The following is a 56,330-nucleotide window of genomic DNA, read 5'->3' on the forward strand; positions in this document are numbered from 1 at the left end:
GGAGCTGGCATGCCCCGACATCGTTGTGTCAAAAAAGCTCATCATAAACAATGAGAGTTGTGTAACAAATACGGGCAGAAATAGCATAAGAAACTGTTTGAGCTTTTGTCGAATCGTTGTTGTATGTTCCATAACTGTCCTTCCTTGTGCAAAATACAGATTATTATAGCATATCCTCATTCTGATGTCAGAATAAAAAACATAGTAGAACCATTATATTCTGCATCAGGAGTAATACGTACTCCAATCCCATTTTACAAAATAGGGAATTTCCCTTTTATGTTTTGATGTCGTTCAAACAGAGAGGCTTTCTTAAGGAGCGTAGCTGCTGGAGATTTGTATACTATAAGCTGCTACAGTAACAACAGGTCGTTGTATATAAGTATGTTAAAAAATGTAAAAAAACAAAGGATGATCAAGAAAAACAGGAGAATTTTTGGTACATTCCCATCACTCCTTTAGAATGCAGGGATATAGAATAAAAGTATCTCGTTTCAAAGGGGGATGTGAAGGTGGAATGGCTTTCTAATAAAATACAACAGTGTCCTTGGCTGTTTTATTCGATGATGTGTCTCGTTTTGTTTGCGGGTGTTATGGCTTATAGCGGGGTAATCAAGCCGCAAGCCGTATCTTTGTATCAAACTGCTGTAGAGCTGCCATCTCGTACGTATTCTCTGCCATCTGATGAAGAGGTGCTGAGGCGGTATATGACACCTGTTCCGGAGCAGTTAATTATTATCAATCGTGCGACCAATGAGCTGGCACTATTTGAGAACGGACATCTTGTAAAGAAGTTTATAGTTGCCACAGGTAAAAGCTCAACACCAACACCGACAGGAAAGTTTCCGATTGTAAATAAAATTAAAAATCGGCCATTTTACAAATTAAACATTCCAGGCGGTGATCCTCGTAACCCGCTTGGTGATCGATGGATTGGTCTGGATATAGACGGTACGAACGGTACAACGTATGCTATTCATGGAAATAGTAATGCATCTACAATCGGACGTTATGTATCAAACGGATGCATTAGGATGTACAACAGTGATGTGCACGAGTTATTTGAACGAGTACATATTGGAACAATGGTTATTATTCAAGATTTTACGAGCCCTTGGGATGCTGTTGCTATGGAGCACGGCTATAAGCTGTACAGTTAGGCGAGAATAGAGATGTAATTGCAGTTACACTTGCACTGTAAGAAAGTATACATTCCTAGCTGGAAGCCAATTCGACGTAGCGAGAAATTTTAGGAATACAGTATAAGTAGGGCTACGCCCACAGGCACGACTCGTCAATCGACGAGTTTTCTTTACACTGTAAGAAGATATAAATTTCCAGCTAGGAGTCAATTCGATGTAGTCGGAAATTTTAGGAATACAGTATAAGTGCAACTACGTCTCTGTCTTCGCCGAAGAGCACAGCTCGTCAATCGACGAGTTTTCTTTATTCTTAAAACATAAAAAAGAAGGGCATGGTACTTCTGCCCTTCAAAGGTAAAGCTTGTAATGAAAGCAACTGTTATCATGTATTGCCAAGTTTACATGAACTGATACTATCTGTAACAAAAAGAAATGACATGTACAAGAGAATATTATATGTTACTTATATACATACATCATTAAAAACGGGAGAGGATAGAGTGGAAAAACGTGAACGGCTTATGAATGATTTATCTGTACAAATGCTTGCAACATTTCGTTCGTTTCGCAGCGACATAGGAAAGATGTTCGAGCCTTATATTCCATGGAATGAGTTTGTTGTATTACGTATTCTAAAGCATCAGAATAGAGAAATGGTGTCACGTGTGGCCAGTGAACTGAACGTGTCTAATAGTCACATTACAGCTGTATCTGAAAAGCTTATCACAAAAGGGCTGCTCACTCGTTTTCGATCTGAGCTCGATCGGCGGATTGTGTATTTAGAGATTACTGAAAAGGGAAGGCAGCTTATTGAAGAGATGGAGCAAAGGCGGGAGGGCTATTTTCAACAGAAATTTTCTTCTTTAACAGAAGAAGAGATGGAAATGATGATTTTGGTTTTGCAGCGGCTTGTGTAAAAGGTAGTGTAGGGGGTAAAGGTGGGAATATACATAGAGCATCATTTGTCTATTTTTGCAGAAAAGGCAGAGGCAATAGTGAGTAATTCGCTATAGATCGAGGCACAATAATTCTACGGATGAAAAAAGGGAGGGATCATAATGACAAGCAGAAATGGAAGTAAAGGAAGTAAAAATCAAGGTTCTCCAGAAGCTGGACATAATCAAATGCAGCTAGGGTCCCATCTTGTTACGGGAGACGATAACAAAGGAAAGGAATATCGTTCCCGCAAAGGAAGCAAGTCAAAAGAGATACATGATCAAAAGGGGTGAGCGTGCTCATCCCTTTCTTTTATATTTTTTAGAAAGTATAGTGCAGCCAATGTGAAAGCAAAACGAATTTTAAGCATTGACCGAATCTGAAGAGGGCGGTAAAATTTGGACATTATGAGTTCGATTAGGAGGAGTCACGTATGACAAAAAAAGTAGCACTAATCACAGGGGGAACGAGAGGAATCGGGAAAGCAATTGCAAAGCGCTTTGCGCGCGAAGGATACGATTTAGTGCTGAATTATATGCGTAAGAAAAGTGATGCTGAGCAAACAAAGTTGGAGATTGAACAAGAGTATCGCGTGGCGGTTCATCTTGTAAAAGCGAATGTAAAGGAAATGGAGCAAATTCGCAGTTTATTTCAGGAAACAGAGCAGTACTTTGGAAGATTGGATGTGTTTATTAATAACGCAGCTTCTGGTGTGATACGGCCCCTGATGGAGATTGAAGAGAGCCATTGGGATTGGACGCAGGAAATTAATAGTAAAGCATATTTATTTGCGGCGCAGGAGGCGGCAAAGCTGATGGAGAAAAGTGGCGGGGGCTCTATTGTGGCGATGTCAAGTCTCGGTTCGATCCGGGCGCTGCCGAACTATGTAGCAGTAGGTGTGTCAAAAGCAGCGGTGGAAGCATTAACGCGTTACTTAGCGGTGGAATTGGCACCGAAAGGGATTGTCGTAAATGCTGTTTCTGGAGGTGCTGTTGATACGGACGCGCTGAAGCATTTTCCAAATCGAGAGCAGCTGCTTGAGGAGGCGGCAAATCGAAATCCAGCAGGGCGCATTGTTGAGCCTAACGATTTGGCAGAGACAGTGTATTTTTTATGTACACCGGCTGCAAGCATGATTCGCGGGCAGACAATCATTGTAGACGGAGGATTGTCGCTCCTTTGTTAGTTTTGTAAATTATCGGAAGTCAATCAGCCTGGTTTGCAGAATAAAAAGACCAGGAAGATATGGTTCTTCCTGATCTTTTAATTACACTGTAGACGTATCAATTTCCTGCTAGAAGTCCATTCGGTGTAGTTGGGAAAATTTATGCGTACAGTGTAAGGGCAACTGCGCCGCTGGCTTTCGCCAGTCGACGCGTTTTTTAGAATAATGATAAGAAAAACGCAGCTAACGCAACCCGGAATACTAATGCGAGTACTGCGGCGATGGCTCCTAAAATGATCGCGAATGTTCCTGTTTTGTGCGCGCCGCGTGCTCGCGCGTACATACCGAGCAATACGGCTCCGATTCCGAAAATAACCGGATATGTGAAGAAGGAGAGAACAGCAAGTGCTAGAGAGATAAAGCCGACGATGGTTCCTCCTGCTGTTGCATCGTCCTCCCGTCTGTCATTACGGATGCGGGCGGGTGCTACTTCTGCAGCATACTCTTCATCTTCGGTTTGAAAATCGCGAAGCAATCTGCGATTGTTGCGTTCATAATCTGCCATAGCGATTCCTCCTTGAGTCCATTGCCTTCCTGAATAAGAAGGCTCTCTTATTATGACCCCAATGACCGACTTTCATTTACGAAAACCAACCCTAAAAATTTTGGTATGGTTATGTGGTTTTTGGAAAACATATGAGAGACACCGAAAGAAGGCAGGAGGATTTTCATGACAAACCATCCAATTGAAGACTTAATGAGAACTGCTATGGAAAATTTAAAGCAAATGGTCGATGTAAATACAATTATGGGTAAGCCCGTTTCTACGCATGATGGAAGTGTAGTGTTAACTGTTTCGAAAGTGGCGTTCGGTTTTGGGGCGGGAGGAAGCGACTTTGGAGACGGTGTGAAAAAAACGCGTACTGCAGCGGGAGAAAAACCTGCAACTGATGTTCAGTTCGCGTTTGGCGGCGGAAGCGGGGCTGGCGTATCAATGTCGCCGGTTGCGTTTTTAGTCGTTGGTGCTAAGGGAGTTCAAGTTATGCACTTGCATAGCGGTACACATCTTATTGAAAAAGCAATGGACGCGGCACCGCAAGCACTGAAATCAGTTCAAAGTATGATGAATCAAAATCAAAATCAGAGTCAAAATCAATAAAAGATGGCGAGAGCCATCTTTTATTGATTTTGAAGGGCTTTAGCCCATGTAAGTGATCTTCCGTGTTTCAGCACTGGTTACTTCCTCTCATCAAGCGGAAAACGTGTATGAAATTGATACGTTATGTGGAATGATGTAGACGAGGAGGTAAGCAAATGATTAATGTAAAGCAATTTGCGGTTGGGTTAATTTTATTAATCAGTGCCATTCTCATTTATTTCCTCAAGGAGCGTATACGAAAGCTGTTTGATGAGAAGACGTATATATAAGTTGTGGAGGCGCCAAGTCAAGAATACCTTATTCCTGACTTGGTGCATTTATGCTGGAGTTTATCAGCTTGTCCTGCTGCAGTGTTTTTGTATGTAAAACATTTACATATTGCTTTTTGGTGATTTATGATATACAATGTTATCCTGTGTCTCAGTTGTAAGTGGTAGTATTCATTAGCTAGTATAGAAAAAGAAAAAAGCAATGCTTGTCTGCACTTGATAAGAAACTGTATAAAGATCGGGCTTTGTATAAAGAGCCAACAACTTTAGCAGCTTTTTTGCCATTCGGCCTTGTGTTCGTGAGCCGGACAGCGCACTCTATGAATTTTTTGTATGCTGGCTTTCAAAGGGAGCGGTCATTGGAACCGCACAATGAAAGAGAGGCAGGGCTTTCATAAGAGTACTAAGTGATTGTTGCTTTCCCGTTTATATAAAAACCTCCTTGTTCTATGTGAACAAGGAGGTTTTTTTGCTGAAGAGAAACGCAGCCATTAAAGAGAACTATGACTACTGAATTCTGCTTTCTACCTGCTGACAAATTTCCTCAGCGGTTAAACCGCTTGCTTCAATAACAGGTCCATCGATTGAACGATCGCTCATCCCCATTACATTCGAGTCTATTCCAGTAATGATGCAGCAGTCACATCCTTGTGCGTCCTGCTCAGAATGAAGTTGAATAATTTGATGACCCTTCTGTTGCAATGCTTGCTGTACGTTTGTTAATGAATGCTCTACTCCGATTTTTGCCATGTTGTTCACCCCCTGCTATGTTATACAATCTGTAATATGTTTCATTTTCTACAGAATTATGCAAGGAGTTCAATTTCAATTGCTATACAAGGAAAGAAGGACTTAATCATTATAGACACCAGTAAGCATTTTGATAACAAAGCTGTCGGCTTCGTTGGCTTCATGATCGTTTAACTCTATATTTGAGGAAACAACCAGCATGTCAGCTTTATGTGTTCCATTGTCTCTCTGAAGACGAAGTTCTACACAATGTTCAAGTGGGAAAAGATTGGTCTTCTCTATAAAGTTAAACAAATCCAGTATTTTTTGAATTTCCTGTTTTGTACCTTTAATCTGCAAAATCGTCATTTTTCGAGCCCTCCTTGTCGATTTGGCTAATAGAACTTTTTGAAAATAGAAATATGAGTTATTTTACTGAAATATGACTGTTATGTTGATTTGTCTTTTTTTCCGCTATATGGAAGGTGCATGTCTTGTTATATATGGCATACTAACGAAAAGTGAATGATTTTACAGCTTAAAACACTGTAAAAATATGTAAAAAAGTTCCTGCTAGCACAAAAGTATTTTTAAAATGCAGAATTTGTCGAAAAAAAAATTTTCTTTTTTTGAAAACGTTAACACATTTGATATAACAATGTTTTTAGCTTGTTTTGAATATCCATTATTAAAAAATTCTAAAAATTATTTTGATTTCTTGGCGAAGGAGTCGTAAACTAAGTAACATACAAAGATAAATTGAAAGCATATAGGGGGATTTCAAGTGAACGAACAGTTGATTTTTTTAAACGGAGAATTCGTTCCTAAGCATGAAGCAAAAGTATCAGTTTATGATCATGGGTACTTATACGGCGATGGCGTTTTTGAAGGAATCCGTGTTTACAGCGGCAACGTCTTTCGCCTAAAAGAGCATCTTGTGCGATTATTTGAATCCGCAAAGTCCATTTTGCTGGAGATTCCATATACATTAGAAGAACTGACAGAGCTTGTAGCTGAAACAATTCGAAAAAACCAATTATCAGATGGCTATATCCGTTTAGTTGTATCTCGTGGAACAGGAAACCTCGGATTGGATCCAGCTTCTTGCCCAGTTGCTACCGTTGTCATCATTGCGGAACAATTGGCGCTTTTCCCAGCTGAGTTTTATGAAACAGGTATTCCAATCATCACGGTGGCAACGAGACGCAACCGTCCGGATGTATTAAGTCCGCAAGTGAAGTCTTTAAACTACTTGAACAACATTCTTGTGAAGATAGAAGCGAAATTGGCAGGTGTATTAGAAGCCCTTATGCTCAACGAACAAGGATATGTTGCAGAGGGATCAGGCGACAACGTATTTCTTGTTAAGGGAAACAAGCTTATTACTCCTCCAAGCTCCGCTGGTGCGTTAGAAGGCATTACGCGCAATGCAATTATGGAAATCGGTAAAAAGCTTGGCTATGATGTGCGTGAGGAATTGTTCACACGTCATGATGTGTACGTAGCAGACGAAGTATTTTTAACAGGAACGGCAGCAGAAGTAATTGCTGTGACAAAGGTGGACGGCCGCACGATTGGCGATGGAAAACCAGGTGCCCATACAAACCGTCTCCTTGAGGAATTCCGAAAGCTTGTAGTAGAAGATGGAGAAAAAATTTATACAGCAGATCAAGTTGGTTAATGGAGGAGATACCTTTGCGCAGTAATATGATTAAAAAAGGAATCGATCGTGCTCCGCACCGCAGTTTACTTTATGCGGCGGGTGTAAAGGAGGAAGATTTCGATAAACCATTTATCGCTATTTGTAACTCCTATATCGATATTGTTCCAGGACATATTCATTTAAGAGAATTGGCAGATGTGGTGAAGGCAGCGATTCGCGAAGCAGGCGGCGTGCCATTTGAATTTAATACAATCGGGGTAGATGACGGCATTGCGATGGGACACATCGGTATGCGCTATTCCTTGCCAAGCCGTGAAATCATTGCGGATGCGGCTGAAACGGTTATTAATGCCCACTGGTTTGATGGTGTATTTTATATGCCTAACTGTGATAAAATCACGCCAGGTATGTTAATGGCATCCGTTCGTACAAACGTGCCGGCTGTTTTTGTATCAGGTGGACCGATGGAAGCAGGCGTATCCAAAGATGGAAAGCCGCTCAACCTTGTATCCATGTTTGAAGGTGTAGGAGCAGTAAAGTCAGGAAAAATGAGTGTAGATGATCTGATTGCTATGGAACAGGCAGCCTGTCCTACATGCGGCTCCTGCTCAGGAATGTTCACAGCAAACTCTATGAACACAATTATGGAAATGCTTGGAGTTGCACTTCCTGGTAACGGAACGCTCGTTGCAACAAGCAAAGAAAGACATGAATTAATTTATAAAGCTGCATTCCATCTTATGGACTTAGTTAAAAATGATATTAAGCCTCGCGATATTATTACAGAGAAAGCTATTGATGATGCATTTGCTCTTGATATGGCAATGGGCGGCTCTACAAATACAGTATTGCATTTATTGGCTATTGCTAATGAAGCGGGTATCGATTATGATTTAAATCGTATCAATGAAGTAGCAAAGCGCGTACCATACTTGGCAAAAATCAGCCCAGCTTCTGATTATTCCATGCATGATGTACATTTGGCTGGAGGCGTATCTGCAATTATTAAAGAACTTGCTTCCATTCCAGGTGCAATTAACTCAGAACGCATTACAATTACAGGAAAATCATTGTATGAAAATGTGGAGCATGCTTCCATTCTCAACAACGAGGTAATTCGTTCGAAAGAAAATCCTTACAGCGCCACAGGGGGACTATCCCTACTGTTCGGAAACATCGCGCCAAACGGCAGTGTAATCAAAGTAGGTGCTGTTGACCCATCGATTACAAAATTTGTTGGGGAAGCGATCTGCTTCGAGTCTCACGATGAAGCTGTAGAAGCAATTCATAATGGAACTGTAAAAGAAGGTCACGTTGTTGTTATTCGCTACGAAGGACCAAAAGGCGGTCCTGGTATGCCAGAAATGCTTGCTCCTACGTCCGCTATTGTTGGAAAAGGATTAGGCAAAAAGGTAGCATTGCTTACAGATGGACGTTTTTCTGGGGCAACGCGCGGAATTGCAATTGGTCACGTATCGCCAGAAGCGGCAGAAGGCGGTCCTATTGCTTACATCAACAATGGTGATACAATTACTATTGACTTAGTGGAAAGAAACCTTAATTTAGATATTTCAGATGAAGAATTAGAAGCACGTAAAACTCAATTCGTTGCTCCTGAGCCAAAGGTGAAGAGCGGGTACTTAGCACGTTATGCGAAGCTCGTTACATCAGCGAATACAGGCGGCATCTTAAAAGTATAAAGCGTTGACGGGGAGGAGTAGTTGAAGGCGAAGCCTCACAGAGAGTCGGTGGCTGGTGAAAACCGACGGTTCGTCTCAATGAACATCGCCCCTGAGCGCCAAGCTGAACTTATGTAGGCTTGGACGGTAGCTGCGTTATAAGCTTGATTCCAATAGGAGTCATTGAGGCAGGATTATATTCCTGTGAAGAAGGGTGGTACCACGAAAATCTTTCGTCCCTTCAGCATAGCTGAAGTATGGGCGAGAGATTTTTTTGCTGGAAAAATTTGGTGTTAGGAGGCCTAAGAACGATGTCCCAACAAACTCAAGAAAAAATGGCTACAGGGGCAGCGCTTCTGCTTGAGGCGCTGAAAGAGGAGAACGTAGAAGTAATTTTTGGGTATCCGGGAGGAGCGGTTCTTCCTCTTTACGATGCTTTATATGACTTTGAAATTCCACATATTTTAACGCGTCATGAACAAGGAGCAATCCACGCTGCTGAAGGATACGCTCGTGTTACAGGAAAGCCAGGGGTAGTTGTTGTGACAAGCGGCCCTGGTGCTACGAACGTATTGACGGGTTTAACGGATGCGATGATGGATTCTTTACCACTCGTTGTTTTTACTGGACAGGTAGCATCAACAGTAATCGGAACAGATGCATTCCAGGAAGCGGATATCATCGGTTTAACAACACCGATTACAAAGCACAACTATCAAGTGCGTAAGGTATCAGACTTACCGCGTATTATCAAAGAGGCGTTTCATATCGCATCTACAGGGCGTCCAGGTCCTGTTGTGATTGACTTGCCAAAAAATATGGTAACAGATGCTGGAGAAGTGCTTGAGAAGGCTCCTATTAATTTGCCGGGATATCAGCCAAATTATGAGCCAAATCGCATGCAAATTGCTAAATTGCTTAAAGCATTACAAACAGCGGAAAAGCCTGTTATTTTAGCAGGAGCGGGTGTCTTGCATGCAAAAGCTTCTGAAGAATTAACACGCTTTGCTCGTATGTACCAAATTCCAGTTGTGCATACATTGCTTGGCCTAGGCGGATTCCCGCCGGAAGATCCGCTCTTCCTTGGAATGGGCGGCATGCACGGATCATATGCAGCAAACATGGCACTATATGAGTGTGACTTACTGATTAATATTGGTGCACGCTTCGATGATCGCTTAACTGGAAATTTAGCACACTTTGCTCAAAATGCTGTGGTTGCTCATATTGATATCGATCCAGCTGAAATCAGCAAGAATGTTCCAACACAAATTCCGATTGTTGGAACAGCGAAGCTTGCGCTAGAGGCACTACTTGAGAAGAGCGGCTCTAAGACAAATCATATGGAATGGCTTGTTTTACAGCAAAATCGAAAAGAAAAATATCCGTTTGCTTATAAAGAAACTGATGAAGCAATTAAACCGCAGGCAGCGATTGCAGCTCTTCATGAAATAACAGGAGGAAATGCGATTATCACAACGGATGTAGGTCAGCACCAAATGTGGTCTGCACAATATTATCCGTTCAAAAACCCTGACAAATGGGTAACATCCGGCGGTTTAGGAACGATGGGCTTTGGCTTCCCTGCCGCTATTGGAGCGCAATTTGGAAAACCGGATGAGCTTGTTGTTGCGATTGTTGGAGACGCTGGTTTCCAAATGACGCTTCAGGAGCTAAGTGTTTTGAAAGATCATGATCTTCCTGTTAAAATTTTGATTATTAATAACGAAGCTCTCGGCATGGTACGTCAATGGCAAGAGTCATTCTACCAAAAGCGCTATTCACATTCCCTGCCTCAAAGCCAGCCTGACTTCATTGCGCTTGCGGCTGCATACGGCATTCACGGTGTGCGCATCGAAGATCCTGCGCTCCTAAAGCAACAGTTGCAGGAAGCGATGGACTATCCAGGTCCGGTGCTTATCGATTGCCGTGTTATCCAGTCGGAGAAGGTTATGCCGATGGTTGCGCCGGGTAAAGGTGTTCATGAAATGGAGGGAATAGAAGGATGAAGCGCATTGTAACAGCTACAGTCCGCAACCAAAGCGGAGTGCTAAACCGCATCACTGGTGTTATGTCAAGAAGACAATTTAACATTGAAAGCATCTCCGTAGGTCATACCGAATTTCCTGATGTATCGCGCATGACGATTGTTGTGCATGTAGATGATCTACAGCAAATGGAGCAGCTGACAAAGCAGCTGAATAAACAAATTGATGTACTCAAAGTAACAGATATTACGGATGAATCGATGATCGCCCGTGAGCTTGCCTTAATTAAGGTAGCGACTACGGTTGCGACACGCTCCGAAATATATAGCTTAGTTGAACCGTTCCGTGCGTCCATTATTGACGTAGGCAAGGATTCTGTCGTTGTACAGGTAACGGGGACACAAGACAAAGTAGAAGCTTTAATTGAATTGCTGCGCCCATATGGCTTAAAAGAAATCGCCCGTACAGGCGTTACAGCTTTTACTCGCAGCATGAAAAAGCAAGAAAAACAACAAGCAATGCTCATTAACTAATTATTAGGAGGCCCACTAACATGGCAAAGGTTTATTATCAAGACGCAGTACAAACTAACGTATTAAAAGGAAAAACAATCACAATCGTAGGATACGGTTCCCAAGGTCACGCACATGCGCAAAACCTTCGTGACAATGGCTTTGATGTAATCATCGGTCTTCGTCAAGGAAGATCTTGGAATATCGCAGTGCAAGACGGATTCGAAGTGAAAACAGTAGCTGAAGCTGCAAAAGCAGCAGAAGTAATCATGATCTTGCTTCCAGATGAGCTTCAAGGAGACGTATACAACCAAGAAATCGCACCTAACCTAGAAGCAGGCAACGCGCTTGTATTCGCGCACGGCTTTAACGTTCACTTCGGCGAAATCAAGCCTCCTGCAGATGTAGATGTATTCCTAGTAGCTCCAAAAGGTCCAGGACATCTTGTACGCCGTACGTTCGTAGAAGGCGGAGCAGTTCCTGCATTGTTCGCTGTATACCAAGATGCAACTGGCACAGCACGCGAAAAAGCATTATCTTATGCTGATGGAATCGGATCTACTCGCGCTGGTGTACTTGAAACGACATTCAAAGAAGAAACAGAAACAGATCTTTTCGGTGAGCAGGCAGTACTTTGCGGCGGCACAACAGCGCTTGTAAAAGCAGGATTTGAAACGCTTGTAGAAGCTGGCTACCAACCAGAGGTTGCATACTTTGAGTGCTTACATGAATTAAAATTAATCGTAGACCTTATGTATGAGGGCGGATTAGAAAACATGCGCTACTCTATCTCTGATACAGCTCAATGGGGCGACTTCGTAACAGGTCACCGCGTTGTAACAGATGCAACAAAAGCTGCAATGAAAGACGTTTTAAAAGACATTCAAGATGGAACATTCGCAAAAGGATGGATCGAAGAGCATAAATCTGGTCGTCCAAACTTCAATGCAATTAACGAAGCGGACAACAAACACCAAATCGAAGTAGTAGGCCGCGAGCTTCGTGCGATGATGCCATTCGTAAAACCAAAGGTGAAAATGGGAGTTTAATCCTACAAAGAAGTAATACACACGCTTCGTGAAGCAGCTGCATTGTTATAGTAGCTGTTTCCGGGCGTTCAAATTTCCGCCCAACATGTGCCAAGAACGGATAATCTGTTCTTGGCATAGGCGGTTAAAGCAGTAATTCGCTGCGGTACGAACGCATTTGCGCCTATTCACGTTGAATTGGAATAAAACGAAAAAACGTCTTTCCGGATTCGGAGTAGCGCAGGACATGCTGGAAGCTTCCAAGCGAGCGTACTTTATGCGGCGGGCAAACTGAACAGATTGGCAGCTGTCGTCAAATCGTAAGGGAGTGAGCATGTATGGAAAAAACAATCGTTTGTTTAGCTGGGGACGGGATTGGCCCGGAAATTATGGAAAGTGCCAAAAAGGTACTTACATTAACAGAACGTCTCTATGAGCATCGCTTTCATTTGCAAGACGAAGCATTTGGCGGAGCGGCAATCGACCAGTGTGGTCAACCGTTTCCTGCTAAAACGTTAGAAGCTTGTTTAGCTAGCGATGCAGTGTTATTAGGAGCAATTGGTGGTCCGAAATGGGACAATGCAACGGAGCGCCCGGAAAAAGGCCTTCTCGCTTTACGTTCGGCACTTGGATTATATGCAAATGTCCGTCCTGTAGAGGTTGATGAAGCGGTAGCGTATTTATCTCCACTCAAGGAAGAATCAGCGAAGGATGTACACTTTGTCGTCGTGCGAGAATTAACGGGCGGCATTTATTTTTCTCAGCCGAAGGAGCGCACAGCGGATCAAGCTACGGACACGCTGACGTACACAAGAAAAGAAATTGAGAGAATTGTAGAATATGCATTCCAGCTTGCTCAAACACGCCGTAAAAAGGTTACTTCCATTGATAAAGCGAATGTGTTAGAGTCCAGTAAGCTGTGGAGAGAAGTTGCAGAGGAAGTGTCAGGGCGTTACCCTGATGTACAGCTTGAGCATCTTCTTGTAGATGCAGCGGCTATGGAGCTGATCGTTCATCCAGGTCGTTTTGATGTAATTGTAACTGAAAATTTATTTGGTGATATTTTAAGCGATGAGGCCTCAGTATTAGCTGGTTCACTAGGCATGCTGCCGTCTGCCAGCCATTCGGAAACAGGTTTATCGTTATATGAGCCGATTCACGGTTCAGCTCCTGATATTGCAGGACAAAGTAAAGCAAATCCAATTGCGATGCTTCGCTCGGTGGCGATGATGCTTGAGCAATCGTTCGGTTTACGAGAAGAAGCACAGGCGATTGAAAATGCAATCTCCTCTGTATTAAGATCAGGCCGTCGTACAGGTGATTTAGGTGGAACAGAGACAACTGTGTCATTTACTGATGCTGTATTAGAGGCAATGGAGGAGCAAGCACCAGTTGGGAGGGGAAGATAATGGCAAAAACATTGTTCGATAAATTGTGGGAACGTCACGTTGTAGCGGAAACTGAAGGCGGGTCTGAACTCATCTATATCGATCTTCACCTTGTCCACGAAGTAACGTCTCCACAAGCGTTTGAAGGGCTTCGTCTTGCAGGCCGTAAGGTAAGAAGACCTGATTTGACTTTTGCTACGATGGATCATAATGTTCCGACAAAGGATGTTTGGAATATTACAGATGAGATTGCGAAGAAGCAAATGGATACGCTAAGCGCAAACTGTAAGGAATTTGGTGTGACTCTTGCCGGTATGGATGACGAGCGCCAAGGGATTGTTCACGTAATCGGTCCTGAGCTTGGATTAACTCAGCCGGGCAAAACAATTGTTTGCGGTGACAGTCACACTTCTACACACGGTGCGTTTGGCGCTCTGGCGTTTGGTATTGGGACAAGCGAGGTTGAGCATGTATTAGCTACACAAGCGCTTTGGCAAAAGAAGCCAAAGTCAATGGGTGTGGAACTGAAAGGCAAGCTTGCAAAAGGTGTGTACTCTAAAGATATTATTTTACATTTGCTTGCGATGTACGGCGTTTCCATGGGAACAGGGCACGTGATTGAGTTCTACGGAGAAGCAATTGAAAATATGACGATGGAAGAGCGAATGACGCTTTGTAACATGGCGATTGAAGGCGGGGCAAAAGCGGGATTGATTGCACCTGACGAAACGACATTCGCTTACGTAAAAGGCCGTCCTTTCGCTCCAGAGAATTTCGAAAAAGCTGTAGAAGACTGGAAAACACTTTTTACAGACGAGGATGCTGTCTACGATCGCCACGTAACTGTGGATGTATCTAACCTTGCTCCGTACGTGACTTGGGGAACAAATCCTGGCATGGGTGTAAGTATAGATGCAGTGCTTCCACCAGCTGCTGATGTGAATGATGAGCGTGCTTACGAATATATGGGTCTTACACCAGGACAAAAGGTTGAGGATATTGAAGTGCAGCACGTATTTATCGGCTCCTGTACAAACTCTCGCCTTTCTGACCTGGAGGAAGCAGCTTCCTTTATCAAAGGGAAAAAGGTAAAAGAAGGAGTGCGGGCTCTTGTTGTTCCTGGTTCAAAGCAGGTGCGTAATGAAGCGATGAAAAAAGGGCTTCATGAGGTATTTATTGAAGCAGGTTTTGAATGGCGTGAAGCAGGCTGCTCTATGTGTCTTGGAATGAACCCAGACCAAGTGCCAGCAGGTGAGCATTGTGCATCTACTTCTAACCGTAACTTTGAAGGACGTCAAGGAAAAGGCGCACGTACACATCTAGTCAGCCCAGCAATGGCTGCGGCAGCAGCTGTACACGGACGTTTCGTTGACATTCGAAAGGAGGAGCACCATGCAGCCGTTTCTTACGCATAAGGGAACAGTAGTAGCATTAATGAATGATAATATTGATACGGATCAAATTATCCCGAAGCAATATTTAAAACGCATTGAGCGTACAGGTTTTGGTGAGTTTTTATTTGATGAATGGCGTTATCTGGATGATCGCAGCGATAATCCAGAATTTCCGTTAAACCAACGAAAAGGCGCTACGATTCTTGTCTCTGGAGAAAACTTCGGGTGCGGTTCTTCCCGTGAGCACGCGCCATGGGCGTTAGCCGACTATGGTTTTTCAGTGGTTATTGCTGGAAGCTTTGCTGATATTTTTTATATGAACTGTACAAAAAATAGAATTCTTCCGGTTGTTCTTGATGAATCTGCACGTAAGAAGCTTGCTTCTCTTGCTGCTGATGTTGAGATTGAGGTAAACCTTGAAGAACAAACTGTTACAGCAGGAGATGAAACTTTCTCTTTCTCTATTGAACCGGTTTGGCGTGAAAAGCTGTTAAAAGGCTTAGATGATATTGCTGTTACTCTTCAATACGAGAAAGAAATCGCTCTGTACGAACAACGCGTATAAAGTGTAGAAAACCTTCAATGCGGCATAGGCCAATTGAAGGTTTTTCTTTACACTTGTAGGGAATTTTAGGAGCAAAGTGCAATTACACTTCTGCCTTCGCCTAATGGCTTGTCAATCAGCTGGTTGTCTTGATAAACCTAGATCCATCCGGCAAAGGATTCTTGGCTATGCAAAGAAGAAGAGCACCTTGGATCGTGAGGAACATAAGGGAACTTTTTATGAGTGGGCTTCGTAGAACTGCACGTTTTGTGTGCTGGATATTTTAAAAGATAAGAAAGCTTTTTGGATGCGGACCTGTTCTGAGCTGTAGAATAACTTTTGGCATAAAAAGGAAACAATGCCTTGTGTGTCAAAGAATATTCTCCCGCAGGGGCAAGGGCGGACCATGTCCGTTTTTCCTTGATGAGACTGAATGTGTCAAGCCCACTTTTTTACACTTTAGGAAAGTATAAATTTCTAGCTAGATGCCAATTAGACGTAGCGATAAATTTTAGGAATGAAGTATAAGGGCGCAACTACGCCTCTGTCTTCACCAGGGGAGCGGGGCTTGCCAGTCGGCGAGTTTTCTTTACAGGACAGATTCCGACATTCTTTCCTTTCTTTCGGCTCGAAACTATTTGACATACCTTTCGTTCCTCTGTATCTTTTAGGTAGCAACTTTCGTTTCGAAAGATAAGGGGTGTTTTGATGACAAAGTGGAAACGAGCAAATCCAAGCGGAACGAGGGACGTTTTATTTGAAGAGTGCACATTAAAGGAAGAAATTGAACAGCGCCTGCGCCGTGTGTTTATATCGCGTGGTTATGAAGAGGTGCGTACGCCAACAATTGAGTTTTATGATGTGTTTTCCTTCCGTAATCGCCCAATAGATGAAGAAAAAATGTACAAATTTTTTGATCATCACGGTCGTATTTTAGTGCTTCGTCCTGATATGACGATTCCAATTGCCCGGGTAGTAGGCTCTACGATGATGAAGCCGCCGCTCAAGCTCACATATAGTGGAAATATTTTTCGTGCGAACAAAAGCATGACAGGAAAGTACAATGAATTAACGCAAACTGGGATTGAAATTATTGGCGTTGATAATTTGCGTGCGGAGATTGAATGCATTGTGAGCGCAATTACAGCATTGCAGGATGTAGGCCTCACACAATTCAAAATCGAGATTGGTCAGGTGAAACTCTACAAGTCTATCGTCAAAAAGCTTTCCTTAACAGAGGAAGATGAGGCGATTTTACGTGAATATATCGAAAACAAGAGCTATACAGGACTCTCTCAATTTTTAGAGGAGAAGAAATTTGACCAAAACGATGAAACCGTTCAGCTGCTTCAGCGTTTGCCCCGCTTATTTGGCGGTTTAGACGTGATTGACGAAGCTGAGAGTTTGGCTGCCAATGCAGAAATGAAGGAAGCGATTCAGCGCGTTCGTGATATATATGAAACGGTGGAACGGCTAGGATACGGTCATTACATATCCGTAGACTTAGGCATGATTCAAAACCTTGATTACTATACTGGGGTCATTTTCCGTGGTTACGCCCATGAGGTTGGAGATGAAATTTTAAGCGGTGGTCGTTATGATGAATTAATGGAGCACTTTGGAGAGTCCCTTCCAGCGACTGGACTTGCCCTTGAGGTAGATCAAATTGTACGGGTGCTTAAGGAGCAGAATCCGCCTTCAAAAGAAGAACCAACAGAGGTGCTGATCCATTATTCATTGGAAACAATTGAAGAAGCAGAAAGGCTTCGCGCTTTATACATTAAAGAAGGTGTAAAGACCGAGTTATCTATGATGTCTTCGCTCGAGGAGACATTTAGCTTTGCAAGAGCAAATAAGGTTGCCGCTGTCGTTGATACATCAGGTGGTAAGCTTAAGGAGTACGCTTGGAAAGAAAAATGGGAGCTGGAAAAGGAGGGAGAAACCTCATGCGTCACATTCAAATCGCGTTGACAAAAGGGAGACTGGAAAAGCAGATTGTTCCACTTCTCGAGAAAATCGGTATTGATTGCTCGGAATTAAAGGATAAAGGAAGAAAGCTTGTTTTTCACAGTCATAACGCAAATGTCTCCTTTATTCTCGTAAAGGCAGTCGATGTGCTTACGTATGTTGAGCATGGCGTTGCTGATATTGGTATCGTCGGAAAAGATGTGATAATGGAGAATGAAAAGGAATTATACGAAATGGTAGACTTAGGAATTGGCCGTTGTAAGTTCAGCGTGGCATCGATTCCTTCTTATAACCCTGATAGTTATAAAAAGAAAACAATTGCAACGAAATATCCAAATGTTGCGTCTGCGTATTTCCGCCGCAAAGGCGAGGATGTAGAAATTATCAAGATAGAAGGCTCTGTAGAAATTGCCCCCCTTCTTGGCCTTGCAGATGCGATTGTTGATATTGTCGAAACAGGGGCAACATTACGGGAAAATGGTTTAATTGTCTTTGAAGATATTTGCGATATTTCAGCACGTCTCATTGCAAATAAAGCTTCCTTAAAAATGAAAAAAGATGAGATGTTTTCAATTATTACGCAAATTGAAGAGCATCTGTCAGCACGGGTGTAAGGAGGACGCAGCTTGAAAATTTTATACGGAGATATTTCCAGTATTCTAAATGATATGACTGTGCTTCGGGAAGAAGCGGGACGAGTGGAAAAAACTGCAACGGAAGCGGTAGAGCGCATTATCACAGATATCAAGACGCGTAAGGATGAAGCGCTGCGTGAATATACGAGTCGATTCGATGGAGTAGAGCTAGCATCATTTCGCGTCTCAACAGAAGCAATAGAACGCGCAGTAGAATCTGTTGATTCCTCCTTTTTAGAAGCTTTAGAGGGTGCAAAGCGTAATATCGTATCATACCATGAGAAGCAAAAGCGACAAGGCTTTGTGGATGCAGATACAAAGGGTATTATACGAGGACAATTAATTCGACCGCTTCATACGGTAGGCGTGTATGTGCCAGGTGGTACGGCTGCATACCCTTCTTCTGTATTAATGAATGTGCTTCCTGCCAAAATTGCAGGAGTGAAGCGGATTGTGATGGTGACACCGCCAGGAAAGGATGGTGTGAACCCTCATATTTTAGCTGCTGCCCATATTGCAGGTGTAGATGAGATTTACAGCATCGGCGGCGCACAGGCAGTCGCAGCGCTCGCGTATGGAACCGAATCGATTCCGCGCGTTGACAAAATTGTTGGACCAGGCAATATGTATGTAGCGCTAGCAAAGCGTGCTGTATTTGGTGCTGTTAACATTGATATGATTGCGGGACCGTCTGAAATTGTCGTCATTGCCGACGAAACAGGAAACGCATCGTTTATTGCAGCGGATTTATTGTCGCAGGCAGAGCATGATACGAATGCGACAGCGATTCTGATTACAACACATAAGGAGCTTGCGCAGCAGGTAAAGCAGGAAGTAGAGCGACAATTGCAGGAGTTGCCGCGTGCGGATATTGCTAGAGCCTCTATTGAGGCGAACGGCGCAATTGTTGTCGTGGATTCACTGCAGGAAGCATTTGCGGTATCCAATGAAATTGCTCCTGAGCATTTAGAACTTCATATTCATGAGCCGATGACGGCTCTTGCGGATATCCAGCATGCTGGCTCCATCTTTATTGGACCGTACGCACCAGAACCGCTTGGTGATTATTTCGCCGGACCGAATCATGTGCTGCCAACGAGCGGAACTGCGCGCTTTTTCTCCGCGCTATCCGTTGATGATTTTGTGAAAAAATCAAGCTTTTTATCGTATACAAGAGAGGCGTTAGAGCAAGTAAAGGATCAAATTGTTATCTTAGCGGAAAAAGAAGGTCTGCAGGCTCATGCGCGTGCGATTTCGATTCGCTTTGAGGAAAAAGGGGGAGCAGATGAATGACACGGACAGCAGAGTTTTCACGGGTAACATCAGAAACAGATATTACCGTATCAATTGATTTAGACAATCCAGCAGAAGTGAGCATTGAGACAGGGGTCGGCTTTTTTGACCATATGCTTACAGCTTTTGCTAGACACGGACGTATTGGACTAAAGGTACGGGCAAATGGAGACTTACACATCGATTCTCACCATACAGTAGAGGATGTAGGTATTGTTATCGGGATGTGCATCAAGGAAGCACTTGGTGACAAAAAGCAAATTAATCGATATGGCACGTCCTACGTTCCAATGGATGAAGCATTGGGCTTTGTTTCATTAGATATTAGCGCACGTCCGTTTTTAGTATTTGATGCAGAGCTTACAAATCACCGCCTTGGAACATATGATACTGAGTTAACAGAGGAATTTTTCCGTGCTGTTAGCTTTAATGCAGGTATCACACTTCATGCGCGCGTGCTGTATGGAACAAACACGCATCATAAAATTGAGGCGTTGTTTAAGGCATTCGGCCGTGCTTTATCGGAAGCGGTAGCGATTAATGAAAAGATTACCGGCATCAATTCAACGAAGGGAATGTTGTAATATGATCGCCATTATTGATTATGGAATGGGGAACTTGCGCAGCGTTTCAAAGGCACTGGAGCATATTGGCGTAACATGTGAAATTACCGATAACCCGGAAACAATCCGTCAAAGCGACGGAATCGTTTTGCCAGGCGTTGGTGCGTTTCCGAAAGCAATGAAGGAGCTAGAGGAGCGCGGATTAATTTCTCTTATTAAAGAGCAAGCAGCCTCTGGCAAGCCGGTGTTGGGCATTTGTCTAGGGATGCAGCTATTATTTGAGGCAAGTGAGGAAATTGAATTTACAGAGGGTCTTGGCTTACTTCCGGGGACAGTACGCAAACTGCCTGCGGGCCGCAAAATTCCGCATATGGGCTGGAACGCGTTAGAGACGAAGCAAGAGTCACCATTATTGCAAGGTCTTACAGGAAATCCATATGTATATTATGTCCACTCCTTTTATGCAGATACAGCAAATGATGTGATAGTGGCAGGAAGCGACTATGGTGTGTTTGTACCAGGTGTTGTTTCTAAGGGAAATATTTACGGTGCACAATTCCATCCGGAAAAAAGCAGCGACGTTGGATTAAAAATGTTACAAAACTTTAAGGAGTTGGTCGAAACATGCTCATCTTCCCAGCAATTGACTTAAAAAATGGACGTTGTGTTCGCTTATATCAAGGACAATTTCAACAGGAAACCGTTGTAAACGAAAATCCGCTTGAGCAAGCGATTGTATTTGAAAAATTAGGTGCTCCATTCCTTCACCTTGTCGACTTAGATGGTGCATTAGATGGTACACCAACGAATTTACCTGTAATTGAAAGTATTGCACGTACATTAAAGATTCCTGTTCAAGTGGGCGGCGGCATTCGCTCGATGGAAACAATTGAAGCATTATTATCAGTTGGTGTATCACGTGTTATTATCGGCACAGCTGCACTTTTAAATCCAGCATTTTTGCAGGAGGCTCTTGATAAGTACGGGGAGCGCATTGTTGTTGGCATTGATGCAAAGGATGAATTAGTTGCGACAAGAGGCTGGCTTGATGTATCAGATGTTCATTACATCACACTTGCAAAGCAAATGGAGGAAATGGGAGTAAAAACAATTATTTTTACTGATATTTCTCGAGATGGAACACTTACGGGTCCAAATCTTGAGCAGCTTAAGGCTTTGCAGGATGCAGTGAATGTTGATATCGTTGCATCTGGCGGTGTAAGCTCCCTAGAGGATATTAAAAACTTACATGAAATGAACCTGTATGGTGTGATTACTGGTAAAGCTTTATACGAAGGGAAATTCGCGCTAGAAGAAGCGCTGCAGGCGGTGGCGGTATGTTAACGAAGCGCATTATCCCTTGTTTAGATGTGAAAAATGGACGCGTGGTAAAGGGTGTAAATTTCGTCGGGCTGGCAGACGTTGGGGATCCAGTGGAGATTGCGGAAATTTACAACCGGGCTGGAGCGGACGAGCTTGTATTTTTAGATATTACAGCAACGCATGAAGGGCGCAAAACGATGATTGACGTTGTAGAGCGCACAGCGGCTGAAGTATTTATTCCATTAACAGTTGGCGGCGGCATTGGTTCAGTTGAAGAGATGTATAATCTATTGCGTGCCGGTGCGGACAAAATTTCCCTAAACTCTGCAGCGGTTCGTAATCCACAGCTGATTGCAGAGGGTGCTGAGCATTTTGGAGCACAATGTATCGTCGTAGCGATTGATGCAAAGCGCGTTTCTGACGGTAAGTGGAATGTGTTTGTAAGCGGCGGTCGTATCGATACGGGCCTTGACGTACTAGAGTGGGCAAAAAAGGCGGAAGAGCTTGGTGCGGGTGAGATCTTGCTGACAAGCATGGATGCAGATGGTACAAAGCAAGGCTATGATTTAGAATTAACGGAGGCTGTTTGCCAGGCGGTTACAATCCCAGTCATTGCATCAGGCGGCTGCGGCAATAATGGTCATATTGTAGAAGTATTCCAGGAAACATCAGTGGATGCAGCATTAGCAGCGTCGATTTATCATTATGGAGAAACGACGATTGCAGAAACAAAAGAAGAACTTGCCAAGGCGCGCATTGAGGTGAGACGATGAAGCCGGATTTCTCTAAAGGACTATTGCCTGCTGTTATTATTGATGATACAACGAATGATGTGCTCATGCTCGGCTATATGAATGAAGAATCCTATGCTAAAACATTAGAAACAAAAACAACATGGTTTTTTTCCCGTTCCCGCAATAAATTGTGGAATAAAGGAGAAACGTCTGGGCATTTTCAGCATGTAAAAGAAATGTACTTGGATTGTGACCAAGATACATTGCTTGTGCGTGTAAATCAAATTGGACCGGCATGCCATACGGGAAGCCGCACTTGTTTCTTTACGAAGGTGCTATAGGAGGAAAAGAAAATGACAGATATACTGCGTGCATTGTACGAAACTATTGTAGACCGGAAAAACAATCCAGTAGCGGAGTCGTACACAAATTACTTGTTTACAAAAGGCGAAGATAAAATCTTAAAAAAAGTAGGCGAAGAAGCTACCGAGGTTCTAATTGCAGCAAAAAATAATGATAAGGAAGAGCTCGTGTATGAAATTGCCGATTTAACTTTTCATTGCCTTGTTCTCCTTGCTGAGAAGGGGATTGCGCTTGAGGACGTAAAGAAGGAGCTAGAGCGCAGGCAAGGAAAGCTGTCTAAGACAGCAGATCGAAAAGAAATCGAGAGCCTGTAGGCGGCGAAGCACCAGGTTCCGATTACAGTTTCCTCTGATTCACACTACCCAGATGATACCGGCAGCTATGTGGCACAAAATGTGGAAACATTGCTTCGTCATGGCTTTACGGAGATTGCAACGTTTGAAAAACGCAAACGGATTATGAAGCCGCCTGAGCAATCTGTATTGCAGCGATAGGGAAATAATGCCATTCGTGAACTAGCGGTTTTGGTTTAAACTAAGAGCGAAGTATCATGAAGGAGGCAATTATGTATGAGCGAAAATGAGCAGTACAGAGATACGGGTAAATTGACTAACTATCATTACGGTACAGAAAAAGATACAACTACGAAAAAGAACAATAAAAGCAATACGCAAGATAGCAATAAAAATAATCCCCTCGCGTGAGGGGATTATTTTTTATTGCTACTCTTTTCAAAATGTCTGCGTCGTAAAAACTGCGATAGCATGTAAAGAATGTAGAGAGGAATAGCAATGAACAAAAATTCTGGCATGCGGTTTATCTCTCGTTTATACAAGGTGAAAATAATTGCAATCAAAAATAGTGTGACAATGATACTATATTTTGGAATTGGTATATCCTTTAAGCTTGGAATTTGAATGCGGCTTACCATCAAGATAGCAAAGATGATAAAAATGAGAATGAGTACAATGTTTGGAATCACGCGAGAAAATAATGTGAGAAATGCTACAATTCCCCCTGCCGCTGTAATTGGAACACCTGTGAAATACTTTAAGGATGTTGCAGTTGCTGTTACATTAAAACGAGCTAAGCGGTACGCACCAAATAACGGAAACAGTCCGGCTATGTACAATCCGGCAACACCGTATTGTGAAAAAGAGGTATAGTACATTAAGAGGGCAGGTGCTGCTCCAAATGTCACTACATCTGCGAGAGAATCCAATTCTTTTCCAAGAGGGGAATCAACTCGCAGCAAGCGGGCAATCCGTCCGTCGAGACTATCGAGCATCATGCCAATTAAGACGAGAATGGCAGCTGACCTGTAATGCCCAATAGATGCGTAGCCGATAGATAGAAAACCGCTGTATAAATTTCCGAGTGTAAATAAATTCGGAATGGCTGCTCTGTACAATGTGTGATCCCTTGCTTTCTTTTTAATTTTTTTCTTTGGTGTACAACAGTTTGTTCAACTTATCATAACACACTTTTAGAATCTCATACCATAAAATTCCCTTAATGGAAAAAAGGATTCAATTTATTGTTTATAGTAAAATATGAAGATAAAGGTTGTATATAGGACAAAAAAGAAGGGATGCTACGTCCCTTCTTTTTCGCCCCACAGCAAGCAGATCGTCATAATTACTCTAATATTGTTGTCATCGTTCCTGTATTTCGTTTGTTGCTAGGATCGAAACGAAGTAAATCTCCGTAAATAAGCTTATCTGAATTCCTCAGCTCAATTTTGGTTTTTTGTTTATATGGTTCGCATAGTTGTTCTTCAATCGGCACACCTGTCTGTTTCGCGTAGCAAATATTTTTTGTATATACGTAATCATTTGTGATGAAACTGCCATCGCGCATAACAACAAGCGGATCTTTCTCTTTAATAAACAGGTCTGTTCCAAATTCCGTGCTGTTCGTTGTTGAAACTCCAAGCAGATGAAGGAGAGTCGGCTTTACATCGATTTGTCCAGATACCTTGGAAATAGTTTGCCCGGACTGCTTTGGAATATGGATGATCAGCGGAACACGCTGCAGCTGCATCGAATCAACAGGTGTGATTTCGTTTTTGCCAAGAAACTGTGCCATAGCTGCATTATGGTTTTCAGAAATACCGTAATGATCTCCATAAATGACAATGATTGTATTGTCATACAGTCCTTCCTCTTTCAGACGCTGGACAAAATATTTTATTGCTTCATCTGTATACCGTACGGTCGGGAAATATCGATTGACAATCTCACTCTCTGAATTATACTCCTCAATGAGACGGTCCTTCGGGTCAATGGTAAATGGAAAATGATTGGTTAGCGTAATAAACTTTGTATAAAATGGCTGTGGCAGCTCCTTTAAATACGAGATGGATTGTGTAAAGAAGTCTTTGTCTTTCAGTCCCCAGCCGACGGAATTTTGCTGCGTACCAACGAAATCCTGTTGATGGTAATAGCGGTCGTATCCAAGTGATGGATACATGAGATCGCGATTCCAAAATGTTTTATCATTAGAGTGGAACACAGCTGAAAAGTAACCGTAATCTTTTAGTATTTCAGGTGTTGCTGTATATTCATTGTTAAAATGTGTAAAAAATACGGAGCCACGATCAAGTGGATAAAGCGAGTTTTCGATAGTAAACTCAGCATCCGATGTTTTACCTTGTCCTGTTTGATGATAAAACTGATCAAAATAGTAGCTTTCTTCTATAAAGCTATTTAGAAATGGCGTAATTTCCTCACCGTTTATTTTTCGATTAATGACAAAGCTTTGCGTGGATTCCATGGAAATTAAAATCACATTTTTCCCTTTGGCAACACCAAACATAGCTGGATTGCTTCCCTTGTCCTTTACTTTTACGTAGTTTTCAATTTCTGCAAACGTATTGCTGCTTGCAAACACTCGTTGTGCGGATGATCTGGATTGCAGAACAATATCATAGAGATGATATGTGTAAAGACCGAGATTTTTGACAATCATTTTTCTATCAAATGAACGCGCAAATAACTGAGGCCTATAGACTTCAGCCACCGTTACATGGAATAAAAACAACGAAGCCGCCCCCAGAAAATAAATAGATTTTTCTTTTTTTGTAAGAGGAGAGACATCGGCAAAGCGTGGGAACCTTCGAGAAACAAATAGCAAAATGAAGAGGTCAACAAACATAAATAATGTTTTGTATGTCATCAACTCACGGATACTTGTGCCAAGGTCAGCCATATTATTTGTTTGAAATACAACAGGTAATGTTACAAAATCATTAAAGAAGCCATAAAATATTGCATTTGAAAACAATAATACAGATAAAAGAAAGCTAATGAGTATAACATAGACGTTTCGGTATGTATCAGTTAATAGAGCAATCCCCAAAAACAGTAGAAGTGTACTAATCGAATTAAGAAAGAGAATGGCTTCCTCAAATGCGTTCTCAATGTTTATATCAAACGCAAGCTTATATACTACATACGTCTTTAGCCAAAGAAGAGTGGCTGCCAAAAGGGTAAAGCGCACCTTCCTAAATAATGTATTCATGATCAAGCTCCTCTCCGATGAAGGCTAGCAAATATATTCTTTATTTGTATACATATATATGTAAGCAGGGACATGCTCTATTCATAATGCCTTGCTTTATATTGTCTTTATTACGTTAATTATTATATAAAAACAAACAGGTGTTGTGGATGATTTTGGACACTTCTATGAAAAAATATAGATTGGGTACAATATTTACGGATACGACAGTTTGGAGGGAGAAGATGAACAAACGAATGTGTGCTGCAGTCACATGCTTTTTCCTATACAGCAGTTCGGCCGCATTGGCGAGTGCGCCATCATTTCCTATGCTGGAGGATGCTTTTTTTTCTGTGTTATTTCCGCAAATCAATGAGGCAATTCAAAAGTCTTATGGAGAGCAAAAGAAGTATGATTGTCCGAAAATTGTAGAGATGAAGAAGCTTTACAGTGGTACGTATCTGTTTCAATCCTCCATTGAGGTGATTACATATCATCAGAAGCCGCAGGGAAAGCCGGAGCCTCCCTTTGAGAAGGTAAGGATTACGTTTGATAATGAACAGGGGGAATGGGAGGTGAAAAGCACGAAGCTAACGCGATTGCCTGATAGCACAAATTTGGCATGCCGAAAGCCAGTGTAGGAATGAGAGGACCTTTGTGCCTGCTTCTTGAAGGACTGCATAATATTTCACTTTTCTACATAAATGTGAATGAGTTGCTGAAAAAGTATTTGACAATGTACATTTTTCTCTGCTATCTTTAATATCAGCAAAAATAAATACAACGGCCTCATCTGTTCTCGCGAATAGAGGCTGCAGGAGTCAAGAGTAGGCTGTGTGAAGTCGGGTAGGATTAAAGAGCGCAGCGCGAAAGGGGTAACTGCCGAAGCGGCAAAACAGCTGCCATGTTTTGTTGCTGGGTCTGCACTGAATAAGTGTGGAACTGTCACAAGTACGTCTTGTGAGGAGCTATTAGAGATGCTGATGCGGTTTCTTATATGAAAATATGTAGGGCGCATAGTTTGAAGTAGTCATTTTCTGTAAGAAACGCGTGTGAACATAGCAGTTCGGCGCGTTTTTTGTTTATACAAATAAAATGGATTGTGTTCTTAGCTTCACTGTTTCCTTTTCTTTTGAGAAATGGATGTAGGTGTGCAGAACGTATAAATAAGGGGGAAATTTAGGTGTATTTGCACGGTACAAGCAGAATTAATGAAAAGGGACATTTAGAAATCGGGGGCTGTGACACGACGGAATTAGCAAAAACATATGCTACACCGCTTTATGTATATGATGAAGCTTTAATTCGAGAAAAATGCCGTGCGTATAACCGTGCGTTTCAGGAGAGCGGATTCTCCTACCAAGTCGCATACGCAAGTAAGGCATTTTTGTGCATGGAAATGAGCCGTTTAGCTGCAGAGGAAAACATGTCTTTAGATGTTGTGTCTGGTGGAGAATTGTATACGGCGCTGCAAGCCGGTTTCCCAGCAGGGCGCATTCATTTTCACGGCAATAATAAAACAGAAGAAGAATTAGTAATGGCACTTGAAGCAAATATTGGCTGCTTTGTTGTTGATAACTTCTTTGAGTTAGAGGTTCTTCATGATTTAGCGCAAGAGCGTGAGCAAAAGGTGAATATTTTGCTGCGTGTAACACCGGGTGTTGAGGCGCATACACACGAGTATATTACAACAGGTCAGGATGATTCAAAGTTTGGTTTTGGCGTTTCTAGCGGACAGGCGCTGCAGGCGGTGAAGCATGCTGTAACGAAGCCGTACTACAATGTGCTTGGCATCCATTCTCATATCGGTTCCCAAATTTTTGAAACGGATGGATTTGTTCGTGCAGTCGAAGTATTAGCAACATTTGTAGATACTGTTCGCTCCGAAACAGGACATACAATGCCGATTTTAAATCTCGGAGGCGGTTTTGGCATTCGCTATACAGAAGGCGATACGCCGCTCCCAGCCGTACAATATATTAAAGAGATGACTGATGCGGTGCGCGAGCAGTTTACACAGCGTAATTATCCTCTGCCGGAAATTTGGATTGAGCCAGGCCGCAGCATCGTCGGTGATGCTGGCACAACGTTGTATACAATCGGTTCTATTAAAGACATCCCAGGTATTCGTAAATACGTGGCCGTGGATGGCGGAATGACAGATAATATACGCCCTGCGTTGTACGGTGCAAAGTATGAGGCAATTTTGGCGAATCGAGCAAATGAAGAGTCGAAGGAAGTTGTATCGATTGCCGGCAAGTGCTGCGAAAGCGGCGATATGCTGCTTTGGGATATAGAGCTTCCAGAAGCGGCGTCACGGGATTTACTTGCGATTTCTTGCACAGGGGCATACGGATATTCAATGGCAAATAACTATAACCGTATCGCGCGCCCTGCAGTTGTATTTGCAAAGGACGGAAAAGCGCAAGTTGTTGTGGAGCGGGAAACATTAGAAGACCTTGTACAAAAGGATCGTATTCGAGCAAGTGAGCTCGTATGAAAGCAAGAGGATGAAAAAAATTAAAAAATAGGCGGACAACAGTACGTTGTTCGCCTATTTTTGTAAGAAATTAACATAATTGTATCGCCGCAAGTCTTGCGCACAAGGGGACCTTCGCGGAAAAAGTGCTTATCATTTGCTTTGTTCCCGAGGTAAAGCAAGCTGTGCAAACCTACAGAGCAACCGTTGCTTCAGGCAGAAATACATGAATTCCCTATTCACTTACTCGGAATTGTATGTTTATTGAAAGAGAAAGTGTAGTTTTGGAAAACAGGGAAAAGTAATAGCAGAAGGCGCCTACAATAGAGAAGAAACGGTGGCTTACTGCGTTTTCAGAGCAATAGTAACATATAAACTTTATCAGAAGTGTACTGCAATATATTTTCATATTTTCAAAAATTCTTTTAAAATATAATTCATATCAGAAAACTAGGATTGCAATTAGCTGTAATTGTGATACAATACAAATTAATTACTTATCCAGAGAGGTGAAGGGACACGGCCCGATGAAACCCGGCAACCTGCATGTATGCAAGGTGCTAATCCGTCAAAATGGAATCTCATTTTGAGAGATAAGGTTAAGACGCCTCGAAAGTCTTTTCGAAATGGAAAGATTTTTTTAGTGCAAACGGATAGGGAGTATTTTAGGAAGGTTACTGCAGCGTCGGAACAAGACAGCTCCTTCCTACATAGCAGTGGAATATAGATGTTACCAAAAGAGGGGGAAATGACATGTTAACATATGAAACATGGGATGCACCAGCCATTGATTTTAATGAGGACGATGAAACAAAAGGTGCGCTTTCGGTTTTACGATGGGCGTATGATCATTATGGAGACGATGTTGTCTATGCATGCAGCTTTGGTGTAGAGGGGATGATTCTTCTGCACTTAATTGATCAAGTGAAGCCTGATGCAAAGGTTGTATTTTTAGATACAGATCTTCATTTTAAAGAAACGTATGAATTAATTGAAAGAGTGAAAGAACGGTTCCCAAGACTTCAAATTGTGTTACAAAAGCCAGAGCTTACGCTAGAAGAGCAGGCGGCAGAGCATGGTGCGGAATTATGGAAGTCTAACCCGAACGCATGCTGCAATATTCGGAAGATTGTTCCGCTTGAAAAGGCTCTTGCACAAGGGAAGGCGTGGATTTCTGGATTGCGCCGCGAGCAGTCGCCGACGCGCCAAAATGTACAGTTTTTAAATCATGATCACCGTTTCCATTCTATCAAAGTATGTCCGCTGATTCATTGGACATGGAAGGAAGTATGGCGTTATGTATACAAGCATGACCTTCCGTACAATCCGCTTCATGATATCGGCTATCCGAGCATTGGCTGTGAGGTATGCACACGTCCTTCAGAGGGTGGCAGCAGTGATCGCTCTGGACGTTGGTCAGGTACAGGTAAAACAGAATGCGGGCTTCATCAGTAAGAAGTAAAGGGGAAAAGAAAATATGGTAGCTCTCGCATTTTGTGCAGCGTTATTGTTTGCGATGAATATAGGGGCGAGTGGAGCAGCTGCCTCAATGGGGGTCGCATATGCTTCAGGAGCCATTAAGAAGAAATGGGTAGCGCTGCTCATATGTGGCGCTGCTATCATTGCTGGTTCTGTATTTGGGGGCCAAAAGGTTACAAAAACGATTAGCTCAGGCATTATTCCTGAGGATATCTTTACAGTAAAAATTGTTATTATTACATTACTTGCAGCAACAATTGCCTTATTTACGGCAAATATTCTCGGTATTCCGCTTTCTACCAGTGAGATTACGATAGGTGCTGTTGCAGGGGTGGGGATTGCATATCAAGTATTGTATGTGGAGAAACTTTTGTTTATCGTTGCTTTTTGGATTATCACCCCTGTAGTAGCTTTCAGTATTACTTATGTTGCTGGAAAGCTTATTCATAGGCTTAATTCCAAGTATCCTGATTTAGAAAAAGGAAAATGGAAGCCAATTTTTACAATTCTTGTTATTGTGACAGGTTTCTTCGAGGCCTACTCAGCTGGAATGAAAAACGTAGCAAATGCAGTTGCTCCGTTAGTTGGGGCTCATTTGCTTTCAGTGGAAACAGGGTTGCTTTTAGGTGGTATTTTTGTTGCCTTGGGAGCTTTTCTCTTAGGAAGTCGAGTTCTTGAAACAAATGGGAAGAAAATTACATCTGTTTCTTTGATTGAAGGAATTTCTGTTTCTGCTACCAGCTCATTTCTCGTGATTACAGCAGCTTTATTTGGGATTCCATTGCCGATTGCACAAATTACATCATCTTCTATTATCGGCATGGGCTCCGCGCAGCAAGGCAAGAAGGTCTTTCAAAAACGCGTTGTTTCGCAAATGCTCAAGGTGTGGTTTGTTGCCCCGTTTTTATCGCTTTTAGTATCTTATACATGCGTTAAACTATTGCTAGAAAGTGATTTGTATTCTATCTTTATTGTTGGGGCGGGAATTATCGCAACACTTGGAGTCATTAGCTTATTAAAACATACGAAACAGGAAGTAGGAGGAATTTCAAGATGACAAGTATTACAGCACATGGCGGTGTTCTTATTAATCGCGTAGACGAAACGTACAGCACAGCGCATATCCAAAAGGAAATTGAGTTAGACAATACTGCACTTAGCGACCTAGAGTTAATTGCAGTCGGTGCATACAGCCCATTAACAGGTTTTTTAAACCAAGAAGACTACAATTCTGTTGTAGAACGTATGCGTCTTGCTGACGGAACAGTTTGGAGTATTCCAATTGCACTTCCTGTAACAGAAGAAAAAGCAAACGAGCTTACAGCAGGTGAAGAGGTACGCTTAGTACAAGGCGGCGTAACATACGGTGTACTTACAGTTGGTGACATCTATGTGCCAGACAAACAAAAGGAAGCGGAAAATGTATACCGCACAACAGACCTTGCGCATCCAGGCGTAAAGAAAATGCTAGAGCGCCCGTCTGTATATGTAGGTGGAGCGATTACGTTAGTAAAACGTACAGAGAAGGATCAATTTGCTGAATTCCGCTTAGATCCGGCTGAAACACGTCAAAAGTTCCAAGACCTTGGCTGGAAAACGGTAGTTGGGTTCCAAACGCGTAATCCAGTTCACCGCGCGCATGAATATATTCAAAAAGCTGCGCTTGAAATCGTAGACGGCTTATTCTTAAATCCGCTTGTAGGTGAAACAAAATCTGATGACATTCCAGCTGACGTACGTATGGAAAGCTATCAAGTACTTTTAAAGAACTATTATCCACAGGATCGTGTATTTTTGGCTGTGTTCCCTGCAGCAATGCGCTATGCAGGACCGCGTGAAGCGATTTTCCATGCAATGGTTCGCAAAAACTTTGGTTGCACACACTTTATCGTTGGCCGCGACCACGCAGGTGTTGGTAACTATTACGGCACATATGATGCACAGCACATCTTCTCCAACTTTACAGCAGAAGAGCTTGGCATTCAGCCGTTATTCTTCGAGCATAGCTTCTACTGCACAAAATGCGAAGGTATGGCTTCTTCGAAAACATGTCCGCATGGTGCTGAAGACCGTGTGATTTTATCTGGAACAAAGGTGCGTGAATTGCTTCGCAGCGGTCAGCTTCCGCCAAGCACATTCAGCCGTAAAGAAGTAGTAGAAGTATTAATTCGTGGCATGCAAGAGCAGCCAGTGAACGCTTAAGGGGGAGAAACAATGAGCACGAACATTGTATGGCATGAGGCATCAGTTTCCAAGCAAGAGCGTCGCGAACAAAAAGGAAATCATAGCTTTGTTCTTTGGTTCACAGGTTTATCCGCATCTGGCAAGTCTACGCTTGCCAATGCGGTAGCTCGTAAGCTATTCCAAGAAAAAGTTGGTAACTATGTATTAGATGGGGATAATATCCGTCATGGTTTAAACAAAGACTTAGGATTTTCTGAGGAAGCACGCACAGAAAATATTCGCCGCATCGGTGAAGTGGCAAAGCTATTTGTGGACAGTGGTACAATTGTATTAACTGCGTTTATTTCTCCATTCCGTGCAGATCGTACACAAGTACGCGATATTTTAGAAGCGGACGAGTTCGTTGAAGTATTTGTGAGCTGCCCGATTGAAGAATGTGAGAAGCGCGATCCAAAAGGCTTGTATAAAAAAGCGCGCAACGGCGAGATTAAACAATTTACAGGTATTGACTCTCCTTATGAAGAGCCAGAAAATCCTGAAATCGTTGTTTCCACACACTTACATTCTATTGAGGAATGTGCGGACCAAGTTATCCAATATTTAAAAGAGAAGCAATTCATTTAAGTATAGACAGAAGAATGCACTGTGATGGGAGGTGGCAAAATGGGAAAGGTCTACCTTGTGGGAGCAGGACCAGGTGATCCTGATTTGATTTCTGTGAAGGGACTTAAGTGTATTCAGCAGGCGGATGTCATTTTGTATGATAGGCTGGTGAATGAGGAATTACTGTCCCATGCGAAGCAGGATGCAGATTTGATTTTTTGCGGAAAGCTCCCTGATTGCCACTTTATGCAGCAGGAAACGATAAATGCTCATCTTGTAAAGCTTGCGAAGGAAGGAAAAACGGTAACAAGACTTAAGGGCGGAGATCCTTTTGTATTTGGACGCGGCGCTGAGGAAGCGGAAACGCTAGCTGACAACAATATTCCGTTTGAAATCGTTCCTGGCATTACATCTGGCATTGCTGCTCCTGCTTACGCTGGCATTCCGGTGACACATCGTGATGCTGGTGCCAGCTTTGCCATCATTACAGGTCACCGCCGCGAGGGTCAGGAAGAGGATACGAAATGGGAGAGCCTGGCAAAGGGAATTGATACGCTGGCGATTTACATGGGTGTAGGGAATCTTCCATACATTTGCGGCAAGTTATTGCAGCATGGAAAAAGCGAGCAAACACCGGTTGCGCTTGTTGAATGGGGCACAACTGTATCACAGCGTACAGTAACGGGCACATTAGGAACAATTGTTACTATCGCGCAAAAGGAAGAAGTACAAAACCCAAGTATGATTGTGGTTGGCGAGGTTGTTCGCTACCGGGACAAGATCCAATGGTTTGAACAACAAACATCCAAAAATTACTATGCAAGCGGGGCGTTGTAAATGCAAGCAGTATTATACATTTGCCACGGCAGCAGAGTGAAAGAAGCGTGCGAACAAGCGCGCTTCTTTGTCTCTCAAGCAATGGCTGACATAGATGTACCAATTCAAGAGGTATGTTTTTTGGAATTAGCAGAACCATCCATTGAAGCAGGCTTACGAGTGTGTGTGGAAAGAGGAGCAACGCGTGTTGCGGCCGTGCCAATTTTATTGCTCACTGCTGCACATGCTAAAGAAGATATTCCGAATGAATTAGCAGAAGTAAAGCAGAATTATCCAGATGTAACTTTAACGTATGGTGAGCCGTTTGGTGTGCATGATGAAATTGTGTCGATTTTGCTGGAGAGAATCGGTAAGGAGCGTATTGCTGAAGATGCGATGGTATTGCTTGTTGGACGCGGCAGCAGTGATCCGGACGTAAAACGTGATATGGGGAATATCGCTTCGCGATTACAACATACATACCCGTTCCAGAAGGTTGATATTTGCTTTTTGGCAGCAGCGGAACCAAGCTTTGAGCAAGGGTTAGAGATGGCGCTTGCATCGGGTCATAAACAGGTGTTTGTTGTGCCGTACTTATTGTTTACCGGTATTCTAATGAAAAAGATGGAACGAACGATTAAGAAGTTAGGACGGGAAGAGCTTATACTCTGTGATTACTTAGGCTACCATCCAAATTTGCGCAAGGTTCTTGCCACGCGCGTACAGGAAGCAATGGAAGGAGAAGAGTATGTACCCACTTACGCTACACATACAAAATAAGCGTGTTGTTGTTGTTGGCGGCGGCAAGGTGGCTCTTTTTAAAATTGGGCCGCTTGTCAGAGAAGGAGCCCATGTGACTGTTATTAGTCCTGAAGCTGATGGAAAGGTACAAAAACTTGCTGAAGAGGGGCACATTACGTGGCTTGCGAAGACATATGAAGAATCAGACCTTGTCGGAGCGCTTCTCATTATTGCCGCGACAGATGACGCGGAGCTTAACACCCGAATTGCAGCGGAGGCGGGCGAGAACCAGCTCGTGAACGTCATTACAGATCCGACTGCAGGAAATGTTCATCTTCCAGCTGCATTTGAGCGCGGCCGATTAATGATTGCTGTTTCCACTGGCGGTGCTAGTCCGAAACTTGCAAAGAAAATTCGGGATGATCTGTCGGATACATATGGCGAAGAGTATGAGCAGTATTTGGATTTTTTATATGAATGTCGGATTAGAGTGAAAGCTTCTGCTCACAACAAAGCAGTGCGGAATGTATTGCTGCAGGAGGTACTTAAATCGGAGTATATAGGCTCGCTGGAAAAACAACAGCAGTTTTTAGAGAACTTATAAGACACTGATATGGCGTGGTTGCCACATCCTCAGTGTAAAAAGGGACTTTTACAGAAAAGGCACTATCGTTCGGTAGTGCTTTCTTTGCATTTTCAGAATGTATAAATTTCCATCTAAGAGCCAATTCGACGTAGTCGGAAATTTTAGAAATACAGTATAAGGGCAACTACGCCTCTGTTTTCACCCAAGGGCAGGTAGGAGGTTTTCATAAATATTCTCCGCCTAAACCGCATGTTCGCTTTGCGTACTTAACATTAAGAAAAATCCCGCCTAATAAGCAAACAAAGGTCCAAGTAAGGGATATGAATGGAAAAAAGGATCCTAGCTGAATATTTAACTGAGATCCTTTTTCGGTATTTTCCGGTTTATTCATCTGCTGGCTGTAAGGTAACCCTAAACCAACAAGGTGAATAACATTTTATGTTTGGAAGAAACAGCAGCAAAATAACGATTTTGCTTTTATAAGTATGGCATTGGGTTTACTGCGTTACTCTTTGCTAGATTCCATTCTCCTACATGCAATTCAAAGTGAAGATGCTGCCCTTGTGAATCCCCTGTATTACCCATGATTCCAATTTGCTGACCTTGCTTTACAGTTTGTCCTGTTCCAACAGAATAGCTGCTTAAGTGTGCATATACAGTTGTGTAGGTTTGTCCGTTGATGCGATGCGAAATAAATACAACATTTCCGTAGCTGCTTGAAGCATAGGCGCGTATGACAACACCATCTGCCGCCGCTACAACCGGCACTGTTCCTGATGCCGCAATATCTACACCTGCATGCAGTTTCCCCCATCTTCCTCCGAAGCCTGATGTGAAAGCGCCAGCTGCAGGTTTGATGAATCCGCCTTGATTGACAGCTGCTACGCTAGGTTGACTGGATGCTCCAGCGGAAGGCGCAGCTGCCTTTTTTGCATCCTCCGCAGCCTGTGCTTGAGCCGCTGCTGCTTGAGCTGCCTGAGCCGCTGCCTGAGCTGCTGCACGTTTATCCGCTTCCACAAGTTGCTGAGTCGCTTGTCTTTGTGCTTCTAAAAGCGCTTTTGTTTCTTCAGTGCTTTCGATTTCCTCCATCGTTTGCGATAGCTTTGCATGCATGTCATTCATAAGAACTTCCTGCTGCTGCTTGTCTGCCGCTTGCTGCTGCTGCTTTTGTACCTGCATTTCTTTTTGTTGCTGCAATGCCGCTTCCTGTTCTTTTACTGCTTTCTGTTCAGTTTCGACAGCATCTTTGTCTCGTGCCTGCTCTTGTAAAATATCATTATCAGAATTTAAGATAAGCGACACAGAATACATTTTTTCCAATAAATCGGTTATGTTTTTAGAGTTGATAATCAACTCTGTGACTAAGGTGCTGCGAGGCTGCTCCTGCAGTGTGCGCAGACGCTGATCGATGAGAACCTGTCGTTTTTCAATTTGTACTTGTAAGTACCCGATACGACGATTTTTTTCTTCAATTACAGCTTCTGTTTCTTTAATTTGTTGTTCAATTGTTGCTAGTTCCTGTTCTGTGTTAGCAATTGCTGTATTCAGTTCATCTAGTTTCTGCTGAAGAAGTGCAATATCCTGTTCGATTTGCAGTTTCTCCTGCTTATGGTTATCTAGTTGTTGAGATGTTCCATTCAATTGCGATTCAATGCTGTTTAATTTATCCTGGTTTGTTTCTGCATATATGGAAGCTGTTGGAGCAAGTAAAAAGGCTCCTGTCGCTAGCATACTCAAAACAGTATGTTTCTTCATTGTTGCGTTCCCCTTTCTCTACCGTATTTTTATACCATAGAATGAAAGAAGAATCTATTATTTTTACCATAATGTAAAGAAATTTAATAGAATGTTAGATTTTTATGCAAATGTACTGAAGTTATCTGAAATATAGTTCGTTTTTTACATATTTATTTGCATATAGTGTGATTAGGTTGTTTTAGGGCTTATAACCTTAAGGAATGAATGAGAAGTTGGTTATGATTAAATATCTTTATTAAACGATATTTAATCATATTAAAAAAACGATTTTTTAAAGTGGCTGCTGAAATAGAAAAATAATTGGGAAGTGAAAGCCTGAAAGAGGAATTTGTTTGGGGAGCGGTGCGATAGAAAACTTTGCGAGTCCGAGGGTGAAGTCGGTCTAAAGTCCTAGTGAAAACCGTTCCTTGGTTCGTTATGAGGATGCTTCGTTTCAGATAAGATAAGAGTATCAAAATGAAGGGAGGCAAAAAGGTATGAAAAAGTTTCTCACCTTTTTAGCAGCGGGAGTACTCGTTATCATTGCGCTCGCCACGCTCGGTCATATTGTGGGCTTATTGATTGGAGCAGCGATTGCGTATTGGAGTTTCAGGTCATTTCTGAAAGCCGATGCGCTGCTAGGAAAGTTTTTCTGGGGTATTATCGGTTTGATTGGCCTGTCCATTGTTTTGGGGAATTTCCCAGCTATTATTGGAGTCGGGGCAATTGCACTACTGTATTACGGGTATCGCAATTACAAGACTAAATGCGGCGGCAGAAAACAGGAAGATGCGTACAAATCGTTTCGTAGTTTTGAAGATGAATGGGACCATGTAATGAAACATTATTAAGAGAAGGGAAGAGATATGTATGAGACAATCCTTATTCCAACGAATTCGTAATATTGTAATGGCGGATCTCCATAATGCACTTGATGAGAAGGAGCGTCAAAATCCGATTGCCCTCCTGAATCAATACTTACGTGATGGTGAACAAGAGACAAAAAAAATTGAACAGCTCATTGAGCGTCACGGCATGCTGAAGACGAACTTTCTTCGTGAGAAAGAGCAGGCAGCATATATGGCAGAAAAACGGAAGCAGCAGGCTGATATTGCGCGTCAAGCAGGTGCTGCTGATTTAGAGGCGAGGGCATGGAAGGAAGCGGAATATTATGAAGGGCAAGCATCACGTTTAGCGGATGCTCATGCAAAAACAGCGGAGCAGGTCGAAGAATTACAACGCCAGCTGACTGAGATGAAAAACAAGCTCAAGGAAATGCAGACAAAGCGGATGGAGCTCATGGCACGAGAAAATATGGCGCACGCCAACCGCCGTATTCATGACACACTTGGAAAAATGTCTAAAGATAATCCATTTATACGTTTTGAAGAGATTGAAGAGCACATGCGTGATCTGGAGATTCGAGTACACGAGGCATATGAGCGTGACACGTTTGATTACAGAATTGCTAAACTTGAAAAAGAATTGAAAGAATCTGCACATTCATAACATCCATTGTCTAGCAGCTTATGATATAGTAGAGAAGAAAAGGAATTGCATAACAATTCCTTTTCTTCTGTTTCATACTTTAAGAAAGCATAAATTTCCTAGCTGGCAAGTCATTCGATGTATCTGGAAATTTTAGGAATATAGTGTAAGGGCAATTACACCTTTGTCTTCGCCAATCGGCGAGTTTTCTTTATTACAACTGGGAAAGGAGGAGAGAGGTATGAAACGGCAGCTGCTAAAAACGGAAATTGTCGCGATTGCCGCCATTTTGTTTGGGATTGGACTCCTCATTGATATTATTACGCATAACTTTGAACCGGTTGCCCTTGTTTTTTCAATTGTGATGATTGTGGTCGGTCAGCATTACCGCAGTAAAGGAAAGAAAAAAAGAGGAACCGTTCTTCTATCTATCGGTGCTCTTATCTTTATTGTACATGTGTTCTCTTCTGCTGCATTTCAGCTGTTGCTTGCAAGCGCAATTATGTATATAGGGTATGAATTGCTTCAAAGCAGAAGGCGCCCAATTATGCTGCAGATTGAAACAAAGGAAGCAGCGGACTCAGGCTCTGCAGTGCTGCGTTCTGAACCGTTTTTAAAAAATATGTTTGTCGGAAATTACCGGGTGATGGATTGTGTCTATGAGCTGCAGGACATTAATATTCGGTATGGAGTGGGTGATGTTCACATTGATTTAACGACAGCAATGATCGCTGAGGGAGAAACTGTCATTGTGATTCATGGTCTTGTCGGTAATATCCGTTTGTATGTACCATACGATATTGAGTTATCTTTGAATCATTCTATGCTGCTTGGACGCGTTTCTGCGTGCGGACATGAGGAGAAGGGGTGGAATCGAAATCTCATTTTTCAAACAGAGCAGTACAGGGAGGCTTCGAGACGAGTAAAAATCATCTCCTCGCTTCTTGTTGGTGATACGGAGGTGAGATATGTATGATAGGGAAACAATCCAGTTTTCCATGGACATATTTTAACTATTCGATTTTGTCTTGTCTCGGCGTCTCGCTTTTTGCAACGATTGTATATGCTTGGAAAAGTAAGCAGCCAGTATACGAATTTTTAGTGGGGAGGGAGATTGCATCTGTTCCAATGGTTTTATTTGTAATTGGCGGCAGCGGCTTGTTCGGTGCTGTGATCGGTTACTCGATCGGACAATATACAAAGCGCCGTCTAAACGAAATTTCTTCCGTTCTATTGGAAGTTGAGCGCGGAAGTTATCCGAAGGAGGATCTCTTTACTGCAGAAGATGAGTTAAGCTCTATTGGTAAGCGGATTGTAGCTCTCTCTTACCGTTTAGAAGAGCAGGCTGGATTATTTCAGAAGCTAACAAATGAAAGGGCTGAATGGAGCGAGGAAATGAGGCAGGCGACGATTTCTGAGGAGAGGCAGCGATTGGCGCGCGATCTGCATGATTCTGTCAGTCAGCAACTGTTTGCTATGTCTATGATGATGTCTGCGGTGATAGCGCAAAACGATAGAAATTCGGAAACGGTGAGCAAGCAATTGCAACTGGTAGAGCATATGGTCATAAATGCACAGACGGAAATGCGCGCCCTTTTGTTACATTTACGGCCAATACAGCTTGAGGGAAAAAAGCTAAAGGATGGAATAGAAGAGTTGTTAACAGAGCTTTCGCGTAAGCAGCATATTCATCTATCCTGGCATATTGAACAAATTGATTTAGAAAAAGGGGTCGAGGACCATTTATTTCGGATTGTACAGGAGGCGCTATCGAATATGCTTCGCCATAGCAAAGCGAATAAAATGGAGCTTCGCTTCCGGCGCTTCGGGAAGTATGCGATTTTAAAGATGATGGATGATGGCATCGGATTCGATGTTTCGCAGCGTAAAGCTGGTTCATACGGCTTGGAGTCCATGCAGGAGCGTTCGCAGGAAATCGGAGGTACGTTTAAAATTCTTAGCTTTCCAAACAAAGGAACACAATTAGAAGTGAAAATTCCTATCATTGCTCGGGAGGAGGGATAGACGATGATTCGGGTATTACTTGTTGATGATCATGAGATGGTTCGGATGGGAGTCGCTGCTTATTTGTCTACGCAGCCCGATATTGAGGTTGTAGGGGAGGCAGAAAACGGCAAGCGAGGAGTCGAGCTGGCGCTAGCGCTTCGTCCTGATATTATCTTAATGGACTTAGTGATGGACGAAATGGATGGTGTAGAGGCAACAGAATGTATTATACAAGAGTGGTCTGATGCTAAAATTGTTGTCGTGACGAGCTTTTTAGACGATGAAAAGCTGTATCCTGTTATTGAGGCAGGGGCGGCAAGCTATATGCTGAAAACATCGCGAGCGAGCGATATTGCTGATGCACTGCGAGCAACGCACAGAGGAGAAACTGTGCTCGAACCGAAGGTAACGGGAAAAATGATGTCCAAAATGCGTCAAAAGCAGGAGTACAAGCCACATGAGGAGCTTACGGAGCGTGAGCGAGAAATTTTGCTGCTCATTGCCGAGGGAAAATCAAATCAAGAAATTGCTGATGAGCTGTTTATTGCGTTAAAAACAGTGAAAACGCATGTGAGTAACATTCTAAATAAATTGAACGTCAGTGACCGTACGCAAGCGGTAATTTATGCATTTCGTCACCAGCTTACAAAGTAGAGAAGCGGAAACAATGGATTAAGCCCTTTTATATGGGAAACTAGAAACAGGCAAGTTCCGCTTACATACATTTACAAAAGGTAGAGATTGCCGATTCTAAACGAGGTGAAGACGTATGTATGATAATCCGTATTTTCCTTACGGAGACAGACCAATGCAGCCGCAACCACAGTCGCAGATGACACCATTGACTCCTTCTGGTTCCTATCCGCCATTTTCTCCAGGAATGTATCCGCCAGGGCATGGGGGTGGAGGTTATCCGCCATATCCGCCAGGACAGGGAGGCGGAGGCTACCCATCATATCCGCCGGGGCAGGGACAAGGAACCCACCAAGGACCTCCACAAAGTGCTCCTCCTTCGTATACACCACAAAAGCCGCAACATATGGCATATGCTGTTGATCCGGGCGGCATAAGAGGTTGCTTGTATCGCTATACGTATATTTGGCTGCAAAATGGCAAAGGCTTTTGGTTTTATCCTGTATTTGTTGGACGTACTTCTGTCGCTGGTTATCGATGGAGCCGAAATCAATATAGATGGCTCTATACAGGAATTGATTTAAATAACATTGATTATTATCAGTGTGGGTAGATAAGTAAGGGGCTCCCGCTTAAATGAAGGCACTGAGAAATTTCATTTGAAGAGAAAAAGAAGCCGATTCCCTGCGATGTGCAGAGAATTTGCTTCTTTTTATGTTCTGTGGAGGCAGCGTTAAATTAGACCTGGCTACGGGCAAGAGCTCTAACTGTACATATCCAAATTTTTAATGTTTTTGGCTAATCATGTAATAATATCTAAAAAATAAATAGAAGGAATATATAGTGGCTTTACAGAATATAGTATGTAATCCAAAAAGGGGATTAGACCAAATCTAAAGAGGTGACGGAAATGCTAGTGCCAGTTTTGTTGCTTGTCGCGAGTACAGTCACGTTATTTTTATATGCTACATATGCACGTTCTTTAAAGCAATCAGAAGCATTGCTGTTCAACAAAGGAAATATATTTGGAAAGCACTCTCGTTTTGTAGTTTGTGTCAAATGCGGAAGGGCACAGATGGCCAATGGCGGCTATCAGGAATGTTGCCGAACTAGATTATAGAAAAAAAGAAACCTTACCTCACAGGTAAGGTTTCTTTTTGGAACGAAAAACATAATATTTAACATTTAGGGTGCTGCTCTGCTTCCTTCCGCAAAATAATCTTTCCCAGTGTATAGGCAAAAATTTGATGAGAAGAAAATCAGAAAAATTTGTACGAATTAAAATTTCCAGAATCATACATATTGTGTATGTATGATTCTACGATCAGATCAAAGAATCGATCGTGTTTGCCGTTTCACTGTAAGAATGTATAAATTTCCAACTGTGAATTGTTCGACATAGTCGGGAATTTTAGAATACAGTGTAAGTGCAACTGCACCTCTGTCTTCGCCAATCGGCGAGTTTTCTTTATTATTGTAGTCTAGATCTGTACTTTCGAGCTATTAAAAATCCAATGATGAGTGCAAATAGAAGCGGCGTCCAGAATCCGGCTGAGAGCAGCGGATGAGTCATGTCGTACTGCAGCCATTCAATCGATAAAAAGCTTCCGAATACATAGAAAATGAGAATGGAAGCGAAAAATGAAAGAAGTCCGATGACAATTAAATGCAACCTCAAGCTAATCCCTGGTTCACAAAACTTACTAAAAGTTACAATTCAACATTGAACTTACAAGCTTTGCATCTCCTTTCGGAAACGTGTGCCTCACAGGATTCGCACACTAGAGGACCGCTCTCGCTCAGTCAATAAGGGATATTCTTGTTCCTTATTATAGGTGTAACCTATCTCTGTAAAGATAACCGCAACCTTCTTCACGATGTTCCAGTTAAACGGTAATCTTATTCTACATCCTGTATCCACAAGCTATCAATGGCTTTTGTATAATTCTTCCACTTTTAGTGTTGTTTTGCAACCAGTCTTCACCTCCTTTTGAAATAATATTTCATCATTTTTGCGAACTTCCAGCAGCTTATTTGCAGCTGTTGTAACCTCCTTACATACAGTTTCATATTTATTGTTGGTTGAAAATGGATAAATTATAAGGGTGATTTGGAAAAAATGTCGAAATTACAGGAACAATTTTAAAAGGAAAAGTTTTTCGTTGTATCGAATGTTACAATATCCCGTTTTTTGTAATATATGTAATATTTAGTTGGAGCAGCTGTTATCGACAGTAGTGAAGAATGCTGTACATACTTGTTGCATGAGAAATTAGAAGGGGACGTGGGTAGGAGTTGATACGATGAAACGACTGATGATTACGCTAGGGGTTTTAGCTTGTATGGCGATAGGATACGTTGCATTAAAGGAGCTGTTTATATATTATGGAAACCGCTCTCTTAGTGCGGCAGGTACTTTACATTCGCAAACAGTGGATGAGAAGGAGTCGTCGCTGCAGTTCATTCGAACTACACATGAAAGCTTAAATGCATTCTTGAATTTTGGAAAAGCTGATTCGTATACAGAGGGAGATTGGAAGAATCTGAAGCAATGGTTTCAAGAGCAGGAGCCCGCATTAAAGGAATTCCCTACTTTGCTGCGAGATACAAAGCTAAAGAACGATACAACACGCGCCTATGAAGCGCTTAAGTTAGGAGTAGATAAAAGCAATATACAGCTTGTTATATACGGTCATCGTATTTACCATGATTTAGATATTTTGGTGAACCAATACAGCCTTGAAACGAATATCTGGCATTATACAGAGTTCGAGAAGCAGGAAAACGTAAAAATAGTAGAAGGGGCAATCCAATCGGCTTCACAGTAAAAGCATGCTTGTCCTGCAGATAAATACACTGTATACCTAAAATTTCCGGATACATCGAATGGTTGTTTTCTGGAAATTTTAGGTATACAGTGCTAAAAAGCTAGCAAAGGGCTTAGGCTTCTTTGTTAGCTTTTTTCTGCTTACGCAGCAGCTAGTTTACTGTTTCTCGGTGTAAGCTGATAAAGCTGTGCAATAAACTCTTATAAATCAGAATTTCGTTTATATACCTGGAATCTTTGGGTTTACTATCAAGAAAAGATTGTAGCAGTGTCAAAAAAACGACAAATTCTCCCGTTGATAAGGTTTTTCTTTATTTTTATTGTTCTGTTTGTTACTATACTTGGTAGCGAGCAAAACTGCAATGCGAACCTAATAGAGCTAAGGGGGACAAACATGCTAGAACAAAAAATGAGTGATATTAAAATGCCTGCTGATGCGATTATTCGAGTAGAGGAAATGAAGGGCGGCGTTGTTTTATCGGTAGAGATAGACGGTCGTGTTATCTATACGATGGCATATGATCAGGATACGGACAGCTATGGCGAATTGTATGACCGTAACGACAAACGGGCACGGCAGGTACACCATGATCTAATGGGATGGCAGCTGCTTCATTAAAAGCAGATTCGTAATTGCCGGTATCATTTTTGGATGAGCATTCTCTATTATTCTTACAAGACAGAAAACCAGCTTGCTTACAAAGTGGTTTGACTCTATATCTTATTAGCCATATGAGAATAGTGGACAAGCCGTGTTTTTGGCTAGTAGACGATTTCTGATAGACAGAGCACTTTTGTTTTCTAAACTGGTTGGCTCCTTTGCAATGAGTAGATATGTGGCAGTGGAACATACTCTCAGACCTATAAATACTATATTTTCTAAAGAAAAGACGCACGACTGACGCGTCTTTTCGCTTTTTTACACTTTAAGAAAGTAGAAATTTCTAGCTGGAAAACAACTCGACGTAGCGAGAAGTTTTAGAAATACAGTATCAGTGCCACTACGCCTTTGTCTGCGCCCAGGGGGACAGGGCTTGCCAATCGGCGAGAACACTCCGGCCTTTGACTAAAAGAAGTCTCCTTGCGGGAATGAAGCGTTAGCGTAGCGAGTAGGTGGGAGTGTTCAAAAAAGGGATTGATAAATCATGCGTGCTCCAATCATAATGAGCACAGCCCGCAAGATGTTTATGATTGTTTTTCCGCTTAATTTCATATTGATATAGGCACCAAATCTCCCTCCTGCCCAAGCTCCTGGAACGAGGAGAAGTGCATATAGCCAAATGACATTTCCGAGCAGGATATGGGTAATAGATCCTGTTACCGATGATAGAAAAACGACGAGCATGGATGTCGCGACTGCAATATGAGGAGGAAATGCAAATAAAAGCAGCATTGCGGGCACGAGCAGCGAGCCGCCCCCGACCCCAAATAAACCGGATATACAGCCGATGAGAAAGGAAAGAATAACAGCCGTGGCAGGGTGAAAGCCGTATTGCACTGTTTTCCCTTCTTCTGTGATAAAGCTTCTCGTAATGGCGCGTTTTTTTGAGAATGGAACAGACTTCAATTTTTCCTTTAGCATCAATAAAACAGAAACTGCAATCATAAATATTCCAAAGTACAGCGAGAAGGAATCCTGATTAAAAAATTGGTTTGCCCATGAGCCAACCATGCTTCCAGGTCCGCTTCCTAGAAAAAACAGCAGTCCGCTTTTATAATCTACACGCTTGTGCTTCATATAGCTCAGTGTAGAGGACAGTCCTGTAAATACGACTGTCACGATAGATGTGCCTACTGCAAGTTGTGGGGACACATTGGGAAGGTGCAATAAAGCTCCTAGGCCGGTAAGCAAGGGAACAATCACAATCCCGCCACCTAGGCCCACAAGGCTCCCAATTGTGCCTGCAATAAATCCAACAATAAGTAATATGATATATTCCAAGGTACACAGCTCCTCTATGTATGGGGTATAAAATTAGTATACACTTTATTTAGTGTAAGAGAGGAAAGGATTTTCAGTGCATGTTGTGTTGTAACTTGTTATAATTTTCCTGTTCTCAAATCAACATAAATGCTGAAATTTGGTGGATGTAGAAGTGAAACAGTTTGCAGCAACCATTCGGTGTTTCAATATTCAAACGGAACCTAATTAGATCAGCAAATTAGCAATATAGCTGAGGCGGCAGCAAAGAAATTTAAGATGGAAATAGGATTCTAAAAAGAAAGGTGGTGAATCCTGCTATAAAAACATACAAAAGCATAGAGGCATCATTTAAAAACTTCACGAACGATTAGCGTGCAAGTGGTGAAATCGAATTCGTAGAAGCAGGAAATGATCTAACGGTTTGATTTGTTTATGTTTTTAGTAGCAGCGAACAGGAACATGGATGAGGGTAAGGTCATGATAAAAAATAAAATTCACACTTTATATCCTTCTTTTACGAAATCAGAACAAAAGGTTGCAAATGCAATCCTGCAACATGGGAAACAAACTATTTATTTTTCAGTGACAGAGCTTGCTGAGGCTGCGGATGTGGGAGAGGCGACAATACTACGTTTTTGCCGAAAACTTGGGTATAAGGGATATCAGGAATTTAAGCTTACGTTAGCAAAAGAGCCATCCGATGAAGCTGGGCATGGAGGGGAAGAGAAGTCAGATGTGATACAAAGATTATTACACGGCTATGCGGAAAGTCTCGAGGATAGTTCCCGCTTTTTAAATCGTGAAGTTTTAACTGCAGCGGTGAATGCTTTGTTTCGTGCCCGCTCTGTACATATATTTGGGACAGGATTATCGGGAGTTACCGCTGTTGATATGAAATACCGATTTTGGATGGCGCGCAAGCATGCTGATGCAGCAACCGATTACCATGCACAGAGAATGACTGCAGGAGCGTTGACAGAAGGGGATGTCGTCATCGCTATCTCAATTACTGGAAACGAAACAGAGATGGCACAGGCGTTGCAGGAAGCAAAACGGAATGGGGCTATTATTCTTGCTATTACACACTATGCCGATTCTGTCGTTACACAAGCTGCAGATTATGTGCTATTCACAACTGGCGCAGAAACGTTTGCTGGCGCCAAGCTCTCTCAATTATTTATTGCGGATTGTTTATGTGAGGGAATTGCTCTACAAGAAAAAGAATCATCCGATAATGGATGATTCTTTTTCTTGTTAGAAAATTAAATTTAATAGTAAGTACATAATAGCTGCGAGTGAAGCGGAAATAGGCAAGGTAATGAACCATGTAATTAACATGCGCTGCGCTGTTCCCCATTTTACACCTTTTACACGGTGAGCAGAACCTACCCCTAAAATAGAGGATGTAATTACGTGGGTTGTACTTACCGGTAAGTGAATATACGTAGCCCCAAAAATGATAGCAGCTGATGTTAAGTCTGCGGCAGCGCCGTTTACAGGGCGAATCTTCATAATACGACCGCCAACGGTTTTGATAATTTTCCAACCGCCAATTGATGTACCGAGACCCATAGCAATTGCACAGGAAATCTGTACCCAGATTGGGATATCTGTTGTGGTAAGATAGTTATTGGAAATTAGAGCCATTGTAATAATCCCCATTGCCTTTTGGGCGTCATTCGTACCATGGGTATAAGATTGTAAAGCTGCCGTGAAAATTTGGAAAATCCGGAAGCCTTTATTTGTTTTTGCTAAGTTGTAGTTCTTAAAAATAAGCTTGAAAATTGAGTACACAATATATCCAGCTATAAATGCAAGAACCGGGGAAATAATAAGGGATTCAATAATTTTTAGAAATCCTTGATAATTAAGCGCTCCAAATCCTGCGGCAGCAATGGCTGCACCTGCGATCGAGCCGATGATGGCATGGGAGGAGCTGCTTGGAATACCGTAGTACCATGTGATTAAGTTCCATGCAATGGCTGCAATTAAGGCAGCTAGTATTACCACTGACCCGTTTTCCAGCTTAAATGGATCGACAATATCCTTTGTAATCGTTTTTGCCACACCTGTGAACGTCATGGCACCGAGGAAGTTCATCGCAGCTGCTAGTATAATCGCCTGTCGCGGCTTTAATGCTTTTGTAGAAACGGCAGTGGCAATCGCATTTGCTGTATCATGAAAGCCGTTGATGAAATCAAAGGCTAACGCACCAATGACAACTAAAATAGTTAAAATTAAAAATGTATCCATTGTTATGCCATTACCCCTTATGCGTTTTTCATAATAATTGTTTCTAATACATTTGCCACACCTTGACAGCTGTCAGCAATTTCTTCAAGATTCTCGTAGATTTCTTTGTATTGAATAATTTTAATTGGGTCCTTTTCTCTTGAGAACAAATGCTTAATGGAATGTCTTAAAATGTCATCACAAGTGGACTCATGGTCCTTGATTTTAATCGCATTTGTGCGAATATCGAGCAATTTTTTGTTAGATAGAAGTTCAATCGCAGTTGCGATTTCATTTGCACAGGCATGAATTTCGTTTACAAATTTTTGTATGTATTCATCCGCTTGTGTGATGGAGTACATATCAAATAAAGCAGCTGAGTGTTCTAGACCATCTAATACATCGTCCATACTCATTGCCAACTGTAAAATATCTTCACGTTCAATGGGTGTAATAAATGCTTTGTTTAATTCCATAATCAGCTCATGCATATAAGAGTCGCCTTTTGTTTCATACTCCTTCATACGAATGGATAATTCCTTTAAATCACTTGCGTTTTTAATTTCGTGATCGGCTAGAAATTGTGCACTCTCTTTTATGGTTTCTGAAATATTTGAAAGCATCTCAGAAAACTTATCTTTCTTTGCTTTGAAAACCATCCTTGTTACCTCCACCAAAAGTAATATATAAGACACACACAACTCGGATTGTATCAGAAAAATGTCGAAAACTAAAACATTTTATCGTAATTTTTACAAACTCTTAACATTGTTGCTGTTGTTTAGTTATTAAAGTACATGATGAATTTACAAAACCTTGAAACTTATTGTATAGTATGCACAATTTAGATAGAAGTATGAAATAGTACCTTTGTTTGGTAAGATAAAGAAAATGCTGAAAAGGATTGTTTTGCTATGATTTCAATAGGATTAACTGGCTGGGGCGACCACGAATCTTTATATTCTGACAAACAAGCAGCAAAGCAAAAGCTGCGTACGTACAGTCGTCATTTTTCGGTTGTCGAGGTAGATAGCTCCTTTTACGCGATGCAGCCGACTCGCAATTATCATAAGTGGATTGAAGAAACACCAGCTGATTTTTCATTTGTAGTTAAGGCATATCAAGGGATGACAGGGCATATGCGAGGGGACATTCCATTTACAGACGCAGAAGAGATGTTTACAGTCTTTAAACAGTCCATTGTGCCGCTGCAGGAAGCAGGAAAACTACGCATGGTGTTATTTCAATACCCGCCTTGGTTTGATTGTCAGAAGAAGCATGTAGAGTTGCTGCGTTATACGAAGGAGCGTATGAATGACATTCCATGCTCCATTGAGTTTCGGAATCAATCCTGGTTTGAGCCGCAAATGTGTGACAGAACGCTTGCATTTTTAGAGCAAGGGAAGTGGATTCATACGATTTGTGATGAACCCCAAGCGGGAGTCGGTTCCGTACCAGTTGTTTTGCAAGCGACTAGTCGTGAGGCAGCGCTTATTCGTCTGCACGGACGTAACATTCATGGCTGGAGCAATACAGGTTTGCCAAATTGGAGGGCAGTCCGCTGTTTATACCGCTACAATCAGGAGGAGTTATTAGAATGGGCAGAGAGACTGCGATGGCTACAAGAACAGACGAAGCAAATCTATGTTTTATTTAATAATAACTCTGGCGGTGATGCTGCTGATAATGCGAAACAGCTGATGAAGCTGTTAGGGGTGGAGGAGCCACAGAAGGATTCAGAGCAAATGCGTTTATTTGATTGAGGGAGAAGGAAGTGGAGAAAGAAGAAAAACGCTGTACAAACAGGGGGGATGCGCAGCGTTTTTCTCATATACATATAGGGGGTGAACCCCATTTAAGCTTCTTGTTAATAATGATAACCATTATCAATTAAAATGTCAACAGATTTATGGAAAACGGAGGGAGATGCGTTGAGACAGCAGGAACAGATTTATCATGAGATGCTTCATGCCTTACATGAGGCAAGAGACAGCCTTACGTTCGCAAGCTTGTATGAGCATCTGCTGAGAAAAGGGATTATTGAGGATACTCGTGATGATCGTAAGCTTGTGGTCAGTGTGATGAGGCAGCTTGAGAGGGAGGGGAACGGTGTAGTTTCATTAGTATGTCCAATCAAAAAAAATAAAGAGCAGTGAACTGCTCTTTATTCAAAAGAATGACGAAAGTATAGTTAAAAATATCGGTTTGCAGCAGTAACGGCAAAGCCGCTTCTTTACAACGTAAGGTATAAATCTCCAGATAGAAGCTAATTCGGCGCAGCAGAAAACTTTAGAACAAACTGTAAGTGCAGCTACGTTCCTGACGTCACCTAACGGCTCGTCAACCGGAGCGTTTTTTTAAGCAATGCCAAGATATTTTAATGTTTTTGCAGGTGTACTATGATTAAAAAAGTGCTGTAAAAAAGCAATATCTACACCTGCTTTATAGGCGCAATAGCCCCATGTTTTTCGCAACGTATGGGAACTTATACCCTCTAACCCGGCTTCTTTTGCTGCTTTATTCAGGATAAACCATGCATGCTGCCGGGTAATCGGTCTTGTTCCTTTTTGTGACTTTAGGAGCGGCTCACTCGGCTTAGAATTCTGTCGCTCTGTTATATAAGCTGAGATAGCTTCTTGCAGCTCGGAGTTAATTGAGAACCATTTATGTTTTGTCGTTCTATCATTTTGAAATAAAATAGAGTTACGTACATGTCCCCTTTCATCCATTACGTCTGCTACTTTTAGCTGCAGAAGCTCACTTACTTTTAATCCGGAGTTTACAGCTAAAATAAACAGCAAAGCATCGCGTCTGGACGATTGTAAAAGGATTTGCTTTATGTGATGCAATTGCTGTTGATCTTGAATCGGTTGACCCATTTGTTTCACGTATGACACCTTCCTCATGGAACAAGTAAACGAAGAGGGAAGAATCCCTGATTTTCACACTGTAGGAAAGTATAATTTCCAGCTAGAAGTCATTCGACGTAGTGGGAAATTTTAAGGATACAGTGTAAGAGCAACTACGCCTCTGTCCTCGCCCAAGGGCGGGGCTTGCCAATCGGCGAGTTTTCTCTAATATAACGAGAAGATGTGTATTTCGTGTGAACTTTTTATAGAATATAGGAAAATTGTCAAGATCCGTGTTCAGGTTTCTGTAGCTGGAAATAAAAGGTGACTCCGTCTTCTGAATTTTGTACACCGAAGGGAGCTTTGTGCAGTTCTAATATATGTTTAGTAATTGACAGCCCGAGTCCAGTTCCTCCTGTATGCCGGCTTCGGGATGCATCAATACGATAGAACCTATCCCATATCCTCTCTAAACTATCCTCTGGAATCGGCTCACCGGTATTATGGATAATAACCTTTACTTCGGAGCCGTAATCATATGCACCAAGTGTAATACATTGTCCGGTAGGAGTGTGGCGAATTGCATTACTTAGTAAATTGACTACCACCTGTTCTATTTTATTTCGATTTGCTTGTACGATAAGAGTTCGGTCTGCTTCAAGCTGCACATGCAGATGTTTGTTTTCTATGTTAAACGAAAGCTTTGCGTGTACTTGGCTCAATAAATCGCCGATAGAAAAGGGAGTCATTTTCAGCTTATACGTCCCGGATTCGAGCTTCGCAAGCTCCAACATCTCCAAAATTAGCGTATTCATGTTGTCGACTTCCTCTAAGATGACATCCGTATAATAGTCTGTATCTGAACTTATTTTGTCTTTAATTCCTTCTGCAAAGCTACGAATCACGCTAAGTGGGGTTTTTAGTTCATGGGAAATACCCGAGATAAACTCTTTGCGTGTTCGCTCAAGCTGCCGCTCCTTTTTTACTTCCTCTTTGAGCTGTTCATTAGTAATCCGGAGCTTCTCAATACGGTCCTTTAAATTAACAGAAAGCGTATTAATACTCTTGGATAGGCTTCCAATTTCATCATGAGATATAACGGGAAGCTTTTGGCTGAAATCGAGGTTTGCCATTTTTTTTGTTACATTGTGAATTTCTAAGAGAGGGCGTGCAATCATTTTAGAAAAATAGAATGACAGCAGAATAATGATGAAAAATACAAAGATAAAGGCATACAAATAATAATGCTTTAGTACATTCATCGCTTCATCAACGGGCTGGAGCGATGTCATCGCAAAGGCAAATGCTTGAATCTTTCCGTTTTGCATAATAGGCTTTACAAACACTTGATTCCGAACCTCTTCATTTTCCTGAAACGAGTACGTAGTCAGCTTTCGTTGGTCTGCTTCCCCGAGACGCACCGCAAGTTCCCAACTTTGTACCGCCTGCATGAGTGAATCCACATTACTAATAAAATGTAAGTCAGCTTTCAAAGGAAGGTGCAGCTTTGTAATATATCCTTCGGTGTCAATCATAAATTGATGAGAGTCAAGTTCATCCTTAATCATATCCCACTGAATGCCAAAGGCTTTCAAATCTTCAATGACACTGTCGCTCCGCCATTTTTGATTTTTTGTCTGTATTGTTACAGGTATAATTACATTATCCTTTAAAATCCCTTTTATAAATACATGGTCACGTTCTTGGAGGGAGAGGTTCATAAATGACGAATAGGCTTCTCCGTTTAGAATGGTGTTTAATGGAATATAAAATGTTTTGTTTGTGTTAAGTTCTTTTATTTCCATATAATAGTAATTCTCGTCCTGTACGATGCCATTTCGATCGAGCAAGAGCAGCTGTGCGTTCGTTTGCTCGTAAAATCTTTGCTTAAGCTGCTTGACTGTAGTAAAATCTTTCCTGCTATGTTCATAGTCAGTGACAAATTCCTTAAACGCTTGTTGCACACGATCAGTTTTTTTCTGTATATAAAACTTTTCTAAAAAAAGGGATTGTCCGAGAAAAAAGAAAAGAAATGTAATGGTGAACAATCCCACTGTTAATAAAAATAGCTTCCAAACAACGCTTTCTCGCTTCATGTCTGCCCCCTAAGTTGCCTTAATTATTTGCTTCATTATAGCAAACGGATGAACAGACGGATGGAAAAATCAGAAGTTTATCCTAATGTTTGTTATTATTCAGCGTTTGTGCTTCTTGTTCTGAGGTATATTAAAGAAAACTCGCCGATTGGCGAGCCCTGCCCTTGGGCGAAGACAGAGGCGTAGTTGCCCTTATACTGTATTCCTAAAGTTCCCCACTACGTCGAATGAACTTCCAGCTGGGAATTTATACTTTCTTACAGTGTAAAGAAAACTCGCCGATTGGCGAGCCCTATCCTTGGGCGAAGACAGAGGCATAGTTGCCCTTATACTTTGTTCTTAAAATTTCTCACTACATTGAATTGTCTTCCTGCTAGAAATTTATACTTTCTTAAAGTGTAAAAAAACGGAGCTTGTCGTTGCAACGACAAGCTCCGTTTTTTCGGAAAAGACCTCCCCCACTGCTTTACAATTGTGAGGCCGCCTCAAGTGCAATTGTAATCATATCGTTAAATGTTGTCTGCCGCTCTTCAGCTGTTGTTTCTTCACCGGTAAAAATATGGTCACTTACTGTTAATACAGATAGTGCGTTCACACCATACTTTGCTGCTAATGTGTATAATGCTGTTGTTTCCATTTCGACAGCTAATACACCATAATCACCCAGTTTTTTTACTATATCCATGCTTTCGCGATAAAATATATCGGCTGTTAGTACGTTTCCGACACGTACATATAATCCTTTTCCAATGCCTGCTTCGTACGCTTTTCTTAATAAATCAAAGTTGGCGCATGGCGAAAAATCAAAGCCGGGGAAAGTTAAGCGATTGATGCTAGAATCTGTACACGATGTCATAGCAAGAATAACATCTCTCACCTTTACATCCTTTTGAATACCGCCGCATGTACCAACACGAATCAAATTCTTTACACCGTAGCTTTGAATGAGTTCGTTCACATAGATAGAGATAGAAGGAATCCCCATTCCCGTGCCTTGAACAGATACACGCTTTCCTTTATAAGTTCCTGTAAAGCCGAACATACCGCGTACATTGTTATAACACGCTGCATCCTCTAAAAATGTCTCTGCAATATATTTGGCGCGTAACGGATCACCAGGAAGCAAAATCGTTTCTGCAATCTCACCTTGCTTGGCCTCGATATGAATGCTCATGAATTGTCCCCCCTAAATATATGTAATCCAAATTATACAATAGTGTGGGAAAGAAAACGATAAGAAAGCTGTGGATGAAGCTGCTTGAACAATTGTAGTATGCACGTCTGCTGCAGAAATCAAACTTTGGTGAACCCTTTCATATAAATGAGTGGAATCGAGCAGACTAGTAGCAGGATGACGAAGTTTTATGCCAGCTCATGCTTTATCATCTTTTGTCATCGGAATGTATCATCTGCAAAAAGAGGGGACAGGTGGTGAAGGTGGCAAGGAAAGCATTGAAACCGTCAATCATGTGAGGAAAGAGAGGGTTTCAATAGAAAAGGCTGACATTAGTCCAAACGGAACCGTTAGTGTAACTGCGGAAATTGCATAAGAAACGTTAGGTGCATTTTCTTTTGATGAGCGAATTGGATGAGAGACAGCTGGACAAAAGCAAGAGTAGACTTATTACACAACCAATAATCTAGTGATAATGGAGGATGAAACATGAAGAAACAGCCATCAAACTTTACAGTCGCACATATTACTGATGATATGCATATGCGTTTAAAGCAAATTGAAGAGGACTTCGAGCAAAAATTAGGAAAGAAAGTTGCTCTTGTCGCCTATGAGGAGGAGAAGCGTTAAAAGAAAGGGCAGCCTTGCTTCTTCTTACACTATGGAAAAGTATAGATTTCCAACTAGAAGCGAATTTGGCGAAACAAGAAATTTTAGGAATACAGTATAAGGGTAACCACGTCTCTGCCTTCGCCCAAAAACAGATCTCGCCAATCGGCGAGTTTTCTTTAACTTTTCAATTGACAATGATTATCATTGTTGGTAGGATGGAAGAAAATATGAACGGAAGAGAAGGGGTTATTATGGAGGAGTTGTGGAATAAGTATCGCATTCGTACTATGGAGGCTGCAAGCGTTCATCTGGGGGGCAAACAGCTGATTGATGGGAAAGGGCTTGAGGCTTCTTTACAAACAATACAAAGCATGTTCCGTACTCCTGATAAAAAAACAGCAGCTTCGTTGTTTATAAAACGATATAATGTGTACATAGCTGTGCTAGAGGCTATGAGTTGCCGGAATGCGGAGACGCGGCTGTCACTCTCACAAATGTCATTCTCCTGTTCAGCTACTTATATTTTTACGTACGCCCCAATGTTATTTACGAAGCGAAGCAAACAAAGTCGTGATGCGTGGCGAGAGCAATTGCTGCAAGAGTTATTCCAAGAGCACCTTTCTGTCATGATTGCGTCGCTCGAACGTGAGACAGGGTTCTCAGCTTCTGTGATGTGGTCGCATATCGCGTATTATATTCATGTTATGTACGAGAGATGGATTCGCGAAGAAACGGATCCATTGATACAAGAGCGAATTATAGCTGATTTTGCTTACCTGCAGAAGCTGCCTGCAAAGTGGTTCGGAGCACGTGACCAAAATCCGCTGTGTGTGTCATTTTCTTGCATGAAACATCCTATAGAAGACAAGCCGGTACTTGTCCGAAAAACGTGCTGTCTGAACTATAAGACAGAAACTAGCAAGGGGCCTTGCTATACCTGTCCACGTTTATCGGAGCAAGAGCGTCTTGAAAAAATACATGCATTATCTAAAAAGGCATAATAGATTTTATGCCTTTTTATTTGGAAAAAAACGGAATAATGTTACAATAGAAGAAAAACAGTCGGGTGATAGCGCATGAGAAACATAACGCTTGGAATGACGGTTTTATTTCTTGTTCTTCTTGTTGCGGCATACGTACATAAGCAAGGAAGTGGAACAGAACGTACAGTTTCTCTGATGAAGAGTGGGGTGAAATGGGAGGTTGAAACAGCGGCTATTGGCAAAAAAACAAAGGTTTCTTTTATTATTCAAGATGACAAGGGGAAGGGCCTTCGAGGCTTGAATGACGAAAAACAAAATGAAATACGAGCTGTAATTGTACCGCCGGATATGAAGGAGTATATAGAAATTCAACCTTCCTTTCTCGGAAAAGGAGCGTTTATGTTTACCCATATTTTTAAGCAAAAGGGGGAATATGCTGTCTTTTTGTACGAAAAAAACAAAAATATGCGGCAATCCTTTGCAAATACAAGGATAACAATTGGCCAAGATAGCGAGAAACAGCAGAGTTTAGTTCCGGATTCCTTGTTAACAACAGAAATCGGACCATATAAAACATCTCTTGTGTTTAATGCACTGCGAGTGGGAAAAATGGAAACGTTAACCTTTCAATTCCCAGATAAGGGAGGAAGGCTGCGCTTTCGTTCGGAAAGTGGAGAGTTACCTTCCTTTCTGTTTGTAAATGAATCAAAACGTTCACTTGTACACACCGTGGCGCAGGACCAAGAGGGGAAGAAGGAACTCTCACTGGCTGTTACATTTCCTGAGGAAGGATTGTATAAAATGTGGGGGACCTTCTATGTAAATGGCAGGGAATATCATCGGGATTTTGTTGTACAGGTCGGGAGTAAAAACTAGAAGCTATATAAGAGCTATTGAAGAACTA

Annotated in this window: 63 protein-coding genes, 2 riboswitches and 1 other annotated feature (1 of these 66 only partly in view); of the genes, 49 read left to right on the top strand and 14 right to left on the bottom strand. The window is 42.0% G+C overall.

Features of this window, described 5'->3' with window-relative positions:
• Positions 1-132, bottom strand: the 5' end (the start) of a protein-coding gene (locus tag AAHB12_RS14305; protein WP_129729145.1) for an MATE family efflux transporter. The gene continues 1,230 nt to the left of window position 1, outside the view; the window shows 132 of its 1,362 coding nt (coding positions 1-132); its start codon is at positions 130-132; its stop codon lies off the left edge, out of view.
• A gap of 380 nt (positions 133-512) precedes the next feature.
• On the opposite strand from AAHB12_RS14305, the gene AAHB12_RS14310 reads away from it, so the two are divergent.
• The 4 genes from AAHB12_RS14310 (at position 513) to fabL (ending at position 3,264) form a co-directional block, all read left to right on the top strand.
• A complete protein-coding gene (locus tag AAHB12_RS14310; protein WP_342045742.1) occupies positions 513-1,160 on the top strand; it encodes a L,D-transpeptidase in 648 nt (215 codons plus the stop codon).
• Positions 1,161-1,663: 503 nt separating this feature from the next.
• Positions 1,664-2,059, top strand: a complete 396-nt coding sequence (locus AAHB12_RS14315; RefSeq protein WP_342045760.1) for a MarR family winged helix-turn-helix transcriptional regulator — start codon at positions 1,664-1,666, stop codon at positions 2,057-2,059.
• Between the two features lie 141 nt (positions 2,060-2,200).
• Positions 2,201-2,371 carry an imidazoleglycerol-phosphate dehydratase gene (locus AAHB12_RS14320; protein ID WP_129729144.1) on the top strand — a complete coding sequence of 57 codons (171 nt, stop codon included), beginning with the start codon at positions 2,201-2,203 and terminating at the stop codon, positions 2,369-2,371.
• A 140-nt stretch (positions 2,372-2,511) separates the two neighbouring features.
• The gene (gene fabL / locus AAHB12_RS14325) at positions 2,512-3,264 is read left to right on the top strand and encodes an enoyl-[acyl-carrier-protein] reductase FabL (RefSeq protein ID WP_129729143.1); all 753 of its coding nucleotides are present in this window, start codon (positions 2,512-2,514) and stop codon (positions 3,262-3,264) included.
• Positions 3,265-3,460: 196 nt separating this feature from the next.
• On the opposite strand, the gene AAHB12_RS14330 is transcribed toward fabL, so the two are convergent.
• The gene (locus AAHB12_RS14330) at positions 3,461-3,808 is read right to left on the bottom strand and encodes an imidazole glycerol phosphate synthase (RefSeq protein WP_129729142.1); all 348 of its coding nucleotides are present in this window, start codon (positions 3,806-3,808) and stop codon (positions 3,461-3,463) included.
• 165 nt (positions 3,809-3,973) lie between these two features.
• On the opposite strand from AAHB12_RS14330, the gene ytfJ reads away from it, so the two are divergent.
• Both ytfJ and AAHB12_RS14340 read left to right on the top strand, forming a co-directional pair.
• The gene (gene ytfJ, locus AAHB12_RS14335; RefSeq protein ID WP_129729141.1) at positions 3,974-4,402 is read left to right on the top strand and encodes a GerW family sporulation protein; all 429 of its coding nucleotides are present in this window, start codon (positions 3,974-3,976) and stop codon (positions 4,400-4,402) included.
• 155 nt (positions 4,403-4,557) lie between these two features.
• Positions 4,558-4,671 (top strand): phosphoribosyl-ATP pyrophosphatase, encoded by a 114-nt coding sequence (locus AAHB12_RS14340; protein ID WP_129729140.1) that lies wholly within the window; start codon positions 4,558-4,560, stop codon positions 4,669-4,671.
• Positions 4,672-5,178: 507 nt separating this feature from the next.
• Here the strand turns inward: AAHB12_RS14340 and AAHB12_RS14345 are convergent.
• Both AAHB12_RS14345 and AAHB12_RS14350 read right to left on the bottom strand, forming a co-directional pair.
• Positions 5,179-5,421, bottom strand: coding sequence for a YkuS family protein (locus tag AAHB12_RS14345; protein ID WP_129729139.1), 243 nt, complete (start codon positions 5,419-5,421; stop codon positions 5,179-5,181).
• A 102-nt stretch (positions 5,422-5,523) separates the two neighbouring features.
• Positions 5,524-5,769: a DUF3911 family protein gene (locus AAHB12_RS14350; RefSeq protein WP_342045743.1), complete on the bottom strand. Its 246-nt coding sequence runs from the start codon at positions 5,767-5,769 to the stop codon at positions 5,524-5,526.
• Between the two features lie 415 nt (positions 5,770-6,184).
• Here AAHB12_RS14350 and ilvE point away from each other — a divergent pair, with 415 nt between their 5' ends.
• The 18 genes from ilvE to AAHB12_RS14440 all read left to right on the top strand — a co-directional run bounded on the left by ilvE (position 6,185) and on the right by AAHB12_RS14440 (position 23,179).
• Positions 6,185-7,081 carry a branched-chain-amino-acid transaminase gene (gene ilvE / locus AAHB12_RS14355; RefSeq protein WP_129729137.1) on the top strand — a complete coding sequence of 299 codons (897 nt, stop codon included), beginning with the start codon at positions 6,185-6,187 and terminating at the stop codon, positions 7,079-7,081.
• A gap of 14 nt (positions 7,082-7,095) precedes the next feature.
• Positions 7,096-8,763 (top strand): dihydroxy-acid dehydratase, encoded by a 1,668-nt coding sequence (gene ilvD, locus AAHB12_RS14360; protein WP_129729136.1) that lies wholly within the window; start codon positions 7,096-7,098, stop codon positions 8,761-8,763.
• Positions 8,759-8,986 (top strand) — a binding site (T-box leader). It overlaps the preceding gene by 5 nt.
• 67 nt (positions 8,987-9,053) lie before the next feature.
• The gene (gene ilvB / locus AAHB12_RS14365) at positions 9,054-10,751 is read left to right on the top strand and encodes an acetolactate synthase large subunit (RefSeq protein ID WP_342045744.1); all 1,698 of its coding nucleotides are present in this window, start codon (positions 9,054-9,056) and stop codon (positions 10,749-10,751) included.
• Positions 10,748-11,263 (top strand): acetolactate synthase small subunit, encoded by a 516-nt coding sequence (ilvN, locus tag AAHB12_RS14370; RefSeq protein ID WP_129729134.1) that lies wholly within the window; start codon positions 10,748-10,750, stop codon positions 11,261-11,263. The genes ilvB and ilvN overlap by 4 nt, the downstream gene beginning before the upstream one ends.
• 20 nt (positions 11,264-11,283) lie before the next feature.
• On the top strand, positions 11,284-12,291 hold the full coding sequence (gene ilvC / locus AAHB12_RS14375; RefSeq protein WP_342045745.1) for a ketol-acid reductoisomerase: 1,008 nt from the start codon (positions 11,284-11,286) through the stop codon (positions 12,289-12,291).
• Positions 12,292-12,608: 317 nt separating this feature from the next.
• Entirely contained in the window at positions 12,609-13,679 is a 1,071-nt protein-coding gene (gene leuB, locus AAHB12_RS14380) for a 3-isopropylmalate dehydrogenase (protein ID WP_129729132.1), read from the top strand.
• Positions 13,679-15,073, top strand: a complete 1,395-nt coding sequence (gene leuC, locus AAHB12_RS14385) for a 3-isopropylmalate dehydratase large subunit (protein WP_342045746.1) — start codon at positions 13,679-13,681, stop codon at positions 15,071-15,073. Before leuB ends, leuC begins: the two co-directional genes overlap by 1 nt.
• Positions 15,051-15,617, top strand: a complete 567-nt coding sequence (gene leuD, locus AAHB12_RS14390) for a 3-isopropylmalate dehydratase small subunit (protein WP_129729130.1) — start codon at positions 15,051-15,053, stop codon at positions 15,615-15,617. The genes leuC and leuD overlap by 23 nt, the downstream gene beginning before the upstream one ends.
• A 687-nt stretch (positions 15,618-16,304) precedes the next feature.
• Positions 16,305-17,567: an ATP phosphoribosyltransferase regulatory subunit gene (locus tag AAHB12_RS14395; protein WP_129729129.1), complete on the top strand. Its 1,263-nt coding sequence runs from the start codon at positions 16,305-16,307 to the stop codon at positions 17,565-17,567.
• Positions 17,543-18,178, top strand: coding sequence for an ATP phosphoribosyltransferase (gene hisG, locus AAHB12_RS14400; protein ID WP_129729128.1), 636 nt, complete (start codon positions 17,543-17,545; stop codon positions 18,176-18,178). Before AAHB12_RS14395 ends, hisG begins: the two co-directional genes overlap by 25 nt.
• A gap of 12 nt (positions 18,179-18,190) precedes the next feature.
• Entirely contained in the window at positions 18,191-19,492 is a 1,302-nt protein-coding gene (gene hisD, locus AAHB12_RS14405) for a histidinol dehydrogenase (RefSeq protein WP_342045747.1), read from the top strand.
• On the top strand, positions 19,489-20,076 hold the full coding sequence (gene hisB / locus AAHB12_RS14410; RefSeq protein ID WP_129729126.1) for an imidazoleglycerol-phosphate dehydratase HisB: 588 nt from the start codon (positions 19,489-19,491) through the stop codon (positions 20,074-20,076). Before hisD ends, hisB begins: the two co-directional genes overlap by 4 nt.
• Before the next feature lies 1 nt (position 20,077).
• Complete coding sequence (gene hisH / locus AAHB12_RS14415; protein ID WP_342045761.1) at positions 20,078-20,707, top strand: imidazole glycerol phosphate synthase subunit HisH; 630 nt, start codon at positions 20,078-20,080, stop codon at positions 20,705-20,707.
• Entirely contained in the window at positions 20,680-21,399 is a 720-nt protein-coding gene (hisA, locus tag AAHB12_RS14420; protein ID WP_129729124.1) for a 1-(5-phosphoribosyl)-5-[(5-phosphoribosylamino)methylideneamino]imidazole-4-carboxamide isomerase, read from the top strand. The genes hisH and hisA overlap by 28 nt, the downstream gene beginning before the upstream one ends.
• Complete coding sequence (gene hisF / locus AAHB12_RS14425; RefSeq protein WP_129729123.1) at positions 21,393-22,151, top strand: imidazole glycerol phosphate synthase subunit HisF; 759 nt, start codon at positions 21,393-21,395, stop codon at positions 22,149-22,151. Before hisA ends, hisF begins: the two co-directional genes overlap by 7 nt.
• Positions 22,148-22,453: a phosphoribosyl-AMP cyclohydrolase gene (gene hisI / locus AAHB12_RS14430; protein WP_246040289.1), complete on the top strand. Its 306-nt coding sequence runs from the start codon at positions 22,148-22,150 to the stop codon at positions 22,451-22,453. The genes hisF and hisI overlap by 4 nt, the downstream gene beginning before the upstream one ends.
• Before the next feature lie 12 nt (positions 22,454-22,465).
• A complete protein-coding gene (locus AAHB12_RS14435; RefSeq protein ID WP_246040288.1) occupies positions 22,466-22,789 on the top strand; it encodes a phosphoribosyl-ATP diphosphatase in 324 nt (107 codons plus the stop codon).
• A gap of 255 nt (positions 22,790-23,044) precedes the next feature.
• On the top strand, positions 23,045-23,179 hold the full coding sequence (locus AAHB12_RS14440; protein WP_281278903.1) for a hypothetical protein: 135 nt from the start codon (positions 23,045-23,047) through the stop codon (positions 23,177-23,179).
• Positions 23,180-23,184: 5 nt separating this feature from the next.
• On the opposite strand, the gene pssA is transcribed toward AAHB12_RS14440, so the two are convergent.
• Both pssA and AAHB12_RS14450 read right to left on the bottom strand, forming a co-directional pair.
• Positions 23,185-23,886: a CDP-diacylglycerol--serine O-phosphatidyltransferase gene (gene pssA / locus AAHB12_RS14445; protein WP_129729122.1), complete on the bottom strand. Its 702-nt coding sequence runs from the start codon at positions 23,884-23,886 to the stop codon at positions 23,185-23,187.
• Between the two features lie 227 nt (positions 23,887-24,113).
• Positions 24,114-26,000 carry an LTA synthase family protein gene (locus AAHB12_RS14450; protein WP_129729176.1) on the bottom strand — a complete coding sequence of 629 codons (1,887 nt, stop codon included), beginning with the start codon at positions 25,998-26,000 and terminating at the stop codon, positions 24,114-24,116.
• A 221-nt stretch (positions 26,001-26,221) separates the two neighbouring features.
• Here AAHB12_RS14450 and AAHB12_RS14455 point away from each other — a divergent pair, with 221 nt between their 5' ends.
• The 9 genes from AAHB12_RS14455 (at position 26,222) to AAHB12_RS14495 (ending at position 34,882) form a co-directional block, all read left to right on the top strand.
• Entirely contained in the window at positions 26,222-26,617 is a 396-nt protein-coding gene (locus tag AAHB12_RS14455) for a DUF3888 domain-containing protein (protein WP_342045748.1), read from the top strand.
• Positions 26,618-26,774: 157 nt separating this feature from the next.
• A riboswitch (Lysine riboswitch) is annotated at positions 26,775-26,955 on the top strand.
• Positions 26,956-27,159: 204 nt separating this feature from the next.
• Positions 27,160-28,476: a diaminopimelate decarboxylase gene (lysA, locus tag AAHB12_RS14460; RefSeq protein WP_342045749.1), complete on the top strand. Its 1,317-nt coding sequence runs from the start codon at positions 27,160-27,162 to the stop codon at positions 28,474-28,476.
• 473 nt (positions 28,477-28,949) lie between these two features.
• Positions 28,950-29,055: riboswitch (SAM riboswitch) on the top strand.
• A gap of 153 nt (positions 29,056-29,208) precedes the next feature.
• Positions 29,209-29,910: a phosphoadenylyl-sulfate reductase gene (locus AAHB12_RS14465; RefSeq protein ID WP_129729119.1), complete on the top strand. Its 702-nt coding sequence runs from the start codon at positions 29,209-29,211 to the stop codon at positions 29,908-29,910.
• A gap of 22 nt (positions 29,911-29,932) precedes the next feature.
• Positions 29,933-30,991, top strand: a complete 1,059-nt coding sequence (locus tag AAHB12_RS14470) for an inorganic phosphate transporter (RefSeq protein ID WP_246040287.1) — start codon at positions 29,933-29,935, stop codon at positions 30,989-30,991.
• Positions 30,988-32,136, top strand: a complete 1,149-nt coding sequence (gene sat / locus AAHB12_RS14475; RefSeq protein WP_129729118.1) for a sulfate adenylyltransferase — start codon at positions 30,988-30,990, stop codon at positions 32,134-32,136. The genes AAHB12_RS14470 and sat overlap by 4 nt, the downstream gene beginning before the upstream one ends.
• A 12-nt stretch (positions 32,137-32,148) precedes the next feature.
• The gene (cysC, locus tag AAHB12_RS14480) at positions 32,149-32,742 is read left to right on the top strand and encodes an adenylyl-sulfate kinase (RefSeq protein ID WP_129729117.1); all 594 of its coding nucleotides are present in this window, start codon (positions 32,149-32,151) and stop codon (positions 32,740-32,742) included.
• Between the two features lie 39 nt (positions 32,743-32,781).
• Positions 32,782-33,558 carry a uroporphyrinogen-III C-methyltransferase gene (gene cobA / locus AAHB12_RS14485; RefSeq protein WP_129729116.1) on the top strand — a complete coding sequence of 259 codons (777 nt, stop codon included), beginning with the start codon at positions 32,782-32,784 and terminating at the stop codon, positions 33,556-33,558.
• Positions 33,559-34,317, top strand: coding sequence for a sirohydrochlorin chelatase (locus tag AAHB12_RS14490; protein ID WP_129729115.1), 759 nt, complete (start codon positions 33,559-33,561; stop codon positions 34,315-34,317).
• The gene (locus tag AAHB12_RS14495) at positions 34,286-34,882 is read left to right on the top strand and encodes an NAD(P)-binding protein (RefSeq protein ID WP_342045750.1); all 597 of its coding nucleotides are present in this window, start codon (positions 34,286-34,288) and stop codon (positions 34,880-34,882) included. The genes AAHB12_RS14490 and AAHB12_RS14495 overlap by 32 nt, the downstream gene beginning before the upstream one ends.
• Positions 34,883-35,341: 459 nt before the next feature.
• Here AAHB12_RS14495 and AAHB12_RS14500 read toward each other — a convergent pair whose 3' ends face one another.
• Positions 35,342-36,619: a murein hydrolase activator EnvC family protein gene (locus AAHB12_RS14500; RefSeq protein WP_342045751.1), complete on the bottom strand. Its 1,278-nt coding sequence runs from the start codon at positions 36,617-36,619 to the stop codon at positions 35,342-35,344.
• 479 nt (positions 36,620-37,098) lie between these two features.
• Here AAHB12_RS14500 and AAHB12_RS14505 point away from each other — a divergent pair, with 479 nt between their 5' ends.
• The 7 genes from AAHB12_RS14505 to AAHB12_RS14535 all read left to right on the top strand — a co-directional run bounded on the left by AAHB12_RS14505 (position 37,099) and on the right by AAHB12_RS14535 (position 41,849).
• Positions 37,099-37,452, top strand: a complete 354-nt coding sequence (locus AAHB12_RS14505) for a lmo0954 family membrane protein (protein WP_129729112.1) — start codon at positions 37,099-37,101, stop codon at positions 37,450-37,452.
• A 19-nt stretch (positions 37,453-37,471) separates the two neighbouring features.
• The gene (locus tag AAHB12_RS14510; protein WP_129729111.1) at positions 37,472-38,110 is read left to right on the top strand and encodes a PspA/IM30 family protein; all 639 of its coding nucleotides are present in this window, start codon (positions 37,472-37,474) and stop codon (positions 38,108-38,110) included.
• A 220-nt stretch (positions 38,111-38,330) separates the two neighbouring features.
• Positions 38,331-39,065 carry a cell wall-active antibiotics response protein LiaF gene (liaF, locus tag AAHB12_RS14515; protein ID WP_129729110.1) on the top strand — a complete coding sequence of 245 codons (735 nt, stop codon included), beginning with the start codon at positions 38,331-38,333 and terminating at the stop codon, positions 39,063-39,065.
• Positions 39,065-40,114, top strand: coding sequence for a sensor histidine kinase (locus AAHB12_RS14520; protein ID WP_425455923.1), 1,050 nt, complete (start codon positions 39,065-39,067; stop codon positions 40,112-40,114). The genes liaF and AAHB12_RS14520 overlap by 1 nt, the downstream gene beginning before the upstream one ends.
• A gap of 3 nt (positions 40,115-40,117) precedes the next feature.
• Positions 40,118-40,750 carry a LuxR C-terminal-related transcriptional regulator gene (locus tag AAHB12_RS14525; RefSeq protein ID WP_129729108.1) on the top strand — a complete coding sequence of 211 codons (633 nt, stop codon included), beginning with the start codon at positions 40,118-40,120 and terminating at the stop codon, positions 40,748-40,750.
• A 115-nt stretch (positions 40,751-40,865) separates the two neighbouring features.
• Positions 40,866-41,342 carry a hypothetical protein gene (locus tag AAHB12_RS14530; protein ID WP_129729107.1) on the top strand — a complete coding sequence of 159 codons (477 nt, stop codon included), beginning with the start codon at positions 40,866-40,868 and terminating at the stop codon, positions 41,340-41,342.
• 297 nt (positions 41,343-41,639) lie between these two features.
• On the top strand, positions 41,640-41,849 hold the full coding sequence (locus tag AAHB12_RS14535; RefSeq protein WP_129729106.1) for a hypothetical protein: 210 nt from the start codon (positions 41,640-41,642) through the stop codon (positions 41,847-41,849).
• A 351-nt stretch (positions 41,850-42,200) separates the two neighbouring features.
• On the opposite strand, the gene AAHB12_RS14540 is transcribed toward AAHB12_RS14535, so the two are convergent.
• Positions 42,201-42,407, bottom strand: a complete 207-nt coding sequence (locus tag AAHB12_RS14540) for a hypothetical protein (RefSeq protein ID WP_129729105.1) — start codon at positions 42,405-42,407, stop codon at positions 42,201-42,203.
• Between the two features lie 625 nt (positions 42,408-43,032).
• Here AAHB12_RS14540 and AAHB12_RS14545 point away from each other — a divergent pair.
• Positions 43,033-43,557, top strand: a complete 525-nt coding sequence (locus AAHB12_RS14545) for a hypothetical protein (protein ID WP_129728081.1) — start codon at positions 43,033-43,035, stop codon at positions 43,555-43,557.
• Positions 43,558-43,950: 393 nt separating this feature from the next.
• Positions 43,951-44,175 (top strand): hypothetical protein, encoded by a 225-nt coding sequence (locus AAHB12_RS14550; RefSeq protein ID WP_129728082.1) that lies wholly within the window; start codon positions 43,951-43,953, stop codon positions 44,173-44,175.
• Positions 44,176-44,679: 504 nt separating this feature from the next.
• Here AAHB12_RS14550 and AAHB12_RS14555 read toward each other — a convergent pair.
• On the bottom strand, positions 44,680-45,498 hold the full coding sequence (locus AAHB12_RS14555; protein ID WP_342045752.1) for a sulfite exporter TauE/SafE family protein: 819 nt from the start codon (positions 45,496-45,498) through the stop codon (positions 44,680-44,682).
• Positions 45,499-45,957: 459 nt separating this feature from the next.
• Here AAHB12_RS14555 and AAHB12_RS14560 point away from each other — a divergent pair, with 459 nt between their 5' ends.
• Positions 45,958-46,722, top strand: coding sequence for a MurR/RpiR family transcriptional regulator (locus tag AAHB12_RS14560; RefSeq protein ID WP_165350762.1), 765 nt, complete (start codon positions 45,958-45,960; stop codon positions 46,720-46,722).
• A gap of 12 nt (positions 46,723-46,734) precedes the next feature.
• Here AAHB12_RS14560 and AAHB12_RS14565 read toward each other — a convergent pair whose 3' ends face one another.
• Positions 46,735-47,733 carry an inorganic phosphate transporter gene (locus AAHB12_RS14565; RefSeq protein ID WP_129728085.1) on the bottom strand — a complete coding sequence of 333 codons (999 nt, stop codon included), beginning with the start codon at positions 47,731-47,733 and terminating at the stop codon, positions 46,735-46,737.
• A 17-nt stretch (positions 47,734-47,750) separates the two neighbouring features.
• Complete coding sequence (locus AAHB12_RS14570; protein ID WP_129728086.1) at positions 47,751-48,371, bottom strand: DUF47 domain-containing protein; 621 nt, start codon at positions 48,369-48,371, stop codon at positions 47,751-47,753.
• A 255-nt stretch (positions 48,372-48,626) separates the two neighbouring features.
• Here AAHB12_RS14570 and AAHB12_RS14575 point away from each other — a divergent pair, with 255 nt between their 5' ends.
• Together AAHB12_RS14575 and AAHB12_RS14580 are read left to right on the top strand one after the other, a co-directional pair.
• Positions 48,627-49,475 carry a DUF72 domain-containing protein gene (locus tag AAHB12_RS14575; protein WP_129728087.1) on the top strand — a complete coding sequence of 283 codons (849 nt, stop codon included), beginning with the start codon at positions 48,627-48,629 and terminating at the stop codon, positions 49,473-49,475.
• Between the two features lie 168 nt (positions 49,476-49,643).
• Complete coding sequence (locus tag AAHB12_RS14580; RefSeq protein WP_342045753.1) at positions 49,644-49,868, top strand: hypothetical protein; 225 nt, start codon at positions 49,644-49,646, stop codon at positions 49,866-49,868.
• A 201-nt stretch (positions 49,869-50,069) separates the two neighbouring features.
• On the opposite strand, the gene AAHB12_RS14585 is transcribed toward AAHB12_RS14580, so the two are convergent.
• The 3 genes from AAHB12_RS14585 to deoD form a co-directional block, all read right to left on the bottom strand.
• Positions 50,070-50,600 carry a tyrosine-type recombinase/integrase gene (locus AAHB12_RS14585; protein WP_342045754.1) on the bottom strand — a complete coding sequence of 177 codons (531 nt, stop codon included), beginning with the start codon at positions 50,598-50,600 and terminating at the stop codon, positions 50,070-50,072.
• Positions 50,601-50,845: 245 nt separating this feature from the next.
• Positions 50,846-52,657, bottom strand: a complete 1,812-nt coding sequence (locus AAHB12_RS14590) for a sensor histidine kinase (RefSeq protein WP_342045755.1) — start codon at positions 52,655-52,657, stop codon at positions 50,846-50,848.
• A gap of 466 nt (positions 52,658-53,123) precedes the next feature.
• The gene (gene deoD / locus AAHB12_RS14595; RefSeq protein ID WP_342045756.1) at positions 53,124-53,831 is read right to left on the bottom strand and encodes a purine-nucleoside phosphorylase; all 708 of its coding nucleotides are present in this window, start codon (positions 53,829-53,831) and stop codon (positions 53,124-53,126) included.
• A 190-nt stretch (positions 53,832-54,021) separates the two neighbouring features.
• Between deoD and AAHB12_RS14600 the strand changes: the two genes are divergently transcribed.
• The 4 genes from AAHB12_RS14600 (at position 54,022) to AAHB12_RS14615 (ending at position 56,302) form a co-directional block, all read left to right on the top strand.
• Positions 54,022-54,207 carry a hypothetical protein gene (locus tag AAHB12_RS14600; protein ID WP_129728092.1) on the top strand — a complete coding sequence of 62 codons (186 nt, stop codon included), beginning with the start codon at positions 54,022-54,024 and terminating at the stop codon, positions 54,205-54,207.
• A 113-nt stretch (positions 54,208-54,320) separates the two neighbouring features.
• Positions 54,321-54,461 (top strand): hypothetical protein, encoded by a 141-nt coding sequence (locus tag AAHB12_RS14605; RefSeq protein WP_165350763.1) that lies wholly within the window; start codon positions 54,321-54,323, stop codon positions 54,459-54,461.
• Between the two features lie 209 nt (positions 54,462-54,670).
• Complete coding sequence (locus AAHB12_RS14610) at positions 54,671-55,444, top strand: IucA/IucC family C-terminal-domain containing protein (RefSeq protein WP_165350764.1); 774 nt, start codon at positions 54,671-54,673, stop codon at positions 55,442-55,444.
• 75 nt (positions 55,445-55,519) lie between these two features.
• Positions 55,520-56,302 carry a hypothetical protein gene (locus tag AAHB12_RS14615; protein ID WP_342045757.1) on the top strand — a complete coding sequence of 261 codons (783 nt, stop codon included), beginning with the start codon at positions 55,520-55,522 and terminating at the stop codon, positions 56,300-56,302.
• The last annotated feature ends 28 nt before the right edge of the window (positions 56,303-56,330 follow it).

The sequence above is a fragment of the Bacillus sp. OTU530 genome (assembly GCF_038440375.1).

Excerpts from the sequence above, each read along its gene's own strand:
- AAHB12_RS14315 (WP_342045760.1), top strand. The coding sequence starts at position 1,664 with ATGAATGATTTATCTGTACAAATGCTTGCAACATTTCGTTCGTTTCGC.
- AAHB12_RS14320 (WP_129729144.1), top strand. The coding sequence starts at position 2,201 with ATGACAAGCAGAAATGGAAGTAAAGGAAGTAAAAATCAAGGTTCTCCA.
- fabL (WP_129729143.1), top strand. The coding sequence starts at position 2,512 with ATGACAAAAAAAGTAGCACTAATCACAGGGGGAACGAGAGGAATCGGG.
- AAHB12_RS14330 (WP_129729142.1), bottom strand. The coding sequence starts at position 3,808 with ATGGCAGATTATGAACGCAACAATCGCAGATTGCTTCGCGATTTTCAA.
- ytfJ (WP_129729141.1), top strand. The coding sequence starts at position 3,974 with ATGACAAACCATCCAATTGAAGACTTAATGAGAACTGCTATGGAAAAT.
- AAHB12_RS14340 (WP_129729140.1), top strand. The coding sequence starts at position 4,558 with ATGATTAATGTAAAGCAATTTGCGGTTGGGTTAATTTTATTAATCAGT.
- AAHB12_RS14345 (WP_129729139.1), bottom strand. The coding sequence starts at position 5,421 with ATGGCAAAAATCGGAGTAGAGCATTCATTAACAAACGTACAGCAAGCA.
- AAHB12_RS14350 (WP_342045743.1), bottom strand. The coding sequence starts at position 5,769 with ATGACGATTTTGCAGATTAAAGGTACAAAACAGGAAATTCAAAAAATA.
- ilvB (WP_342045744.1), top strand. The coding sequence starts at position 9,054 with ATGTCCCAACAAACTCAAGAAAAAATGGCTACAGGGGCAGCGCTTCTG.
- ilvN (WP_129729134.1), top strand. The coding sequence starts at position 10,748 with ATGAAGCGCATTGTAACAGCTACAGTCCGCAACCAAAGCGGAGTGCTA.
- ilvC (WP_342045745.1), top strand. The coding sequence starts at position 11,284 with ATGGCAAAGGTTTATTATCAAGACGCAGTACAAACTAACGTATTAAAA.
- leuB (WP_129729132.1), top strand. The coding sequence starts at position 12,609 with ATGGAAAAAACAATCGTTTGTTTAGCTGGGGACGGGATTGGCCCGGAA.
- leuC (WP_342045746.1), top strand. The coding sequence starts at position 13,679 with ATGGCAAAAACATTGTTCGATAAATTGTGGGAACGTCACGTTGTAGCG.
- leuD (WP_129729130.1), top strand. The coding sequence starts at position 15,051 with ATGCAGCCGTTTCTTACGCATAAGGGAACAGTAGTAGCATTAATGAAT.
- AAHB12_RS14395 (WP_129729129.1), top strand. The coding sequence starts at position 16,305 with ATGACAAAGTGGAAACGAGCAAATCCAAGCGGAACGAGGGACGTTTTA.
- hisG (WP_129729128.1), top strand. The coding sequence starts at position 17,543 with ATGCGTCACATTCAAATCGCGTTGACAAAAGGGAGACTGGAAAAGCAG.
- hisB (WP_129729126.1), top strand. The coding sequence starts at position 19,489 with ATGACACGGACAGCAGAGTTTTCACGGGTAACATCAGAAACAGATATT.
- hisH (WP_342045761.1), top strand. The coding sequence starts at position 20,078 with ATGATCGCCATTATTGATTATGGAATGGGGAACTTGCGCAGCGTTTCA.
- hisA (WP_129729124.1), top strand. The coding sequence starts at position 20,680 with ATGCTCATCTTCCCAGCAATTGACTTAAAAAATGGACGTTGTGTTCGC.
- hisF (WP_129729123.1), top strand. The coding sequence starts at position 21,393 with ATGTTAACGAAGCGCATTATCCCTTGTTTAGATGTGAAAAATGGACGC.
- hisI (WP_246040289.1), top strand. The coding sequence starts at position 22,148 with ATGAAGCCGGATTTCTCTAAAGGACTATTGCCTGCTGTTATTATTGAT.
- AAHB12_RS14435 (WP_246040288.1), top strand. The coding sequence starts at position 22,466 with ATGACAGATATACTGCGTGCATTGTACGAAACTATTGTAGACCGGAAA.
- AAHB12_RS14440 (WP_281278903.1), top strand. The coding sequence starts at position 23,045 with ATGAGCGAAAATGAGCAGTACAGAGATACGGGTAAATTGACTAACTAT.
- AAHB12_RS14455 (WP_342045748.1), top strand. The coding sequence starts at position 26,222 with ATGAACAAACGAATGTGTGCTGCAGTCACATGCTTTTTCCTATACAGC.
- AAHB12_RS14465 (WP_129729119.1), top strand. The coding sequence starts at position 29,209 with ATGTTAACATATGAAACATGGGATGCACCAGCCATTGATTTTAATGAG.
- AAHB12_RS14470 (WP_246040287.1), top strand. The coding sequence starts at position 29,933 with ATGGTAGCTCTCGCATTTTGTGCAGCGTTATTGTTTGCGATGAATATA.
- sat (WP_129729118.1), top strand. The coding sequence starts at position 30,988 with ATGACAAGTATTACAGCACATGGCGGTGTTCTTATTAATCGCGTAGAC.
- cysC (WP_129729117.1), top strand. The coding sequence starts at position 32,149 with ATGAGCACGAACATTGTATGGCATGAGGCATCAGTTTCCAAGCAAGAG.
- cobA (WP_129729116.1), top strand. The coding sequence starts at position 32,782 with ATGGGAAAGGTCTACCTTGTGGGAGCAGGACCAGGTGATCCTGATTTG.
- AAHB12_RS14490 (WP_129729115.1), top strand. The coding sequence starts at position 33,559 with ATGCAAGCAGTATTATACATTTGCCACGGCAGCAGAGTGAAAGAAGCG.
- AAHB12_RS14495 (WP_342045750.1), top strand. The coding sequence starts at position 34,286 with ATGTACCCACTTACGCTACACATACAAAATAAGCGTGTTGTTGTTGTT.
- AAHB12_RS14500 (WP_342045751.1), bottom strand. The coding sequence starts at position 36,619 with ATGAAGAAACATACTGTTTTGAGTATGCTAGCGACAGGAGCCTTTTTA.
- AAHB12_RS14505 (WP_129729112.1), top strand. The coding sequence starts at position 37,099 with ATGAAAAAGTTTCTCACCTTTTTAGCAGCGGGAGTACTCGTTATCATT.
- AAHB12_RS14510 (WP_129729111.1), top strand. The coding sequence starts at position 37,472 with ATGAGACAATCCTTATTCCAACGAATTCGTAATATTGTAATGGCGGAT.
- liaF (WP_129729110.1), top strand. The coding sequence starts at position 38,331 with ATGAAACGGCAGCTGCTAAAAACGGAAATTGTCGCGATTGCCGCCATT.
- AAHB12_RS14525 (WP_129729108.1), top strand. The coding sequence starts at position 40,118 with ATGATTCGGGTATTACTTGTTGATGATCATGAGATGGTTCGGATGGGA.
- AAHB12_RS14530 (WP_129729107.1), top strand. The coding sequence starts at position 40,866 with ATGTATGATAATCCGTATTTTCCTTACGGAGACAGACCAATGCAGCCG.
- AAHB12_RS14535 (WP_129729106.1), top strand. The coding sequence starts at position 41,640 with ATGCTAGTGCCAGTTTTGTTGCTTGTCGCGAGTACAGTCACGTTATTT.
- AAHB12_RS14545 (WP_129728081.1), top strand. The coding sequence starts at position 43,033 with ATGAAACGACTGATGATTACGCTAGGGGTTTTAGCTTGTATGGCGATA.
- AAHB12_RS14550 (WP_129728082.1), top strand. The coding sequence starts at position 43,951 with ATGCTAGAACAAAAAATGAGTGATATTAAAATGCCTGCTGATGCGATT.
- AAHB12_RS14560 (WP_165350762.1), top strand. The coding sequence starts at position 45,958 with ATGATAAAAAATAAAATTCACACTTTATATCCTTCTTTTACGAAATCA.
- AAHB12_RS14565 (WP_129728085.1), bottom strand. The coding sequence starts at position 47,733 with ATGGATACATTTTTAATTTTAACTATTTTAGTTGTCATTGGTGCGTTA.
- AAHB12_RS14570 (WP_129728086.1), bottom strand. The coding sequence starts at position 48,371 with ATGGTTTTCAAAGCAAAGAAAGATAAGTTTTCTGAGATGCTTTCAAAT.
- AAHB12_RS14575 (WP_129728087.1), top strand. The coding sequence starts at position 48,627 with ATGATTTCAATAGGATTAACTGGCTGGGGCGACCACGAATCTTTATAT.
- AAHB12_RS14590 (WP_342045755.1), bottom strand. The coding sequence starts at position 52,657 with ATGAAGCGAGAAAGCGTTGTTTGGAAGCTATTTTTATTAACAGTGGGA.
- deoD (WP_342045756.1), bottom strand. The coding sequence starts at position 53,831 with ATGAGCATTCATATCGAGGCCAAGCAAGGTGAGATTGCAGAAACGATT.
- AAHB12_RS14600 (WP_129728092.1), top strand. The coding sequence starts at position 54,022 with ATGCCAGCTCATGCTTTATCATCTTTTGTCATCGGAATGTATCATCTG.
- AAHB12_RS14605 (WP_165350763.1), top strand. The coding sequence starts at position 54,321 with ATGAAGAAACAGCCATCAAACTTTACAGTCGCACATATTACTGATGAT.
- AAHB12_RS14610 (WP_165350764.1), top strand. The coding sequence starts at position 54,671 with ATGAACGGAAGAGAAGGGGTTATTATGGAGGAGTTGTGGAATAAGTAT.
- AAHB12_RS14615 (WP_342045757.1), top strand. The coding sequence starts at position 55,520 with ATGAGAAACATAACGCTTGGAATGACGGTTTTATTTCTTGTTCTTCTT.